Source organism: Leptolyngbya sp. CCY15150, from assembly GCF_016888135.1.
Taxonomy (GTDB): Bacteria; Cyanobacteriota; Cyanobacteriia; order RECH01; family RECH01; genus RECH01.
Map to the genome: position 1 here is coordinate 1 of NZ_JACSWB010000276.1, position 57,367 is coordinate 57,367.

The window sequence follows — 57,367 nt, forward strand, 5'->3', positions numbered from 1 at the left end:
TGGGTATTAGCACCATGGCGTTCAACCTGAACGGTTTCAACTTCAACCAGTCCGTGATTGACTCTCAGGGTCGCGTCATCGGAACTTGGGCGGATGTCTTGAACCGCGCCAACTTGGGTATGGAAGTGATGCACGAGCGCAATGCTCACAACTTCCCACTTGACTTGGCTGCTGTGGATGCACCTGAAATCGGTTAATCCATCGCTGAGCTAGTCTGATAGCTTGATGAAAAGCGCTCCATCGGGGGCGCTTTTTCATGCTTATTTCTTGTCCAGGATCTTCCTCACCACGCTCTGATTGACCGCAAGTTCGGCTGGGGTACTCGCGATCGCCCTTGATCTGATCGAAGGATAGAAGATGAGTCCACACGGCTCAGGCCGAGTCATCTTCCGGTGAACATGAACATCCATAACCGTAGCGTGCTATTAGGCGCAGCCGTAACGCACCTCTCGTAAGGCATAAAGCTTTGATGGTCTGGTCAGATGTTGTTATGTCCGGTAAACGTTCCTGGCTGGGACATTCTGCCTTCAATCCCCCGCTTCGATCCCCTACAGGGAACACCTCTCGAAGCTTCGATCGCCTCCCAAAGCCAAAGTCCTCCTGCCTCCTGCCCAATGGGTAGGCTAGCCTGCAGGTTAATGCAAGGCAAAGCGGCGTACGGCCAGCAAACTGCCCATTAGACCAACAGAACTGCCCAGAACCAACAAAATGAGCGGTAAGAGTAAAGCCTGCTGGGGCGCTAACTCCAATCCTGTAGACAAAAAGCGAATAAAGTCTGCTTGCTGACTGAGCAGTTGCCCTACAAACTCTCGCAGACCTAAGATCAGTCCCCAAGCGATCGCTGCCCCGACAATGCCAAAGGTAATTCCTTGAAGAATAAACGGTAGGTAAATCCAGGTGGTGGTCGCTCCGACAAGCTGCATCACTTCAATCTCGTGCCGTCGGGCCATGACAATCAGGCGAATTGTGGTGGTGATGACAGCGATCGCCGTCATACTCAGCACGGTGGTCATCCCAATACTGACCCAGTTCAATCCTTGGTTAAGCTGGGCAATTTGGTTGACGGCTTCATTGATATAAAGCACCTCATCGACCCCCTGCACCTGCTTGAGATAGTCTGCGACCCTTGGCACATCTTCCGGGGAAGCCACTTTCACCGTGAGCTCATCCACCAGTGGATTGCCATTCAGTTGCTGCGTTGCACCCTGAATATCGGATAGCCCCAAGTCGCGCACCAGGCTATCCCAAGCTTCTTCCTTTGATGTGGGGATCACAGACTTCACCCCAACAATATCCTGCAAGGAAGGGCCTAGCAGATCCGCTTGTACCCCTGTTTCTAGGTAAACCGAAACTTCTAACTGACTGCCAAACTGGTTGAGTAGAGCTTCGAGTTGCCACGATGACTGCAAACTAATGCCAAACAGAAAGAGTAAGACCGTCACCGTGCTGATGGCAGCCCAGTTCATCCAGCCGCCGCGCTTGAGCCCCAAGAGGGTTTCGCGCAGCAAGTAATCGGACTTGTTGAGAAAACGGAAGAAGCTTTTCATAGCAACACTCAATCAGGAACCTAAGATGAACGGAACGGCTTAGCACCTAAGGCGTAACAGCGCGATCGCGGCTAGGTGGAATTCCATCGATAGCAATCAACGCCTCCATCACCGATCGCACCACGGGTGCTGCAACGGTTGAACCAAAGGTATTCTCACCCTTAGGTTCATCAACCACTGCCAAGATCACGTAGCGCGGCTCATCGACTGGAAACGCAGCCACAAAACTGGTGATTTTTGCATATTCCTCATACCCCCCTTGTTCACTGGCTTTTTGAGCCGTTCCGGTCTTTCCAGCAATACGATAACCGGGAATCTGGGCTGCTTCACCCGTGCCGTCGGCTACAGCTACTTCCATCATCTCCATCACCGCCCGCGTTGTGTCCGGGGAGAACACCTGTGGGGGTTCAGGGCGATCCGGTTGCCACTGAAGCGTACCATCGGGTTCTGCTAACCCTTGTACTACATGAGGTGTGACTAAGCGCCCCCCGTTGGCTAGGCTGGCATGGAGCTGGAGAAGCTGGAGGGGGGTTAAGGATAATCCTTGCCCAAAAGCAGCGGTGGCGACTTCAACGCCCACAAAGTCCTCTAGGTCTTTCAGAAAGCCGGCTGCCTCAAAGTCCAAGTCAATGCCCGTGGGCTGTCCGATGCCAAGGCGCTCTAGCCAGTTGTGGTACAGCGCTGAAGGCAACTGCCGCATGATATGCACCATGCCCACATTGCTGGAATATTTGATCACGTCGGTGATGCTGATAGCCCCTCGCCCACCAACGTAGCGGTAGTCTACATTTTCGATCGTCCAGATATCGATGTTAATGCGCCCTTCATCGTAGACCATGTCATCCGGCTGAATGGCTCCTTCTTCAAGGGCGATCGCTATGTTGATGGGCTTGAAGGTAGAACCGGGTTCATACACATCGGCGATCGCCCAATTACGCATGGTTTCAGGTTCAGCTTCGTAATAGCGATTGGGATCATAGGTCGGTTCCGTGACCAGAGCCATCATGGCTCCATCTCGCACATCCATTACCAAAATTGCGCCGCGCTTGGCGTCAAACTGCTGCATTTGACGGCGCAGGTTTTGCTGAGCGACGCGCTGTAGATGACTATTTAGGGTGAGCTGGAGGCGGAGGTGATCAGGATGGAGCAGCGAGTCGGGCACCTGAGTGGGCAGGAGTAAACCATTGCCTGACCGACTCACCTGTACAGGATCCAGAGATTGTTCTAAAAGCTCATCCTGACTTAGCTCTAGGCCTGCCTGGGGATCTTGATCGACATTGACATAGCCGAGAATCGCTCCAAACAAATCTTGCTGAGGATAAAACCGCTGCTGGTAGGGCAAGAGTTCGAGACCGTTGATACCCTGATCTCGAATACGTCGGGCAAGATTTTCGGACAGGGCCCGCTCTAGAATCACGCCCGTTTCAGCACTCGTCAACAAAGCTACGATCTCACTGGGCGATCGCTCTAGGAGGGGCTCTAAGGTTTGAGCAATCTCTTGCAGCTCTTGCTCAAACATGATGGGGTGGGCATAGAGCGCATACCGCGTCTGGTCGATAGCTAGGATATGCCCATCTTGATCGACTATTGAACGACGATGGGCATAGGGATCAATGGCCATCACCTGCTGGGCGATCGCCCGTTGCTTGAGAGTAGGGCCTTCCAAGACCTGTAAGCGAATGAGGTTAGCGCCCAAAATGACGCATCCTAGCACTAAGACTCCCCATACCACCAACAGGCGACTAGGCGTTGCTACGGGAGCCGTCGTCTGAGGTGGTCGGAGACGGGGCGATCGCTCCCGAGACCTGGAGGAGGAGGGCTGAGACTGGGAAGAGGGCTGTCCTCGACGCGCCCGGCGACGAGCTAGGGACTTATCGATCGTCATAGGCGACTCAGTACCCTAGGGGTGGACGGGTTGTCGGGGGCGGGGCCAAGTTCTCCGAGGGCTCATGGGCAGGGCGGCGATCGGACGGAGCCATGAAGATGAGTTGATCTGGATGGGGTACCCGGTAGTCTGAACCTTGCTGATCAATAGACTGAGCGGTTTGATACTTCAACATTTCCAAAGCAGCGGTCATCTGCTGCTGCTGCCGCTGTAGGGTTTCGAGCTGATGATAGGCCCGTCCCCAATTTTGTTGCACATACACCGTCCAGCCGTAGACTCCCAAAACAGAGGCTACGAGGGTCAGCATGACCACCGCGGATCCCTTCTGGGCCAAGATTAATCCTCGCAGCCACAGGGGCAGCGATCGCTGCGGCAGCACCCGCACCGTTGCCGGACGAGCCGCTGGACTTGTAGAGGATGACTGAGAAGACCGTGCAGAGCGAGTCGGCCAAGATTCATGAAGCGATCGCACCTCACCCTCCCGGCGCTCTCTTCTCTGCCGCCCCGCAGGCGATCGCCCGCCACGATCGTGATCCCTCGGCTTTAGCACAGCAGACATAGCTTACACTCCTTACACATCACTCCAGCCCTTCACCCATCGTGGGCAGATGCCGCTGGAAATTGCCTTTAGTCTCGTTAGAAGATTGATGGTGAACTCCCTAGGCATAGCCTATGGCCATACTGAAGAGAGGGATGTTCTATCCTATCGAAATTGGGTCAAGTATAATCGCAATTCTGCGAATGCGATCAGGTTATAGACCCCTACAGCGCAATCAGTTCTAGATCAGCCCATCCTTCAGTCTGATAAGCTAGCGCTATCTTAGCCTGCTTCATGGCCGATGGCATGACGTTCAAGCCACAGGGTCACAGGGCCATCGTTTTCAATCGAGACCTGCATCATCGCGCCAAATTGCCCTGTTTCCACCCGCAACCCACTTTGGCGGAGGCGATCGACAAATTGGTCATACAGCGCTTGGGCCCGATCCGGCGGGGCCGCTTGGCCATAGGAGGGACGGCGGCCTTTGCGACAGTCGCCATAGAGGGTGAACTGGCTGATCACCAAAAGCTCACCGCCTAGATCCAGCACCGAGCGATCGCCCTTAGCCGATTCGTCGCTAGGAAAGATGCGGAGGTCGAGACACTTGCGGGCCATCCAGTCTAATTCTGCCGGGGTATCGCTGGGCGCAATGCCCACCAGCAGATTGAGACCTCGGCCAATCTGCCCCACCACGTCACCATCTACCCGCACTTGGGAGGCCGTGACCCGCTGCAGCAGCACCCGCATTAGCGACCAAATCCTTTTCCACGGGTTGCCGATGATGGGCAAAAACAGGCATTAATCTGCGATCGCAAGGTGTCGTGGTCGAGATCTTGGCCAATCAGCACCAGTTGGTTTTTAGGCGTTGTCGTCCATTCCGTGTCATCCAGGGTAAAGCGGCGACCGCTGAGGTGGAAGACGTGGCGCTTCGGGCTTTCGTCAAACCAGAGGATACCCTTGGCCCGAAACACATTGCTGGGTAACTCGTTATCTAGAAAATGCTGGAATTTCTTAATCGACATGGGGCGATCGCCCTGCACAGAGATGGAGGTAAATCCATCGATCGCCAGGTGATCGGAATGATGGGCATGGTGCCCGTGATCGTGATGGTCGTGATCGTGATGGTCGTGATCGTGGCCATCATGCTCACAATGTCCATGGTCGTGGTCACAGTTGCTGTGATCGGCATGGTCGTGGGCGTCGTGAGTGTGAGCATCGTGATCGTGGGCAGGCGCTTCGGGTTTGAAGTACTGGTCAGACTCAAAGAGCCCCACGCTGAGAATCAAGGGCAGAGGTACTTGGGCATTGCGGGTGCGCATGATCCGAGCATCGGGCTTCACGTCCCGAATTTTGACTTCTAGGAGATCGAGATCCGCGTCATCGACCAAATCAATTTTGTTGAGCAACAAAATATCAGCATAGGCGATTTGGTTATGGGCAGCCTGGCTGTTGAAGAGATCCAGGCTATAGTTTTCCGAATCGACGACGGTGACAATCGAATCCAAACGAGTGAGGTCGCGCAGTTCTGTGCCCAAAAAGGTGAGAGCGATCGGTAACGGATCGGCCAACCCCGTAGTTTCGACCACCAAATAGTCAATACGATCCTGCCGTTCGAGCACTCGATAGACCGCATCCATCAAGTCATTATTAATGGTGCAGCAAATGCAGCCGTTGCTCAGCTCCACCATGCTGTCATCGCCCATGCCGGTATTCACCAACAGGTCATTGTCGATGCCAATTTCGCCAAATTCATTGACCAGAACAGCAGTTTTTATCCCTTCCTGATTCGTCAGGATGTGGTTGAGCAACGTGGTTTTGCCACTGCCCAGGAAACCGGTAATGATGGTGACCGGTAAGCCTCGCTTAAGGTCATCCATGGACGATGCGGAGGTTGGAGTGATGACTGAGGTCATAGCGTCGGAATAAAAACGTCAAGAAGGGTGAACTACAAACAGATGCAGACATCTTCATGATGCCATGATCCAGGATGGAGCAACCATCGATCTCATCCGGGGTACTCATTGGGATCGCGATGGAAGCTGCTCCTATTATTGCCCATCTTTTCTAGATTCCCATCTGGATTCCCATCTGGATTCCCATCTGGATTCTAGGAGCGATCGCCCGAATTGGAGCTGGTCTAAGACCTAGGCTAAGACTTGGGCTGAGAATCGGCAACATTGCCCCACGAAGGGGCGCGATCGCCGTACACTGGTGGGTGAACCGACGATGCTGGATCCATGGCCTTAACGTTTTACAACAGTCTGACCCGCCGCAAAGAGCCCTTTGAACCGCTGGAGCCGGGGCAGGTCAAAATGTATTGCTGTGGGGTGACGGTGTATGACCATTGTCACCTGGGCCATGCTCGTTCCTATATCGTCTGGGATACGGTGCGGCGCTATCTCATGTGGTTGGGGTATCAGGTGAACTATGTGCAAAATTTCACCGATATTGATGACAAAATTCTCAACCGAGCCCGCCAAGAAAAAACAACCATGGAAGCGATCGCCCATCGCTATACCCAAAGTTATTTTGAAGACATGGCGCGGCTGAATATCCTCGAAGCCGATGACTACCCCCGCGCCACCCATACCCTGAATGGCATTCAGCGCCTCATCCATGAGCTAGAGCAAAAAGGCTATGCCTATCCTGCCCAGGGGGATGTGTATTACCGGGTGCGGCAGTTTGCCAACTACGGCAAGCTCTCAGGACGCAAGTTGGACGATATGCGGGCCGGGGCCAGCGGTCGGATGACCGACAGTGATCAGCCCATCAAGGAAGATCCCTTTGACTTTGCCCTCTGGAAGTCGGCTAAGCCGGGAGAACCTTCCTGGGATTCGCCTTGGGGAAGCGGCCGCCCAGGTTGGCACATTGAATGCTCGGCCATGGTGCGCGATCGCCTCGGTGACACCATCGATATTCATGTGGGCGGGGCAGATTTAGTTTTCCCCCACCACGAAAATGAAATCGCTCAGTCGGAAGCGGTGACCGGCCATCCCCTAGCCCACTACTGGCTGCACAACGGCATGGTTAACGTGGGTGGCGAGAAGATGTCAAAGTCCCTCGGCAATTTCACCACCATTCGTCAGTTGCTGGATGCACCCCAGGCACCCGATCCCATGGCGATCCGGCTGTTTGTGCTGCAGGCCCAGTATCGCAAGCCCATTGACTTCACCGCCGAGGCGATTCAAGCGGCCCAAAATAGCTGGGAAACCCTCACCGATGGTCTGCTGTTTGGCTATGAGTTTGGCGAAGCGCTGGGCTGGGCCGATCGGGGCGATCGCTCCTTTGGTGATCCAGCAGCCATGCATATTGACCGTTCCAGTGACGCGGTGCAGCGCTTCCAGCAGGCCATGGACGATGACATCAACACCCCCGGTGGTTTGGCCGTAGTGTTTGAGCTGGCCAAAGAACTGCGGCGACAGGGCAATGTGATCCGGCATACCGGGAAGCCCGACGCAGCGGCGGACGAGTTGCGCCATCAGTGGCAAACCCTAGTGTGCCTGGCTCAGGTGCTGGGTCTTGAAGCCAAGCCGAAGGATGAGGATGCCAGCGCGGGTATCGACGATGCTGCGATTAGCCTGTTAATCCAGCAGCGGTTAGCCGCCAAGCAGGCGAAGAACTTTGCAGAGGCCGATCGCATTCGTGAGCAGTTGCAAACCCAAGGCATCACCCTGATTGATAAACCCGGTGGCGTGACCGATTGGATCCGCAGCTAGTCCCACAGTCTGGTCTCTGTTAAGACAGCGTAGAGACCAACATCGCTCAAGTCAGACCGCTGCCGATCGCCTCCTGAATATGCTTCATGCCCTGCTGCTCCAAGCGCTGAACCAAACCCTCCAGGATGCTGCGCACCATGCCCGGCCCTTCATAGACCAAGCCAGTGTAGGCCTGCACCAAGCTGGCCCCCGCCGTGATTTTGTCCCAGGCATCCGCCGCCGTGAAAATGCCGCCCACACCTATGATCGGCAGGCTGCCCTGGGTCTGCTGGGCGATGAAGCGAATCACCTCCGTGGAGCGCGATCGCAACGGCGCACCGCTGATGCCGCCTGCTTCTTGGGTGATCGGATTGCCCGTTTTGGCAATCACCTGGGTCTTGAGACCATCCCGCTGGATGGTGGTATTGGTGGCGATAATGCCCGCCAGCTTATAGGTCAACGACAGATCTACGACCGCCGCGATCGCCTCCCAGTCTAGATCCGGAGCAATTTTCACCAGGATGGGCTTCTGCTGTTGATTTTCCTCCGAGAGCGCCTGCAGAATGCCCGTGAGCTGTTCCGTAGATTGCAGCGATCGCAGCCCCGGCGTATTGGGCGACGACACGTTGACCACAAAGTAGCGCCCTAGGTCTTTCAGGAGCCGGAAACTTTGGCGATAGTCGTCCGCCGCATCGTCTAACGCCGTGATTTTCGACTTGCCGAGGTTGATGCCCAAGGGAATGGGGCAGTCTGTCTCCCCCCAAGCCGCCTGCAACCGCTGGGCTAAGGCCGCAGCACCTTGGTTATTAAACCCCATCCGATTCAGCACCGCTTCATCTTGAATCAGCCGAAACAGCCGAGGTTGAGGATTGCCTGGCTGGGCATGGAAGGTGACCGTTCCTAGTTCAGCAAACCCAAACCCCAAGCTGGGCCAAATGCCCGTTGCGACCCCGTCTTTATCAAACCCTGCCGCTAGACCCACGGGATTGGCAAAGGACATCCCCCACAGGGATTGCTCTAGGGCGGGATGCTGGTAGGTATAGTTGTCGTGCAACTGATGCTGGATGAGGCGGGCGATCGCCATGGCTGAGGCGGGCTGGGTCTGGGCCTGACTTAGCCAACCGAGGAGCTTTAGAGTAGACTCGTGGAGCCATTCAGGATCAGACACAATCCCAGAAAATAAAAGCGGGCGCAAGCTGGTGCGGTAAAGATTCACGGTTCACCATGGAGAACGACGGTTGGGGTCAAAATGCGGGCATACTTTGAACAATCGTCAGTATACAAGGACAACCGCGTTAGATTGGTGAGCGATCGCTGATGCCCATGTCTCCAAGACCGGTCTATGTTTTGTAGCACAACCGCCATGATTCCAGCCTCGATTTACGGTAGCTTAGGGAACAGAGCCTCTTGGATGCCTATCAACGCAAAGGTTTTCAGGATTCTATCCTTGATGATGCCTCGGCTTTGTGGCTAAACCCGCTTAGAATGCTGACAATAGGATAGGGCGATCGTATGAGCATCTATAGGCGTCTATCTGCATGTGCAACGCCAGCTTCAGGGAGTTTGTGGATGTTCCTAATCTATGTAGGCAAGAGCAGTCAACCCAGAACAGTCAACCGGATTGGGAACTCCGTCTGTGTTACACAGAAACGTTACGCAGAAAACCTGACGTTGCCTCGAATCTTCCGGCTCTAGGTCTAACCTAGGTTAAGCAAGGGTTCACCCCCTGCATACGTCACGGGTCATCCTCAATAGTTCATCCTGAATGACATCCATCACCCTGTAGTCAACTATGTTCATCATGACTGATAGCCACATCATGCCTGAGGGATGCTCTGGACATCGTGTCCTTGATGTCAGGGCCATCCCAACCTGAGGGGGAGTTCATATCCATGGGTTCGCAAAAAGATCTATCCGATTATGAGCGCCAACTAGTCGCACTTGGTCGCGCTTTGCAGTCGCTACGGGAGCAAGACACCCTAGGAGGGCTAGCTCAGGCTGCGTTGGACTATTTGCGATCGGAATTTCAGTATGCGCTGATCTGGATTGGTCTCTATCACCAAGTAGGGCACACCATACAGGGCTGTGCGGGGCTGATGCCATCGGCGGCGACCGCGCCCTTCATTCAGCAAAAACTAGATCTGCAGCCCGGTGACTTGCTAGAACAGGTGGTGATCCAGCAGCGCCCGGTGGGGGTGCCCGATCTACGGGAAGAAACTAGGGCGGGGCAGTGGCGCACCATTGCCCAACAGCATAATATTCAAGGCACGGTCATTTTTCCGATTCGCCATCGCGATCGCTGCCTAGGGGTAACCATTCTTGGCTCCCACCTATGGGGCGTTTCTCCCCAGTCGGAGGAAAAGGCGCGACTCTCGATGGTGTTAGGAGAACTGGCCCTAGCGGTGCATCACCTTGAAGCCGAGCAGATTCGTCAACAGGTGAAGCGCCCAGCCGAACCGCTTTTCCATCTTTTAAACCACCTGCGATCGCTGCCCACCCTGCAAGAGCGGCTCGATGCCGTCGTCGAAGCCACCCATCAGTTTATTGGGCTCGACCGCACCAACATCTACTGGTTTGAACCCCAGCGCTATGAATTTTGGCAGCGAGCCAGCCGCCCGGATCGCGGTGTCATTTCCCGAGACATGCGAGCGATCGCTCCCATTCCCGTTGAAGACGTCAGTGCTTTCTATCAAGCCCTCATGGCCGATCAAACCATCGCCATCGGTGAAGCCAACGGCACCCTCAAGGCTGATTTGACCGGCCGGCTGATGCAGCGTATCCAGGCGCGATCGCTCCTCGCCACGCCTATCCTATTCCAAAACCAACTCCTGGGTTTTCTATCCGTAGAAAGCCAGAAAGCCCATATCTGGACAGAACAAGAAAAAAGCTACCTGCAGGCCGCTGCCCAAATTGCGGCGATCACAGCCCCCTTAGAAACCCTTGAAACTACCCTTGAGCAAGTCAAAAACGATCAACTGCTCACCGCCGAACTCACCCGCGCCATCTACAGTGAAGACGACTGGACAAAAACCCTGCACGATGCGGCAGAACAAATCGCCCAGCGCTTAAAAACCCAGTGGTTCTTGGTGTTGCTCTACAATCCCGACCAAGAAAAGTTCGAGGTTTGCTACCAGCACCAAGCCCCCCACTGTCCCTCATTACCAGCCTTCCTAGAACGCCTCAACCAAGTAGACTGGCAAATGCTAGAGCGCAGTACCGAGGCCGTCAGCATTGAGAACCTCTCCGATGACCTGAAACTCATGGCTTGGCGGGAAGTGTTGCTAACCGCCGGTGTGCAGTCTGTCCTAGTGTGCAACACGGCGGTGGATAACCCTCTAGAAGGCGTGGTGATGGTGGGTAATGAATCCACCCGCACCTGGGGACGGGATGAACGGGAGCTGATGCGAGTCGTGAGCCGGCAAGTGGGCTTGATTCTCCACCAATGGCAACTACAGCGCCAAACCGAGCAGCAGCAAAAAGCCTACCAGACCATTCAATGGGGTCTGGCGGCCATGCAGCAGATCCATGATCTAGATCAGCTAGAAGAGGCCGCCATGCAGCAGATGGCCAATGTGTTGCAAGTGCCGTTGGCAGCCCTGATCACTTGGCTACCAGGACGTAAGGAAGCCCAAATCTCTGCGGCAGCGGTGGGTAATAATCACTATGTCCTCAACGCAGATAAAAAAATTAAAATCCATACCGATCTATTGGTGCAGTGGGCCCTGAAGTCCGACAGCGTTGTTTCCATTAGCAGCAATGAATTTTCTGTGGAAACCCGTCAATGGCTGAGCGGCTCAGAAATTGGACAGGTGTTGGTGATGGCCCTGCGCACCTCGCCCGACCATGAACCCACCGGCGTGGCCCTAGTGGCCGACTGCTTCGATCGCTACTGGCTAGAACGACAGCTTGATGCCTTCAGTAGCTTAGTCGGTCAGCTCGCTTGGTCGCGACGCTACCTCTTGCTCACCAAAACCTTAAATAATCAACGAGAGGCCCTAGAACGCCTCAACTGGTATAAGCAACGCCGCATTGAAGAAATTTATCGTACCTTAGGCGTCGGAATTAAACGCCTCAACGACCTCAGCCATCAAAAAGATGCCCTCGCCAGTATGCGGTATCACCAAATTCTCCGCCAGCTTGGCAATACCCTTTCCTCCATGGTGCCCGTGCTGAAATATGAGCAATGGCAACTGCGCACCGAGGTGGAGACAACGCCTCTGCCTACCCTGCTGCGCCGTGCCCTAGAGCGGGTGGATCATCTGATTAAGCAACGCCAGCTCTGGTCTCAGGTACATAACGAAGAAACGCTAACCGTGGGGGGAGATATTGGCAAGATCGAGTTTGTCCTCCATGAGATTTTACTCTTTGCCTGTCGGCGATCGCCCAATAGTGGACGACTCGATATTTGGTGTCGCCCCTTGGATGCCCAATGGCTGGAGCTATCGATTACAGACAATGGCGTGATTGAACCGCGATTGGTGGAAGAACTGCACATAGGGCGATCGCAGGATCTCCTCATGCCCTCCACCCTCGACTATCCGCCAGGACTCCATCTGGCTATCTGTCAATCATTAATGGAAACCGTTGGAGGTGAATTCACGCTCTTTAAGCTAGAAGATGAACGCGTGCTGAGTCGCTTAATTATTCCTATCGTCCCCAGTTAAAGCAGCTTATCCAAATCTCTGAAGCCACGCATGAAGGGATTCATTCAATATCTGCAGGCGATCAAGCCAGGAAAGATGGTTCTCTGGTGTTATTTAATTTGGTATGGCGTAACGGTTTTCTTCTATTTCGATCCATCACCTAAGATCTGGGTGAATTCGGCGGGCATTAGCGCTGTCGTGGGCACTGGCTTATTATTGAGCGTTTCCTCTGGCAAGCGCGATCCTTGGCAGACCTTCAGGCTCTATCTGATGCCGTTTTGCGTCTCCAGCTTCGCTGCCCTAATTAAAGATCAAGGATTTATCGTATTTATCTCACCCAATATCCATGAAACACTGGTGTCTGTTCTGGGATGCTTCTTATTTCTGGCGATGGTTCTAATCGTCAAAGCTAGGCGTCATCGAGCATGAGTTTCAAGAGAATTACGATCGCCCCCCTCTATGAACCGACATGTCATGACCAAAAGCGATCGCCTTTGCCGTCTCACAGAGAATCGCCCTTCATGAGTCCCAAAAAGCGATCGCCCTTGGTGTAAAGAGGAGAGCGATCGCCAGGATTTACGATGGACAAGCCTAGTCGTTTTGCGAGAGCTTTTCTAGATCACCGACGGGCAACGTCTTCTGCTGAAATACCTGTGTTTCCAGTTTTTCGACGATTGCGAATTGCCATGAGGCTTTGTTCAAACTCTGGTTTGACTGTCCATTTGGCATCTGGATCGGGTACCAAGTCTTCAAGGGCCTCTAAGACAGTTTCACGGATTAGGTCTTTGAGTTCATCAATGGTGAGGTCTTTGACTTGCATAGAAACCTGGCAATCATGAGGTATGAATTCTAGTGTAGTGGATAGACAAGGGTGTGGTAAAAATGGTGCGTTTTTGCAACATTCAGGTAGCGGAGACGATACCCGCGATCGCCCCACGTTATTAGCCGACCCTTCACTAGCAGATGCGATCGCCCAAATCCGACAAACTCGCGGGTGATGAAACGTACTGACGATCGCTCTAACAGCAAGCGCTATTGCTCTCAAATATAATTGCAGTGGTTTCACTAGACGTACAATCGCACCTTATGGGAACAATGATCGTAGCCGTCCTAGCAGAGATCGCTCTGCTTTCTAAGTTGACCGGCCCATCATTTGCCGCAACACGTCTAAACTCTGCTGCGTTCCGACTGTGTAGGGATGCTGGTTGCCCAAACGCTGCTGATACATGGCTAACGCTTGCGCCAACAAGGGTTCTGCTTCAGTCAATCGACCCTGATTAGCGTACAGGATGGCCAAATTGTTGAGACTGGCGGCGACGTCGGGATGGTTATCGCCGAGGAGCGAGCGTATCAGTTCTAGTGCCTGTTGGTAGAGCGGTTCGGCTAACTCGTAGCGCTCCTGATTGGCATATAGGACGGCCAAATTGTTGAGGCTGGCGGCAACGTCGGGATGGTTATCGCCAAGGAGCGAGCGTATCAGTTCTAGTGCCTGTTTGAGGAGCGGTTCAGCTAACTCGTAGCGCCCTTGGGCATGATAGAGTGCTGCCAAATTATTGAGGCTGGCGGCGACGTTGGGATGGTTATCGCCGAGGAGCGATCGCATTAGCTCCAGCGCCTGTTGGTAGAGCGGTTCGGCTAACTCGTAGCGACCCTGTGTTCGATAGAGTAGTGCCAAATTGTTGAGGCTGGCGGCGACGTCGGGATGGTTCTCGCCAAGGAGCGATCGCCGTAGCTCCAGCGCCTGTTGCAAGAGCGGTTCGGCTAACTCGTAGCGTCCCTGGTCATTATAGAGTTCTGCCAAATTGTTGAGGCTGGCGGCGACGTCGGGATGGTTATCGCCGAGGAGCGATCGCCGAAGTTCCAGCGCCTGTTTGAGGAGCGGTTCGGCTAACTCGTAGCGCCCCTGGGCATAATAGAGTGCTGCCAAATTATTGAGGCTGGTGGCGACATCGGGATGGTTATCGCCGAGGAGCGATCGCCGAAGCTCCAGCGCCTGTTGGTAGAGCGGTTCGGCTAACTCGTAGTGCCCCTGTGTCTTATAAAGTCCTGCCAAATTGTTGAGGCTGGCGGCGACGTCGGGATGGTTCTCGCCGAGGAGCGATCGCCGAAGCTCCAGCGCCTGTTGGTAGAGCGGTTCGGCTAACTCGTAGCACCCCTGGGCATCATAGAGTGTTGCCAAATTGTTGAGGCTGGCGGCGACGTCGGGATGGTTATCGCCGAGGAGCGATCGCCGAAGTTCCAGCGCCTGTTGGTAGAGTGGTTCGGCTAACTCGTAGCGTCCCTGGTCATTATAGAGTAGTGCCAAATTGTTGAGGCTGGTGGCGACGTCGGGATGGTTATCGCCGAGGAGCGATCGCATTAGCTCCAGCGCCTGTTGCAAGAGCGGTTCGGCTAACTCGTAGCGCCCCTGAGACTCATAGAGTCCTGCCAAATTGTTGAGGCTGGTGGCGACGTTGGGATGGTTATCGCCGAGGAGCGATCGCACCACGGTCAAACAAGTCTTTAACCAAGGCTCTGCTTCTGCGTAGAGTCCCTGACCTTTATAAAACCACGCAATCCGAGTAAACACCGTAGTTAGATTATCTTCTTTGGGCAGGTACAGTTCCTCCCTTGTGTTAATCTGCATCAAGTCGGTGGCGACTGCCTTCAGGTGCGGGATGGCAGCCTGCACTGCCTGAATCTGCGCCAGCGTCGGATTTTGGGGAATTTGTTTTGCCACGGCAATCATCGTGGTGGCTAGGGCTGTTTTCATGTGCTGCCGTTCCTCCCCGGTCAGCTTGGTGGCAAAAAACTCCCGCAGCAGTTGATGCAGTTGATAGTGGCCATCCTCCGTCCGGGTCAGCAAATGCAGATTCAGGAGCTGCTTGTTTCGCACCGTAGCCACGGCTTCCTCATCCCACTCCGGCCAACACTGCTGCACCAGAGTCCAGGGAATTGCGGCCGGGGCAAATAGACTCAGCAGCTTGGCGACCCGTTGGGCATCCTCATCCAGCCGTTCCCAACTCAGCTCAAACGCCGCCGCTACGCTGAGCGATGCGGTCATGCCGGGGTAGGTGTCCCGCAGTGCCTGCACCTCCAGCCGTTTTTTCTGCAACCGCGCCCAGAGCACAGCCATCGTCACATCCTGATCCTCCGCCAGATACCGCCCCACCAGTTCCAAGCCCAAGGGCAAATAGCCCAACCACTCACAGAGTTGCTCGGCTTGGGGGATATCCTGGTCAATTCGCCCATCGTCCACCAATGATCGCAACAACTCTAACGATGCTTCTGCACTCAGCACCTGGATGTCGTAATTGTTGACCGGGCTACCAAAGCGCGACCTCGACGTTAGCAAGAGTTTGAACTGCGATCGGGGTGGCGGCAAAAACGGGGCAATGTCTTGATAGGCCTGCACATCATCCAAGATCAGCAGGGTCGGTTTAGCAGGCCAGCGCTGCCAGCAAAACGCCACTTGTTCCGCCAAGTCCAGTCCATCGGGCATCACCAGTCCCAAGTTGGCTCTGGCAAAGGACACGATTTGCAACCCCACATCCTGCCGTGCCTCTAGCCAACAAATACCGCCAGGATACGCATTTGCCTCTAGCTGCTGATATGCATATTGCAGAGCCAGTTCGGTCTTACCAATGCCGCCCATCCCCGCCACGGCGGAAATGACCACGGTAGCGCTCGACTGGAGCTGCTGGTGCAAAGATTCCAGATCGTCATCACGTCCCACAAATTGGGCAACGCCGCTGTAGGGGAGATTGTGGGGGATGCCAACAATTTCTTGAGGAGTTGGAGGATAGTTATGGAAATGCTGCTCTTGGGCTATCCATTGCTTTCCACCGTCATTTGCCTGAGCGTTAACATCCATAAGAGCAATCACCAAGTCGAGTAACACATCAGCGGCGGGGTTAAGATCCCCGACTTTTTGAAAAAGTCGGGGATCTGGGCAAATCGGGGATCTGGGCAAATCGGGGATCTGGGCAAATCGGGGATCTGGGTGCCTCCTAGTCTGACTCAGACGTACCAAAATACTGCTTTTCAGCAATCCACTGCTTACCCCCTTGCTCCGCTTTGGCCTGGACATTCATATTGTTGTTGCCGGTCACATTCTGCACCATGTTGCTATTGTCTTGCAGCTTTCCAGCATTAATCTCCTGAGCCATCAAGCGAATCTCATCAGCAAACTGAGGGTCGTCATCCATCGCCACCTGCAAATAGGCCGCAATCTGATTAATCTGTTCTGGCGTAATGGTTTGGGTTTTCTCAACCGAGGCTTTGACCTCTTCAATCCGGGGCTTACCGCGCAGCTTCGTCCAGATGCGCTTGAGCAAGCTTTCCATTTTGGCGATCGCTTCCATCGTATACTTTTCGCCCAACTTCCCCGCCCCCGACTCTAGGAACTTTTGCAGGGCAATCGTGGCGATCGCGCTAGCGGTCAATAATACAGGATCACTCATCAAGGCAACTCCAAGCATAGGGCTGTATCTTTTCTAACAAAAGAACGTCCAACTTGGCTGAAAACTTTACACTTAATTCGTTAACAGCCTCTCTGTTAATGAATCGAATGCTTGAGAGATCTTGGTGACGATATCAAAGCTATCTATCTCAGCATATCTTAGAGCCTGCTGAACAAAGATCAGAAAACTCTAATTAAGGTGCGACATCAAAGATGCCTGCTAGATATTGAGCATCACTCAGCCCAGTCTGACGTAATCATATGAAATTGCTATAGTGTAGTGAGCACAAGTGCTAACAGAAAAATTGAGTTATCAAGATTATGAGCGACGGCAATTCCTTAATTAATTTCGGGGATATCTCAAAACCTGCGGTTGTTCTAATTGAAAAGATATCAGATGCTATTGGAGGATTATCTAAGCCATCTCAAATAAGAAGAATTGCGCGTGCAGAAGCCGATGCTGAAAGAATAAAAGCTATTAATCAGCTTGAGATAAGTGAATTGCAACGTCGAGCTTTGAACCGGTTCCTCCTTGAAGAAGCAAAAAAGCAAGACAACATCGAGTCTATAACTGCCAAAGCTTTGCCTTGCCTTAGAGAAGATGCAGACCCTAAGAGTGTCGAGGATGATTGGATTACAAACTTCTTTGATAAATGCCGTCTTATATCAGACAAGCAAATGCAATCTTTGTGGGCAAAATTGTTGGCTGGAGAGGCAAACTCTCCTGGTAGTTACTCGAAGCGTACAATTGATATACTGGGTTCACTTGACAAAACAGATGCTTTACTCTTTAGTACTTTATGCCGATTCAGCTGGTTTCTAGATCAAGTGTTTCCATTTCCATTAGTATATAATGAGCAAGATTCAATCTATACAGATCATGGAATCAGTTTTGATGCCTTGGAGCATTTAGATAGTATTGGCTTGATTAATTTCAGTCTTATTGGTGTATATGAGCGAACTGGACTCCCAAAGCATTATCCTGCCTTTTACTATGAAGCAGCTATTAATATTGAATTTCCTGCCGGAGAGAATAACCAGTTAGAACTGGGGCACGTTTCGCTCACAAAAGCAGGACAAGAGCTTTCGCTAATTTGCGCTTCAGAACCTATTCCAGATTTTCTTGAGTATATTTTGAGTAGATGGAAAGATAATAAGTTGATTGTTTCATGTCCATATCCACTTAATTCACCAGTGACTAGAAACATCCAAATTGAGACGGCGCAGCATATAGACAACTAGTGAGTCTCTTGCCTCGAATAGAGTCGCCTATTGCAGCAACGTCACTTTTCCTTTCAGGTTCGCACATCAGGCACTTACTCCTCTCCCGTCGTCTCCCAGATTGGAGGATGCCCATCCAATCGCTATAATGTTTAGGCTGAAGCGCGATCGCTTGATGGCGCTAACTTCTCATTGCAATACCCACCCACCAGCCTGACCCTGCCATGACCACTGCCGCCCGTCGTTATCACATCACCACCTTTGGTTGCCAGATGAACAAAGCCGACTCCGAACGGATGTCTGGCATTCTGGAGTCGATGGGCTTTGAATGGTCAGAATCGCCAGATGACGCCAACTTGGTGCTCTACAACACCTGCACCATCCGCGACAACGCCGAGCAAAAGGTTTACTCCTACCTAGGTCGGCAGGCTAGGCGCAAGCATGAGCAGCCGGATTTGACCTTGATTGTGGCGGGTTGTGTAGCCCAGCAGGAAGGAGAGTCGCTCTTACGACGGGTTCCAGAACTAGATTTGGTCATGGGGCCCCAGCACGCCAATCGCCTGCAGGATCTTTTGGAGCAGGTGTTTAACGGCAGTCAGGTGGTGGCTACGGAGCCCATCCATATTGTGGAAGATATCACCAAGCCTCGGCGCGATAGTGATGTGACGGCTTGGGTGAATGTCATCTATGGCTGTAATGAGCGCTGCACCTATTGTGTTGTCCCCAATGTGCGGGGTGTGGAACAGTCGCGATCGCCCCAGGCCATTCGCACCGAGATGGAAGAACTCGCCCAGCAAGGGTTCAAAGAAGTGACGTTGCTGGGGCAGAATATTGATGCCTATGGGCGCGACCTGCCGGGCACCACCCCTGAGGGTCGTCATCTGCATACCCTCACCGATTTGCTGTACTTTGTCCACGATATCCCCGGTATTGAACGGCTGCGCTTTGCCACCAGCCATCCTCGCTACTTCACCGAGCGGCTGATTCGCGCCTGTGCTGAATTGCCGAAGGTTTGCGAACATTTCCATGTGCCCTTTCAGTCGGGCGATAATGACATCCTCAAGGCCATGTCTCGCGGCTATACCCATGAGCGCTACCGCCGCATTATTGACCTGATTCGGTCATACATGCCGGATGCGTCCATTAGCGCGGATGCCATCGTTGGCTTCCCTGGGGAAACCGATGCCCAGTTCGAGAAAACGCTAAAGTTGGTGGAGGATATTGGCTTCGACCAAGTGAACACCGCCGCCTATTCTCCTCGCCCTGGCACCCCGGCCGCCCTGTGGGATAACCAGCTCTCGGAAGAAGTGAAGCGCGATCGCCTCCAGCAGTTAAATCATCTGGTCTCGGTGCAGGCCAGTGAGCGATCGCAGCGCTATCTAGGTCGAGTGGAAGAGGTGTTGGTGGAAGCCCAAAATACGAAAGATCCCACTCAAGTGATGGGGCGGACGCGGGGTAATCGGCTCACCTTCTTCCCCGGCTCCATTGATGATCTCAAAGGGCAGGTGGTGTCGGTGAAGATCACGGAAATTCGCGCCTTTAGCCTCACGGGTACGCCCCTCATTCCTGCCCTACGGTAGGCGGTTCAGCCAACCCGATCGCCTCCGCCAGACCCCGGTTGCGATCGCCCTATGCCGATCCATGGCGTAGCTTGGTGTAGCATATTAGCCACAGATTGAAGGTGAGGAGGTCATGCTATGACAAAGCTGCGAGTTGGACTCTTGTTTGGTGGCTGTTCGGGGGAACATGAGGTGTCGATTAGCTCAGCCAGGGCGATCGCTCGGGGTTTGGCGACGGCGGAGAATAGCGATCGCTATCAGGTGGTGCCGTTTTATATTCAGAAAAATGGCTTATGGCAGGGCAGCGATCGCGCCCAGTCGGTGCTGGAGTCTGGTCAAGCGTTAGGGGACGATGACGGCGTGGTGAACCGCTGGCAGTTTCCCGCCGGTGTTCACGAGGTGGATCTGTGGTTTCCGGTGCTGCATGGCCCCAACGGCGAAGACGGAACGCTGCAGGGATTGCTGCAACTGATGCAGGTGCCCTACGTGGGCTGCGGCGTGATGACTTCATCTGTAGCTATGGATAAGTTAGCCATGAAAAGTGCCTTTGCCCAGGCAGGTCTGCCCCAGGTACGCTATCGAGGCGTCACCCGTGCTGAAGTATGGTCAAATCCCTGTGTGTTTCCTAAACTCTGTGATGACATTGAGGCCGAGTTAGGCTATCCCTGCTTTGTGAAACCGGCGAATTTGGGATCCTCCGTGGGTATCTCCAAGGTGCGATCGCGATCGGAACTGGAAGCATCTCTAGACAGTGCCGCCAGCTACGATCGCCGGATTATTGTGGAAGCTGGGGTGACGGCGCGGGAGGTGGAATGTGCTGTTTTAGGTAATGATCAGCCCAAGGCATCGGTGGTGGGTGAAATTAGCTTCGACAGCGATTTTTACGACTACGAAACCAAATACACGGAAGGACTAGCCCAACTCCATATTCCGGCTAAGTTACCGGAGGCCGTTACTCGCCGTATTCAAGACATGGCCATTAAGGCATTCCTGGCCCTAGATGGAGCCTGCATTGCGCGGGTAGACTTTTTCTACGTGGAGGCCACCGACGAGGTGCTGATCAACGAAATCAATACCCTCCCCGGCTTCACCGCCACCAGTATGTATCCCATGCTCTGGGAAGCGTCGGGGGTTGCCGTTCCCGATCTGTTACACCAGTTAATTCAACTGGGTCTAGAGCGATCGCGGACGTAAGGCTGGGCCGAAATAATGGGGGGTGAAGGTGCCGTGCAGACCGTAGGGAATAGAGTGCTTGAGCCAGAGATCAGCGATCGCCCCCCGTCCTAAATCCTCTGCATCCAAGATCACCAGGTGAGAACGTTCCTGTTCTGCGTCAAATACTAAGGTAAGCAGCCAACCAGCATCCTCCGGTTGGGGACTGGAGGTATGAGACTTGAGCACAAACACCGGCTCACTGGTAAACCCTCGCGGGGCCGCGCTCCACAGATGGCGATCGCCTGTTTCTAGGTCAACTTTAGCGATCGCCTGCAGCGGCGCATTGCCTGTGGGGTGATGGGCTGCGGCTAGGTAAGCATAGCGGTAGGGGCGTCCCACATGGTCAGGGTGCAGGGTGGGAAATTCGCAGCAGCGTTCGTCCAGCAACTGTCGTTGAATGGTGCCGCTGGCGGGCTGCATTCGGAAACGCCAGAGCTGTCCGGCAGGCAGGCGATCGAAGTTAACCTGGCGGAAATCTTGATTGGGCTCCACCGTGGGAAAGTCGGCATAGCAGATGGAATCTATCACCAAATCGTCGCCGTCTTGGAAGGCATTGGCATGGTGAAAGACAAAACCGGCGGGCATGGCCAGGGTCTGCATTGGGCGATCGCTATGCCGAGGAATTAGGATCACCTGGGTGGGTTTCTGGGCTTGGAAGGTGATGCATTGCGCCGCGCCCTTTAACCCCAAGGCAAAGGGTAGGAGATTAAAGTCTACGGGATTCTGGAAAAAGATACAGTAATCTGGCGTGATCGCGAAGTCGTGGATAAACGCAAATCCAGGCACAGATTGCGATCGCTCCCAGGTCACCTGTCCGGCTCTATTTAGCTCGTAGACCGTGATCTGGGTAGAACGGCCCTCAGGGCGTACCGCAAAGTTCACCAAACATGGCTCTCCCCCATAGCGATCGCAGCTTGGATCAATCCAGGGATGGGCCGCGAAGGACTGCCCTGGCTGCAAGACTCCATCAAAATATTCCAGCCCTAAGGTATCTAAGGTATGGGGATCGAGGCGGTGGGGTTCGGCTGCTTCCCAGAGAGCCAGCAGCTTCTCACCCCAGTAGATAACCTGGGTATTCGCGATATTTTTGAGACGAAAATCAAAAGCATTGGCGAGCCAGCCCCCAGGTTTCTGGGTGCCAAAGGTGCCGCGATACAGTACTTTACCCGCTGCTTGCTCCTCAACAAAACCTTGGGTGCGCACGAAGCGATTGCGAAAATAGGCCCGTCCTTGGGATAGGGCAATGGAGCTGATCATGCCATCACCATCAAAGGGATGCTGCAGGGGCTGTCCGTAAATCTCTAACTGTCCTGGGCCGTTGCGAAATAAGGTACCTTCCAGATCAGCCGGGATCGTACCCTGGACGTCGTCAATCCAGTAATCCTGTTCGCTAGTCAGCGATTGATAACCCTTTTGCCAGTCTTGGCGGCTATAGGAACGATCGGAAGCGATCGCCTGAGGCAGGCTTGATGATGGAGTCGATGGAGTTGGCATACAGTATCACTAGACCGCTGAACATACGGGAACATCAACGTAACGAGCGTTCGCTTCAGGCTACGACCGATACGTTGGGGGGAATAACTTAGGTTTGGGAACTCACAACCGCAACCTCGGGGGTTGGTTCTGGTGACTCAGAGGCGATCGCTTGCTGATCTTCCGGCAGCCAGCGCAGCAAGGGCAGGGGCAGCAGAGTACTGAAGTTGGTGATGACTACCAAAATCCAAAGATTCTGAAAATTCGACTCAGTAATCCCTAACCAAGCCGTCAGCAGCGCTCCCAACTCATGGGACACCAGCCCCGCCAGATTGCTCACCGACATCAGCAGGGCAAATAGGGTAGCCTCGATGCCGGCGGGACAGATGCGTGCCGCCAGCACCAGCACCGGCATAAAGGCAATTTCCCCCAGCACGGTCAGAATGAGGCTATCGCCGAGACTAAACCACTGATCATCAATGCCAATGGCGCGGTTGGCATGGGTGACCAGCAGCAGAGTGGTCATTCCCAACAGGGTGGAGGCAATAGTCGTCCAAAAGAAGATGGTGCGGAAGGGCACCGATTTGAAGAACCGCTGAAACATCCAAATGCCCAGCAGCGCCGCCATACTGGTGACCAGACGCACCCGTCCCAAAAACTCTGGCTGAAAGCCTAGATCATTGGTAATGAAAAAGAAAAAGGCGGAATCGGAGCTGGGGGTCGCTTGCCAAAGGAAGAGAAAGGCCGTGGGCATCCAAATGGCTGGCTGGCGGATAGCGCCCTTGAGCTGCTTCACCTGCCGGGCAACAACGGCCCATTCTGAGGACGACTGGATGGGCGTTTCGGCAATCAGCCCCGCCACGAGGGTCACGATCAGCGGAAACACGGCGGTGATGCCAAACACCACATGGGTGCTGAAATATTCCAGCAGCACACCGCTGAAGTAGGCGGTCAGCAAGCCTCCCAGGGCGGACGCTCCCCAAGAAACCGACTGCAGCGATCCGGCCTTGGCAACGGATTCCTTGCGGGCCCGTTCCACCACCAAGGAATCCACAATCACATCACTGATGGCCACCGAGAGGGAGTTGAGGGCGATCGCCACCGTTGCCGCCCAGGCAGTATTCACCACCAACGCGAGAGACAACCACGATCCCGCACCTAACAACCCTGCCAAAATCAGGTAGGGACGCCGCCGATAGCCAAAAATCGGCAATCCGTCAGACATGAAGCCAAACAGCGGCTTCACTACCCAGGGCAGGGCCGCAATCCCCATCAAGGCAGACACCTGAGCCGGACTCAGCCCTAGATCATCCTTCAGGAAAAAGCTGACCGCCAACCGGGCCAGCCCTAGGATGCCCTGGACAAAATACACCAGCAAAATGGCTGTCAGTTCTGGACTCGGCTCATTGCCAAACAGCACCTTGTCCTTCAGGAACTGCCTGGACTGTTGCTTAACGTGATGGATGCGATCGCTCAAGTCGGGCAAAAAAACAGCCATGTCATCCGAGATTATTAAGAAATGTCAACACTGATTCCTATCATAGCCCGCCCATTCCGCTTCCGCCGTCCTGCTGGGGGAGGAACCCTCAGAACGGCCTCGACTGGAGATAGGCTCCCCTAGACCTAAGCTGCTCTGGTTGGGCTGGGCAGCGCGCCCCTTGATGATTAGGGTGCCAGCGCTTATGGTACCAGCGCTCCTGCGGCTATTCTTCTGCGACGATAGAGATCTGGGCGCAGGAGCACCGCTGGGGTATTCCCACGCTCAGCGTAGGAACGATATCGAGATGCTCTGGATGGGCTGGGCAGCGATCGCCCCTTGATGAATGATCGACAGCTTAATCATGGATTGGAGCACTGTCCGGTTTCTTGATAGGATTAAAGACTGGCAATTTATTAAAACTTCGCAACGACTACCGCGACAAGGAGAGACGTTCATGGCTCGGATGTACTATGACGCTGATGCAAACTTAGACCTACTCAACGGCAAAACCGTTGCCATCATTGGCTACGGCTCCCAAGGTCATGCCCATGCGCTGAACCTCAAGGACAGCGGCGTAAACGTCATTGTCGGGCTGTATCCGGGCAGTCGCTCCATTGCCAAGGCAGAGGCCGCAGGGCTAGCGGTGAAATCGGTTGCAGATGCTTCCGCCGCCGCCGACCTGATTATGATCCTGCTGCCGGATGAAGTGCAACGGGCTATCTACGAAGCAGAAATCGCCCCTAACTTAGCAGCGGGCAATATTCTAGCCTTCGCCCACGGGTTCAACATCAACTTTGGCCAAATTGTTCCCCCCGCTGATGTAGACGTGATCATGGTGGCTCCCAAGGGCCCCGGTCACCTCGTGCGCCGCACCTACGAGCAAGGGGAAGGGGTGCCCTGTCTATTTGCCGTCTACCAAGACGCTACGGGTCAAGCCCGCGATCGCGCCATGGCCTATGCCAAGGGCGTCGGCGGCACCCGCGCTGGCATTCTAGAAACCACCTTCCGGGAAGAAACCGAAACCGACTTGTTTGGTGAACAGGTTGTCCTTTGCGGCGGCTTGAGCGAATTGATCAAGTCTGGCTTTGAAACCTTGGTGAATGCTGGCTATCAGCCGGAGCTAGCCTACTTTGAGTGTTTGCATGAAGTGAAGCTGATTGTAGACCTGATTGTGGAAGGTGGCTTGGCCAAGATGCGCGACAGCATCTCCAACACCGCAGAATACGGCGACCTCACCCGTGGTCCTCGGATCATCACCGACGAAACTCGGGCAGAAATGCGGCAGATATTGAAAGAGATCCAAACCGGTCAGTTTGCTCGGGAATTTGTCCTAGAAAACACCGCTGGCAAGCCGGGCTTCACGGCCATGCGTCGTCGGGAAGCTGAGCATCCCATTGAAGAAGTGGGTAAGGATCTGCGCGCCATGTTTAGCTGGCTGAAGAAAGTCTAAGCGTCTACCAATCCTTCGGGATTCGAGGAACTTAGGGGATCGATGTGGTGCTGCGGGTGCAGATTCGCGGCCCATCCAGATCCCCTATCGCCTCCTTCATGGTCTATCGAAGAGCCTTGAATCTAAGGGAACCTTAAAGCTGAGCCACTTGGATTTGAGGTTCCCAGGTAGGCCAAGCTTCCCAGGCGCGGGTGACGATTTCACTCAGCAGTAGCCGCAGTTCTGGATCGAGAAGGTTGTGATCGGTCAGCAATTCTGTCTTGACGTCCTCAAGCGATCGCCCCTGAGCTTTGGCCATGCGAATCACCTGAGCGATCGCCGCTAAGATGAGGTCTGAGTCTACAGGTGGCGGTTTCAGACTAGTCACAGGCTGGGGGGAGAGAGACATCGAATTATTCATCACTGTACGGCAGAATCTCCCATTCAGGGACTCTTTGAACCCATCGGATGTCTGTGATCCGATCATGAGAGCTATGTAACGTTTTTTAACCATCAGGGTATTGGGCAGTGTAGCGTACTGGAACCTCAAGCGGCAAGCCGGTGGTTGAATCCAGTGTGGTATCCCCGTTAAGATCTCCCAAAAGACTCGTGGCTGCGGGATGAATCAGGTGTACTGTTAAACCGATACGATGATTCCTCTGCCGATGTTTTGTACTCCTTCTTGATAGAAGTTCCCCTAGGGCGTCCACAAGAAATTCCCATGCTTGTCTATCGTGGTTCTAAGAGGCGAACGACGATCGATGCACTCGTTCTATTAGGATCGATGGACAGCACCGCTCTGGACTGTTGTAGCAGTAGCCATCTTGAATTGATTGAATCATTACGATGAGAGAAATCCTTTATCTAGAGGTGCCGACCCCCGATACGGCCGCTGTTTGTACCTGGCTACAGCACGACTTTGAGCCGACTGTGGGCAAGGTGCTACCGACACCCGACGGCATTCGCATCCAGCTTGACCATCCATCGGGTGCTTCCAGGGAACCCAAAACCGCCGACCAGCTCCCCCGCGAACTTTCGGTGGTGACCTGGTCACTGCAGCGCACCACCTACCTCAAGGTGTTTCGCTGGGGTAATGCCCGCTTTCCGGGAGAACAAGCCACGCTACGACGCTTGACTCAGCATCTGCGGCAGCGGTTTCCCAATCAGTATCCGGCCCCTCCAGTTCTGGATCTGTCCCAGCAATCGGTCTTTGATGCCCTAGCGCCCTACTATCCCGAAACGGTGCGCCAGTTTAAGAAAATGCCCAATGGCGACTACGATCTGCGGCGGGTCTATTGGTGGGAGCAGCGCTGGCGGGAGGGTGTGCGTCAACCCACTCAGCCCAAGCCCGTGGTGGTGTCCCAAAGTGGCTCAGCTCCATCTGTGGAGGCCGCCTACGACATCATTTATGTGGGAGGGGCGCTGGGAGTGCTGCATGCAGCGGTGATGGCTCGCTTGGGCTATCGGGTGCTGTTGCTGGAACGCTTACCCTTTGGACGCATGAACCGCGAGTGGAATATTTCGCGGGAGGAGTTTGAAAGTCTGCTCGACTTGGGCTTATTTACGCGGCAGGAATTTGAGTCGCTGATCGCCCGCGAATATGTGAACGGCTTTCACAAGTTTTTTGATGCCAATAACCCACCCCAGGCCAAAGCGCCGGTGCTGCAAACGCCGACGGTGTTGAATATTGCCCTGAATTCAGACAAGCTGCTGGCCCTCTGCGGTGAAAAACTGCGGGCGGCGGGCGGTGAGATCTGGGATGAAACTGAGTTTCAGCAGGCCACGGTCTATACCGATCAGGTGATCGTGCAGGCGCGGCATTTACCTTCTGAGGGCGATCGCCAAGCCGCAGGCCAACTCTTGGTGGATGCCATGGGTACGGCCTCACCCATCGCTTGGCAACTGAATGGCGGGCGCTCCTTTGATAGCGTTTGCCCTACGGTGGGCGCGGTGATTTCCGGTGGCTTTGAGCCGGGCGTCTGGGACGAGCAGTATGGCGATGTGCTCAATAGCCATGGGGATATTTCCCGAGGGCGGCAGTTGATTTGGGAACTGTTTCCTGGGCAAGGCGACGATCTGACCTTCTACCTCTTCCACTACCACCAGGTACATCCCGATAATCCTGGCTCCTTGCTGGAGATGTATGAAGACTTTTTCACCATCCTGCCCGAATACCGACGCTGCGACGTCGATCAGCTCGTCTGGCAAAAGCCGACCTTTGGCTACATTCCCGGCTACTTCAGCCTCACCGGCAGCGATCGCCACGTTGCCTTCGATCGCCTAGTGGCCATTGGCGATGCTGCATCTCTGCAATCGCCCTTAGTGTTCACCGGCTTCGGGTCGCTGGTACGCAACTTGGCCCGCCTCACCCATTTGCTGGATACGGCCCTGCGCCACGATTTGTTGACCCGTCCCTACCTCGATCAGATTCGCGCCTATCAAAGCAATGTGGCCGTCACCTGGATTTTCTCCAAAGGCATGATGGTGCCGACGGGGCGATCGCTGCCGCCGCAAATGATCAATGCCATGCTCAACACCTTTTTTGGCGTCTTGGCCGCCGAGCCGCCGGAGGTGGCAAATCGGTTCATCAAAGATCGCGCTAGCTGGTGGGACTTTAACCGCATGGCGCTGCGGGCCGCCTGGAAGAATCCGGCCTTGCTAGCGTGGATCTGGGAACTAGCGGGCCCCGCCGATATGGTGCGCTGGCTCTGGAGCTACATCACCTTCACCCTAGGAGCGCTGCTGGGCTGGCTGTTCCAACGTCTGCCCGCCTTTAGTCAATGGATTCAGCCCTGGCTAGAACCACGCTTCCCAGCCCTATGGTTCTGGCTGCTGAGCCGCTACTATGCCCTGTCCTATGGCATCGGCCGCCCAGCAGCAACCTCGTTCCGCTTACCCCGCCCACCGGCAGCGATCGCCACGCCCATCCCCAAGTGACGGCACTCCAGGAACAATCCCCTAGCGATCCGGCGCGTCCTGGGGGGTAAAGGAAACAATACTGGCGATCACCTTCTCACCTCGGTTCGCTTTCAAGAGGCGATCGCCCGTTTCCGTAGCGCGGGCCTTGGCGACGGTATCAGACGAAAACTGGGCCGCGCGCTGGGCATCGCTGAGCAACGTTAGGTGTAGTCCCGGCTGGAGGGCAGCCAACCCGACCAAGGCATCGGTCTTCAGGGCAAATCGCATGGCCTGCAGCCCTAGATCACCCCGATGGGCTAGGCGCAAATCCTGCACCGCCAGCCGCTTGAAATAGCCATGCTGGGTGAACAGCACCACCGCTTGATTGGGTCTAACCGCCACACAGCCCACCACGGTTTCCCCCTTACGCATACGCACGGCCGTATTGCCCTGGGCCGTGCGGGTCATCATCGGCAGTTGCTCATCATCCACCGCAAAACGCAGCACCCGTCCGCCCGACGTACCCACCACCATCTGCTCGTCTGGTCGGGCAAAGGTGACATACTTCAGCTCATCCCCCTCCTTCAGCTTCAGCGCCGTCAGACCGCGGCTGGTGCTGCTCACCAACTCAGATACCGCCAACCGCTTGATCCGCCCCTGTTGGGTCAGCAGCACCAGATCGGGAGCGTTATGCTCCGGCAAAATGTCATAGAAGGCGATCGCTTCCTGAGTTTCTTGGGCACTCGGCGGCAGCAAGCTGATGAATGCCGTGCCCCGAGAGTTGCGGGGCGTGGGCGGAATATCGGCCACATTCACGGTGAAGGCCTTGCCGGTACTGGTCAACACCAACAGGGTTTGCTTCGTCGTAGCAGCGATCGCCTGCAGGGGAATATCGTCATAGTCATGCAGGGTCGCTTCTTGGACATCCCGCTGTTCTTGGGCCTTTTCAAACGCCCGGGGCGATCGCCGCTGCACATAGCCTCGGCTGGTGAATTCTAGCACCACCTCTTCCGCCTGGGTTGCCTCCTCCTCCTGCAGTTGATCAATACGGCGAGATTCCGCTGCCCGCTCAGCCTCGCTCTGAATCCGGGTGCGGCGTTCATCGCCATGCTGCCGCTTCAGGGCCCGCAGTTCCTTTTTCAGCGCCTTCAATAATTCTCGGCGATCGCCCAGCAGGGTACGCAGATCCTCCCGGCGGCGGTTGAGACTTTCATACTCGGTTTGGAGATTTTGGCGCTCCAGACCGGTCAAGCGGCGTAGGGGCATGGAAAGAATCGCATCGGCTTGGCGATCGCTAAAGTCAAACTGGTTTTGCAGCGTCAGTTTAGCCGTTGTGCCATCGGGAGCACTGCGGAGAATGTCGATCACCTCATCCAAATTGGCTAGGGCAGAGAGCAGACCATGCACCAGATGGATGCGAGTTTCCACCCGCTCTAGCTCATGGTTATATTGGCGGGTGAGCGTCTCTTCGCGAAACTGTAGAAACTGCTGCAGCACCTCCCGCAGCGGCATTTGGCGCGGCTGCCCGTCCACCAACGCCAGCATGATGGTGCCGAAGTTGGTTTGCAACGGCGTCATCTTGTACATGCGGTTGAGAATTTTTTGGGCATTGGCCTCCCGCTTCAGCTCAATCACCACCCGCATACCATCGCGATCGCTCTCATCACGAATATCTGAAATTCCCTGGATGCGACCTTGGTTCACCAAGTCGGCCAGCTTCTCAATCCAAGCCGCCTTATTCACCTGAAACGGCAGTTCTGTGACCACAATCGCCGATCGCCGCTGCCGTCCACGTCCACCGGGAATCTCTTCAAACTGGGCAATGCCTCGCACCGGAATACTGCCCCGTCCCGTCAAATAGGCATCGCGGATGCCCTCCGTGCCAATAATCTCGCCGCCGGTGGGAAAATCTGGGCCGGGAATAATCTCCAGCAAATGCTCATCGGGCAAGGTGGGACGATCAATCAAGGCAATCAGACCATCGACAATTTCACCCAAATGATGGGGCGGAATGTTGGTAGCCATGCCCACAGCAATTCCCGAGCAGCCATTTAACAGCAGGAAGGGCAACTGGGCCGGCAAGACAATTGGCTCTTGCTGGGAGTTGTCAAAGTTGCCGATGAAGTCCACCGTGGCTTCACCAATTTCCGCCAGCAAGGCCTCATTGCCAATGGAGGCCAGGCGAGTTTCGGTGTAGCGCATAGCCGCCGGTGGATCGTTATCCACGGAGCCGAAGTTGCCATGCCCTGCCAACACCGGATAGCGGCTGGAAAAATCTTGCACCATCCGCACCAGGGCATCATAGACCGCCTGATCGCCGTGGGGGTGATACTTCCCCAACACATCCCCCACCACCCGGGCGCATTTCCGATAGGGGCGATCGGGGGTGAGCCCCAGTTCATGCATGGCGTAAAGAATGCGGCGATGCACCGGCTTCAAGCCATCTCGCACATCGGGCAAAGCCCGTCCGACAATCACGCTCATGGCATATTCCAAGTAGGAACGCTGCACCTCGGTATGCAAGGCGGTGGGTACGACTTGTCCTGAAGAAAGAATATTGAGCTGCTTTGCCATGAAGTTTGTCCTTAAATTCCCAATGGTGCGGTCATCCGGAGGGCGATCGCCCATTCTACATTCAATCTGGTTTAAGCCAAGCTGGTTTGGGCCAGGTTTGGACGAGTGCAACCATCTCAGTGCCATCTGCTAGGGGCTGAACACTAGATGTGCCGCATCAATCTTGTATCCTACGATGAGTTGCCCATGGAGGCGCGGGATTTTGAGCAAGATCCGATCGCCCCCCAGAGCATCCTGCCATCCTGGATCTAGGTCACCCTGTTCTATCAACTTGTTCTATCAACTTACTGTATCGCTCCTGTATCTACCGTAGACTGAGCAACCAGATTCATGCCATCTTCAGACAAGAGCGCGATCGCTCCCCAGAGATGACACCAGACAGGGCCGCGATCGCCTGCTCTTTGCATCCGCTACACTCATGGAAACAGATTGTTGATCGCCTTGTTGATCGCCATCGGGGCGATCGCCCTAGCTCTGTTTGTAGAGATTTGGTCAAGTCTTCTGCTCAGAGATTCAAAAGCGTCCCGTCTTAGGGTAAAGATTGATGTGGATTGCCATGATCGATGGTAGCGATCGCCGGTTGTATCTCCATCGATCTGCCCAGGTTGCCCCCTATTTCCTAACGTCACTGATTGATAAACTACCCAAGGCTTGCGAGGAGTTGTCCATGAAAACAGTCCTGATCGTCGAAGATGACCCGGTGAATGCACGGGTTTTTTCCAAGATTTTGACAAAGCGAGCGGGCTTGGCGGTCAAGCATACGGAAAATGTGGATGAGGTGATGGAGGCGGCCCAGGGTCACCAAGTGGACGTCATCCTGATGGATGTATCCCTAGCAAGGAGTATGTATCGCGGGAAACCCGTTGATGGCATTAAGATCACTCAGTTGCTGAAGGCCGATCCCGAAACCGCAGACCTGCCAATTATTTTGGTCACAGCCCATGCCATGGAGGGCGATCGCGAACATTTTTTAGCCCAGAGCGGGGCCGATGGCTACATCACCAAACCCGTTATCGACCATCAGCTTTTTGTGGATCAAATCATGGCCGTCATGCCTCAGGATTAAGTTGATACAATTGTACTACATCAAGAGCCGGATCCTAGGGGCGGGGCGATCGCTGCTGGCCACCCTCCATCGCCTGAGAACCGGACTGAACTGGATAGGCTGGGCAGGTCTAGGTATGGCGATCGCCCTCAGTCTTGTCCTCACGCCCGTAGCCCTGTCATCCGCCCCCCAGACAGAGATTCGCGGCGTGTGGTTGACCAACGTAGACAGCGACGTTCTGTTTTCTCGTTCATCCCTCAACCAAGCCGTCCGCCGTTTGCAGCGACTCCATTTCAACACCCTCTATCCCACCGTCTGGAACTGGGGCTATACCCTCTATCCCAGCAAGGTAGCGCAGCGAGATATTGGGCGATCGCTCTATCCCCATCCCGGTCTAAGCGATCGCGATCTGCTAGCAGAATTGGTGCAGCAAGGACATCGGCGCGGGCTCAGCGTCATTCCCTGGGTCGAGTTTGGCCTCATGGCTCCCGCCGGTTCAGAGCTGGTGCATCGCCATCCCGACTGGGTGACCCAGCGCTCCGACGGCAGTCAGATTATCCTAGAAGGCGGCGTCCATCCCCGCGTTTGGCTGAATCCAGCCCATCCTGGCGTCCAGAGGTTTTTGGTGGACTTGGTCACCGAACTGGTCAGTCAGTACGACATCGACGGCATCCAGTTTGATGACCATCTGGGTATGCCCGTGGAGCTAGGCTACGACGAGTACAGCCTGGGTCTCTATCGGCAAGCCCATGAGGGGGCAGATCCACCCACAGATATCCACGATCCTGCCTGGATGCGCTGGCGAGCCGACCAGGTCACCAACCTAGCAGAACAGATCTTCTATGCCGTCAAAGCCGTCCGTCCCGACTGTCTGGTGGCGCTGTCGCCCAACCCCCGCGAGTTTGCCTATGACATGTACCTGCAAGACTGGTGGAACTGGACGCAGCGCGGCTTTGTGGAAGAGCTGATCGTGCAGCTTTACCGCAGTGACATGGATCGCTTCCGGGAGGAATTGGATCAACCCGAGATTGAACAGGCCCACATTCCCCTAGGCGTTGGCATCCTCACGGGTCTACGCAACCGCCCGGTGGAGATGGATCTGATTGCCGAACAGGTGCAAACCGTGCGCGATCGCCATCTGGCAGGCGTATCGTTTTTCTTCTATGAAAGCTTAGGCGATCGCGATCGCCAATTTCGCCGACTTTTCCCCGATCCGGTTCCCCGGCAAGAACTTGCCTTAGGATCGGAATGATGCGCCGGTGGCCTGATGCTTACTTAATAGTGATGGATGTAAGGGCGAACGATGGGACTCGAACCCACGAATGGCGGGACCACAACCCGCTGCCTTAACCTCTTGGCTACGCTCGCCACGTGTCTTCTTCAGTTTAATATCATAACACTGTGTCTCTCTTCTTTGCAAACCGATGAAAGTTCAGATCAAACTTGGGAGGCTACAGGTTAGTTTTCCCGGCGGAGCCGATGATGCCAGCGGCTGGACGATTTTGGGGGCGCGATCGCAGCCCTACCTATTTCTGCTGCCAGCCCTCTTAGTGTTGACGCTCACCGTCTTTTGGCCAGCCCTCCAGGCCTTCTTCCTCAGCTTCACCCTCTACGAATACGACATCACCCAACCGCCCCGCTGGGTGGGGTTGGCCAACTTTCAGCGCCTTTGGAGCGACCCTGTCTTTTGGAAAACGCTCACCAATACGCTGATCTACCTCGTCGGCGTAGTGCCTATTTTGACCCTGATTCCCCTAGGACTTGCCATCTTAGTTAACCAGCGGCTGCCGGGAATTCACTGGTTTCGCGCCGCCTACTACACCCCCGTGGTCATTTCCATGGTGGTAGCAGGCATTGCCTGGCGCTGGCTGTATGCAGAAACAGGGTTGCTCAACCAACTGCTGCGGGGATTGCACCTGTCAGACATGGGTCTACCCTGGCTCACCAGTCCCAACTTCGCCCTCTATAGCGTCATGGCCGTCACCATCTGGAAAGGGTTGGGATACTACATGGTGATCTACCTGGCAGGTTTGCAGGGCATTCCCCCCGAACTCTATGAAGCGGGAGCGATCGACGGTTCCGATGGCTGGCAACGGCATTGGGATATCACGCTGCCCCTCATGCGTCCCTATCTCTTTTTAGTCGCGGTGATCTCCGCTATCTCTGCCACCAAGGTCTTTGAGGAAGTCTACATCATGACCAAAGGGCAACCCCTCAATAGTTCCAAAACCTTGGTGTATTACGTTTATGAACAGGCTTTTGAAACCCTAGAGATCAGCTATGCCTGCACCGTGGGCCTGGTGATGTTCTTGGTCATCCTGGGGCTATCGTTGCTGCGCCTGAGCCTGGGCCGCCCCTAGTCGTTCCCTAGCTAGCCGTAGACTGAGGTACATCATCCGCACTGGTTAAACGCGGCAGGGTGATCAGGTAGCGAATGCCCGTATCGCTGGTTTGCACCATCAGCTCCCCACCATGGCGCTCCGCCAAGTGCCGACTGAGTTCCATCCCCAACACCTGTCGAGTTTTCACCCCATGGGCCGACGAGTCTGCCATCGTCGCCACGGCCGTGGATGACTCCAGCGATCGCCTTGCTGCCCGAGACGAGGCGGTGGAGCGATCGCGCCCCTCCCCATGAGCCTCAGATAGCCCATCGGCCGATAGATTGGGAGACGCATCGGCCTGTAAACCGTCCTCTAGCCATGGATGGGCAGACCATAGCAGCATATGCAACTGCTCCGCTTTCCGGGAAACATGAATATGGATGATGCTGTCGGCGTTGGAGGATTGGATCATGCCAAAGGCTAGGTGGTAGAGCATTTGCCGCACCTTGTCCTTGTCTAGCAGCCAAATACGATGCCCCGGCTCCACCGAGAGCTGGAGGGTAATGCCCCGCCGCTGTGCTAAGGCTTCTAAGGGCTGGAGCGCCTGCTGCCCCAACATCTCAGCATCCACGGGCGCTAGATCCAGGGCGCGATCGCCATCATCTAACCGCCCCAGTTCTAAAATTTCATTGACCACCGCCAGCAGGTATTGACCACTGCTGTGAACCACATCCAGATATTCTTTTTGCTTCTCCGTCAGGGGGCCATAGATTTCCCGTTGGAGCACACTCGTCATGCCCAACACCGACGTGAGGGGAGTGGTTAAATCATGGGTCATCTGCACGATCAAATCGGTGCGCACCTGCCGGGGATCGTGGATAGACGAGGGGGGCAGGGCAGATGGTGCAGGTGTGGCAAGGGCATGGGATGGTTCGGGATTGGGCAAGGCTGGGATGGCAGTGAGCGATCGCTTCAGAACCTGATTGCGTTCATATTCGCTCATGCCCCAGCGGGCAATCATTTCTAAAAAGGTGATCTCTTGGGACGTGAAGGAGCGCGGCACTAGATCCATCACCGCCAAGCTACCGAGGCAAAACCCTTGAGCATTCAGCAAGGGCACGCCCAGGTAGGCCTGAATGCCATAGCGCTGCACCAACAGGCCATCTTTATAGGCCGGTTCGATAGAGGCATGGTCGATGGTGAGCGATCGCCGCCGAGTAATCACCTGGTCACAAAACGCTTCACAACGGGGCAATTGGCGAGAGGTAGCCAGGTCATTCATCAACCCCAACCGCGATAGACCCACGGCATAGCGCAACCATTGGCGATCGCGATCCACCAATCCCAGAATACAAATTGGGGCATGGATGAAATGGGCCGCGGTTTGGGTCGCTTCCTCGAAGACGGGTAAATTCTCGGTGTCTAATAAACCAGATTCAGCTAACGCTTGCAGGCGATACTGTTCATGCTCTTGGTTTAGTGGTTGATCAAGTCGTCCAAACATAGTGTTTCCAGGGTTGCTCATCATCCCCCATGCCCTTTTCTCGCCGCATCATCATTCGTGGAACGCATTACCTGATGTACAGATAGTGCCCGTACCGCTGCCACAACAAACATCCACCTAGCAAACAAGGGACAACGGAAGGCAAATCTTCCGTCCATCTTGGATGATGACGTGTGCCCATGATCGTTAATCCATCATGAGGTTCAGATGGCTAGCATCTATGGTAAGTTCCGGCGTTGTTAAAGACGTGCTTGCCGTTTGGGGGAGAGTATAAATACGGATCAAGTGAATTGAGGGGGCGTCATGATACCTGAAGCTGTGCGATGGTCAGGGGGAAAAGTCAGGGGGAAAACCATGGGGCGATCGCCCCGGCTTCTACCACGATGGAGTCAACAGGGCGATCGCCCCTGGGACCTCTTGGCTTAGATAGATAGTTCTGGACGTTGGCGGTCGATGAACACAGATGAGCTAGCAAGGATGGCTTGGGTGGGCCGGGGACGCTTCTTAGGATACTGACAAACGTCAAGATTGCGTGAATGGTTCCTGCCCCCCAGGTTGCCGGAGCCGACGAGTTTGGCTCCAGAAAGCCCTTCCCTGCTCTGTAGTCCTAGCGTCAAGAGCCGTGATTAAGGCGATGATGGCATCGATGGACGATCCTGATTGCCAATTGCGGCGATCGCCACCCCACTTAACAGAATCATGGCACCTAAGAGCACCATCGGCCCGGGATATTCTTGGAAGATGACCAAACCCAAGAGGCCAGCGCCAACAGGTTCCGCCAAAATTACAAGGGTGACAAGCGTGGGTGACATCCAGCGCACCGCCCAGTTGAGGCTAGTATGCCCAATCACCTGGGGAAATAGCGCCATTAAAGAAATATATACATAGACCCTGGGAGAATAACCTAGATAGGAGGTATGGGCTAGCCAAGGCATGGGAATGAGAACCAGGGCTGCCAAACTATAGGTAATGGCTACATGGTGCTGAGTGGAAACACCGTTGCGCTGTGCCTCTCGGCTGAGGAGAAAATAAGCGCTCACGGCCCACGATCCGATTAAGGCCAGGGCGTTCCCCAAGAGCGGATGCTGTCCAGGCGACGCAACCCCTAAATCACTGAGACCAATGACTGCACTGCCTGCGATCGCTACCCCAATGCCCACCGATGTCAGCCAGGTGGGCCGCTCTCGCCAAATCCACCAAGACAGCAGCGCCACCCAAATGGGATTGGTGGTCACCAAGGTGGTTGAGGCAGCAATGGAGGTATAGGACAGTGAGGTAATCCAACTGGCAAAGTGGATCGCCAGACAGATGCCCGCCACCATGGAATAGAGCAGCGATCGCCTCTGGATCTGCCCTGGATGAAAGCTGCGCCAGGTTGGCACCAGCATCAGCGCGGCAATGCCCATGCGCATGGCGGCTAAGACTAAGCTAAAGCCTACCCCCCGTTGATCGGCAGCATCGAGGGCCAGGCGAATGAACACAGCGGCCGTGGACACTGCCAGAATGCCAACCGTGAGAATGAGAGCGATCGCCCAGCGGGTGGGAGCAGGAGACGTCTGCATGGCAGGCTATATTGCAGGCTATGGATGGGACAACGTATGAGCGAGGCTCCGTGTGGTTATCCTAGCAGGAGAGCGATCGCTGTTCTTGGACTTCCTAGGGGGAGCGATCGCTTGATGAGTCTGAATGCTAGCCATAAAAAAGGGAGGCCAGCCGTGATCTGCCTGCCTCCCGATATCCGTGCAACTAGTGATGGACAATCAACACCTTAGGTGCCAATCATGCCGCCATCATCCTTGGTAATCACCACCGTAGAAGAACGGGGATACATAGAGGCACTTTGATCCGGCCAACGAGACTTGAGGTTGCCGGCAGCAAACTCGTCCGCCGTCACCGTTGCCCCAGGATGCTGCACGTTAATGAACATCGTGCGCTGATCCGGGGTTGTGACCACACCAGTAATTTCTTGACCAATGGGGCCCGTCAGAAAGCGACGAATTTCACCGGTGACTGGGTCAGCAGCCAGCATTTGGTTATTGCCAAACTGAACAAAGTCCCCAGTATTCATGACGCTTTCGCTGATATCCGTCTGAATCCACAGACGGCTGCTCGCATCAAACCATAGACCATCTGGACAGCAGAATTTGCTATCTTCGCTCAAGGCTTGACCGTTGAGCATGGTGCTATCGTCCTCCGGCCCGGCCAAGACAAAGAGATCCCACTGGAAGGTTTTGGAAGTCGGGTCATTGTTGCCTTCGCTCCAGCGAATGATATGTCCCCACTCATTGGCTGCCCGAGGGTTGGCAGCATCTACCTCGTCATCCGTCCGACGGCTGTTGTTGGTCAGGGTGAAATAGACTTGCTTGGTGTTAGGATCCACCGCGCCCCACTCAGGACGATCCATCTTGGTAGCACCCACAAAGTCTGCGGCTGTCCGAGTGTTGACCAAGACATCCGCTTGGCTATTGAACCCGTTCTCCGGCGTCAAGCCATTTTGGCCAAACACCAACGCGATCCATTCACCGCTACCGTCTTCGTTGAACCGAGCCACGTAGAGGGTGCCGTTGTCCAACAAATAGCCCCCAGCCGTTGCGCTGAAATAGGGCTGGGCAGACACATATTTGTAGACATACTCAAACCGCGCATCATCACCGGAGTAGCAGACCACCGGTTCTCCTTCAACTGCCGGCTGGAAAACCACGCCTTCATGGGCAAACCGGCCCAACGCCGTGCGCTTCTGGGGGGTGCTGGTGGGATCAAAGGGATCAATTTCTACGAACCAACCAAAGGTGTTGGGTTCGTTGCGGTAGTCTTGGGTGGCGCTGGCGGCCTTGGTGGAGGCATCAAAACGGATATAGTCATCAGCGCCGTTGCTGGCCAGTTCCCAGCCATAGCGAGAAACACCTGTTGCTACGCCATAACGAGCCTGTTCACGGGGTAGATTGGGTTCCACTTCCCCTTGATTGCTGCCTGCAACCACATCGCCGTTGCGGAAATAGCCGGCCCAGTTTTCTTCGGAGGCCAGATAGGTATTCCAGGGGGTAACGCCATGGGCACAGTTGTTGAGGGTGCCACGGGTGCGAGTTCCATCAGGGCTATAGCGCGTCTTCACCAAATCGCTGCCGCGCACTGGGCCGCTGATCTCCATGGGCGTTAACCCCGTGATCCGACGGTTACGGTCATCCTGTTCCATCGCCCAAGTGCCATTGGACTGTTTGCGCACCCGCACGATGCTAACGCCATGACCATTCAGCTCCTTCAGCACTTGGTCAGCATCACGCATCTCGCCCATCATGGGCACACCATCGCTGTCCAACGCCATGCCGATGGCAGCGGCATGCATATAGCGCGGCTCAACATATTCATGGTTGAGTACTAAGAGTCCATCATCAGAACTCCCTTCGTAGGGCGACTCACCTTCAATGGGAAAAAAGTGCATACCATCGTGGTGGCTGCCCATTTGCATAGCCTGGTCTGCGCCCGTGCTTTCTAAGCTGTAGGCAGGATAGCTGCCGGTGATCGGTTCCCCAAACGACACTAAGGGGCTAGCTGTGTAGCCTTCAGGGACAATAACGGTGTCAAGCTCGCCGACCGGAACCGCTTTGAAGCCTAGAAGGGTGCTGCTTGCCGCTGCTGGACGAGCGCGCAGGGTGTTGATGGCTGGCCCAGCAAACATCGAGGTGACGGCCAAGGCCAAGCTGCCCTTGAGCACCTGGCGACGCTGCAGGCGGCTATTGAGAATAGATGCGAAATCCGGGTTGCTAGACTGATTGCAGATCGGCTCATCGCCGTGGTTATGCTGCCTCGGATCATCACAGTGAGTTTCGCCCTTAAGAATTTGGGCATACTTTTGCCGCAGGCTTCGTTTATCGGACATGGTCAGTTCTCCTCTTGTACTGCCCAGATCAGCCTCGCGTGAGTTGGTCTAAACCAATGGCGCTATGCAGAACTACTCTGGGCGGATGAAAGTCCGTCCTGATGGTAGAAGCACAGGGTTATGAACTGAATAAGTAAGGGTTAAGTTTTCCGTTTAAAATCCTGAAGGTTAGGCTAAATCTCAGCGATCGCCCCCCACGACACTCTATAACCTCTTTGTTTTAGTCCAGTGGATTATCTGTTGTAACGTGATGCTGGATCAGCGATTCTGGAAGCCGGTTGCCAGCGATCGCCATAGAAAACCTAGCTGTCATACCCGAAGAAATTGTTATCCCGGTCTTAACCGTTGAGGGAGCATCCTTTGCTAAGCTGGTGTTGCCTAAATGGCCCAGCGATCGCTTCCGTCCTCACCCCAATCAACGCCCCTCTCCCCCACTCATCATGACCAGCAAATGTTGCCTAGGTCTGATCTAAAGGGCTTGAGATGATGTTCATCCTTTGGATACAGGAAATAGCCGTATCCATCATGCTATCCATCATGATCACAATCAAAGTTCAAGACTAGCTCTAGAGTGCCAGTTCTTAACGCTATAGGGAGAAGCTCTCTGTTATGCATAGGCTATTATCTGGGTCGCTAAGCATTGAAACCATCACGGTTTCCATCTCGGGGCTGCCATCTCATCTAGGTGGCATCAAGATCGCCCAATTATCAGATTTACACTACGACGGCCTACGGCTGTCAGACCGGCTCCTAGCCCAAGCGATCGCAGCGACCAATGCGGCTCAGCCGGATCTCGTGGTCATCACGGGAGATCATGTCACCGATGATCCCTCCCCAGCTCCGGCCCTAGCACGACGGCTAGCCTCCATCCAAAGCCGCCTGGGTACCTACGCCATTCTCGGCAACCACGACATCGTGCCTGCCAGTGCCAAAGGGTACATCACCGATGCATTTACCCTGGCGGGCATCCAAGTTCTATGGAATCAGATTGCTTATCCATGGGGTGCCGATCTACCAGTGGTGGGGTTGGCGGATCTATGGTCACGGGAGTTTAACCCTAGTCTGGTGATGAACCAGCTTGATCCCGCCACACCGCGCATCGTTCTATCCCATAATCCTGATAGCGCCGTGCAGCTCCAAAAATGGCGGGTTGACCTCCAGCTCTCGGGTCACACCCACGGCGGTCAGATTGTCATTCCCGGTCTAGGGCCCGTGCCTACCTGGTACCAAACCGTGCGGCGCTGGGTGCCGCGATCGCTACGGCGCTGGGTACCCTACATGCGGGAAGACTGCCATCGCGTCGTCAAACATTGGGAATGGGCCCAGGGGCTGCACCAGGTTGGTCAAAACCGTTTGTATGTGAACCGAGGCTTAGGGACATTTCCGCCCGCCCGCCTCTTTTGTCCTCCAGAGTTGACGATCATCACCCTGGTTCCCCAACCTGCCGCAGCGATCGCCCCCGCCATCGCAGACCATCGGTCTGTCTTGGCAGCCCACTAAGGCGAATCACACCGCGCAAACGAGAAAGAGGCTATTCCCTAGGGAGCAGCCTCTTAGTGATGTGTCTTGGGTGATGGGGATGCTGATCTTGAGGGCTTGGGTCTTGCAGATGAGAAGCACCAAAACCTGCAAGCATCGAACTTGGCATCCTCAGCTTCTGTAATGTTCTTCTGGACGATAGGCCTTGTCTAAACAGCGTTCTAAGTGCTGAATTCGATAGGAGCACCAGAACCGACGGGGATCTAAAATAGCAGGCTGCTGACGGCTAAAGAGTGGCTGGTTCAGAAACTGCCACACGGGCTTTAAGGCTTTATGGTATCTAGAGTTCATGGTGCGAAAACAGAGATGAGGAGTACGAAGAGGAATCTCAAACCAGACGGATGGGTTGTGTTTGAGTTTTCTAGAAATAGCATTCCCAAACCTAGACCCTGAATCCTCATGGTTTTTTGGAAAGTCAACAAAACGCTAAATACTTTAGTATTTTTCAATACAGAAAGTTTTTCTGAGAATTGTCCTGAATGAATCAAGGGATGAGTATGGCCCGACGGAGCACAATGCAAGACACCTATCAAGATGTGGTCATTCGAGATTGGCAACCCAGCGATCGCCACCCTGCAGCGGCGCTCATTGGTGCAGTCCTCGGTGAATATGGCCTTGCTCAAGAGGCTGACGGGGCAGATTGGGATGCCTGGAATGTGGAAGCGGCCTATTGGCAAACCGGCGGTCAGTTTTGGGTAGTGGAATGCCAAGCCAATGTGGTTGGCACAGCCGGATTCTATCCAATTAACCGCTCAGTGGGTTCAGTCGAAATTCGCAAGATGTACCTCCACCAAGACGTTAGGGGCAAGGGACTTGGACGATATTTACTGAATGCCCTCGAACAAGCGATCGCTCTCCAAGGCTATCAACAGATTTGGATTGAAACCGCATCGGTACTCAAAGAAGCCGTGCGCCTCTACGAAACCAGCGGCTATCAGCGGGCGTCTCCAGGAGAAACGGTACGCTGTGATTTGATGTATGTTAAGACTTTACCGAACCTGCCCCCCCCATCTGCACCTATCGCAAGATAGAGTTGATCAGAATTGTGTTCAGGTTTCAAGCATGGGTATGGAGCAAGACAACATCATGGGGCAGGGAGTGGTGTGATGCGATCGCCCTCCCCGATGCCAAGGCTCATGACAGAAAGTTGGGCTTCATTGCGCCAGCATTCTCCCCAGTTTTGGCTAGGCGTTGGTCTAGTCTCCCTAGGTGTTCATGGGCTAGGTTTCGCCTATCTGCTGCCTTGGATGACCTCGATGGGTGCATCGCAGCAGGCTACGCTCACCCCGGTGGAGGTGATTGAGTGGTCGGAACAGCCAACCAGCGATCGCAGCGCCGAGCGATCGCCCCGCTCAGATCCAGCAGCACCAACCGATCCCGCTGCTGCGGATCCCGTCGTGACCGATCCCGCCGTGACCGATCCCGCCGATGTGCCGATCCTTCGAAGCGATCGCCCTCGCCAAGACAGTCCGCCCGAAGCAACGGATCGACCAGCACCGGTTACACCCGATGACCCTCCCCCGGAAGTTCCTGACGAGCAGGATCAACAGGATCAACAAGAAGACACACCTCCCCCGGACGAGTCCACGGAGCCCGATGAGGTGGAGCCCGAGGTGGAACCTGAAACGGAGCCCGAGGTAGAGCCCGAAGTGGAATCCGAGGTGGGGACTCCTGAGTCATTACCCGATGTCCCCGATGTCCCCGATCCAGGGCAGCCCAATCTAGGCAACGAGGAAACGGCCGAGGATCCAGACCTTCCCGCCCTTCCCATTGGGCAAGATCCAATCAACCAGGTTTATGGCGTGCGGATGATGCGGGCAGACGTAGAGCCTCGTAGCCTTGACGGCACGCTCCGCGATATCTATGACCAACCACCGCAGTTGCGCGACTATAGCGACCAGTTTCGCGATGATCCCACCACCACCTCATGCCGGATGACCCCCGAGGCTCGCCAAAATCTTGGAGAACCGGTGAGGTTTCGCGTGGAGCTGGATCGGCAAGGACAGGTGGTTAGCTTGCGATCGCTGACCCAAACTCCCCTCAATCCTGACTACATCAACCTGGCCGACTGCCTCGTGCGCGAGTGGGAATTTACCCCTGCGCAGATGGAGGGGCAGCCGGTCGCTAATAGCGATTTGGTGGTTGAGCTAGCCGTTGTTGCCGCAGGCGAGTGAGGGGCTAGCCATCTAGGTGAGGGCGTCAAAGTCTAGGGCTTTGCCGGTGCGTCGTTCGAGCTGGTTTAACAACCGCCCAAGCTGATACCACACTAGCCCAGCACTGCCCACGGTCAACGGGAAAGCGATCGCGTAGGAGGGGAGAGCTGGGAAGGCAAACAGTTGCAAACTGGAGGCGAGGAAGACACAAACGCCACCACTCACTCCCACCACCGGCACCAGCAGCGGCGCACCGCGCAGGCTCTGCAAGGCACGGGTTGAACGGCTGCGAGACCAAACAGCAACCAGTTCTTTCAGGGTTGCCTGAAATGCGTAGGCAGACGTGATGCCGGCTATCAACCCTGCAACCATCAGAACATAGGGTGGAGAAGCAGCGGAGTAAAACACAGATGTATCCTTTTGATGCAAGTTGATGCAAGCCGTTGATGTCCAGATCAACGGCAACAGGGGTTGACTATCGCAAAACCGAGGGCTCCGGCGAGGAGGTTTGGGCAAAGGCTGGGATGAGGGCAGCGGCCCGCTCTGCCGAGAAACTTGTGAGGGCACCAAGGGCCACATTGAACAAGTTGGCTGGCTGCAGATCGTCTTTCACCAATTCCCAGATGCGCTGAATTTCTTCCGTGTGGAAGCGATCGTCTTCCACCAACGCCAAAATGAGCTGACGGCGCAGAAACGCTCCCTCCTCGGAGAACAAGTATTGTAACCCGAGCTGAGCCGTGGGCAATAGGTCAAAGCTGGCATCGGCACGGGCGATCGCCAACAGGTTTTCCAACCGGTGCCACTGGAATTTGCCATCGCGAATCAGAATCTCCAGCAACCGGCGACGCAGTTGGGGAGACTCTCCCTTCAACAACCGCCGCGCAATGTAGGGATAGGCCACATCCACAATCTTAAAGTCAGGATTGAGGCTAAGGGCTAGCCCTTCCTGGGTCACCAAGGAGCGAATGATCAAGGCAAACTTAGCAGGCACCCGGAACGGATACTCATACATCAACTCCGAAAATTGATCGGTGATGGTTTTGAAGTTAAAGTCCCGAACACTTTCCCCCAAGGCACTGCCCAACACTTTTTCTAGCGCTGGCACAATCGGCATGATGTCGGTATCAGGCGTGAGGAAGCCCAGCTTAACAAAGTCCCGGGCTAGGTCGGCATAGTCTTGGTTGATCAGATGGACGACCGCATCCACTAGGGTCTCTTTCATCTCCTGACCAAGCTGATCCATCATGCCAAAGTCAATGTAGGCCATGCGGCCATCGGCCATGGCAAACAGGTTGCCGGGATGGGGATCGGCGTGGAAAAAGCCAAACTCTAGTAACTGCTGGAGCCCCGAAGTGACCCCGATCTCAATTAACGTGTCTTGGTCGAGCTGGGAATTGCGCACCTGCTGGGTGTCGGTGAGCTTAAAGCCATCAATCCACTCCAGTACCAGCACTTTCCGGCTGCTGTAGCGCCAGTAAATATCGGGAACTTTGATTTGGGGACTGTATTGAAAGTTGGCCGCAAAGGTTTCCGCATTGCGCCCTTCGTTGAGGTAGTCGATTTCTTCAAAGAGCTTGGTGCCAAATTCATCCACAATCAAGGTCAAGTCATGACCCAGATTCAGCGGTAGCCAGGGAGCCAGCCAGCCAGCCGCCCAGCGCATCAAAAACAAATCGACGGTAATTTTGGGCAAGAGGTTGGGGCGTTGCACCTTCACTGCCACCTCTTCACCGCTCATCAGCCGAGCTCGGTAGACTTGCCCCAAACTGGCTGCCGCCACCGGCTGAGACGAAATATCGGCAAAAACTTCAACCAGCGATCGCTCTAGTTCTGATTCAACAATATTGAAGGCTTGAGGGGTGGGAAAGGGAGGAAGCTGATCTTGAAGCTTGGTCAACTCATCCAAAAAGTCTCGGCGCACCAAATCTGGACGCGTGGAGAGCGATTGTCCGACTTTGATAAAGGTGGGGCCGAGGCGAGTGAGCAATTGACGCAACTGGGCTGCACGCTTGAGCCTAGTGGCCTCCGATCGCTTTAGCCAACCATCCCAGGCAAAACCCCAGAGAAAGCCGAGGAACGAAAGAACAACAACCAAACCGCGCCAAATTGTGAGCCAAGGACGCAGTCGATAGTAGCGAGCGATCGCCTGAACGTCGTAGCGTTTCATCTGTTCGAGCACTGACTGACTCACCGGTGGTTCTACCTCTTCTAAGCGATTTCGACACAAACGATTAGCAACCCTTGTGAATCCAGGGCCCGATCGCTATCGATAGAATCAAGGTCTCAGCGTGACTGACCCCTCAGGTGCGATCGCGCTCAATCCAACAGTCGTTGCAACAAGCTAGGCAGCAAGTGCAGGGATGGGAGTTTATGCAAAACCACCCCGGCCGGACGTGACGACTCACCGGTTCTCTAGTTCGATGAGTCCACTCAGTTCAGTAAACCTGATTGACGGACAAAACTTCTGCCATCTTGATTCGTTTTTGGGCTGGCTTAGCGCCAGGGCAACCCAGCAGAATCTAGACCGATACTGGGTTTCACGTTGCTCAACCCAGCCTACGCAAAAAGGCTTGCTAGTCAACCAGTCCGTAAACTCATGTTTACTTCTTTACGTTCTCTTAAATATAGTATAAAAAACTACAAACAAATCCAGAATTTGCTTCATGAAAATTTAAGATAAGTAGACCTAACCATTACGCCACGCTTCTAAGTTTTTCCGTTATGAATGTTGAAGAACTAACACCTTCCATAGAAGCAAACCTCATACCATGACAGTCCTATGAAAAACCATGCCCTGGCTGCAGTTCTGTCCTAGAGCTTACCGTTTGTCCTGCATTAATGCGCTGTTTCCTTGCAGGGTGCCAAGGGGCTGCAGGCATTTCTACGCCCTTGCCAGCAAGCTAAACATCTCAAACCTGTTGCCTCTCTTCACTCTATTGCATCCATAGATCATCACGGGATGATCGAGAAACAATTGAAGACTCATCCATGCTGAAGCTTCGCGGGAGCGATCGCCCTTGACCTGTCCTAAAGTACCTCACCGCAGCGACCCGATCCCTCACCAACCATCTCCGATCTGAGACCTGCTAGAAGATCGCCCCAAATCCCCTCCCTCAGACTGATTCAGAATGTTGAATTGGTTGAGAAGTGGCTGAAAAGCTATCTACGTAACCGGTTTAGCAATTTTGCCGAAACGAAGTGTAATTCGGTATACAGAATCAATGGATACAGAATTGGTGCAATCAACTTGATTAAGATTGCGATCGCTCGTACTCTTGATGAAATCTAGAACGCGATCGCGACATCCTGTTTGATCTCAGGAGATGCGTCACACCACAAATCTCAATAGGCGAACCTCAGTTTGACACTGTGCGATTTCATACGTTGGAACTAGACCAGGTAGATCGTCAAAGACAAACTACTCAGGTTGAGATGGCCTCCAGAGTGGGGTAACGCCGTTACGTGTAACTTGTTAAGGAACGTCCAGTGATGATGTCTAATAAGTTGATGCAAGCAAAACGGTTACATGGTAGCCGACGAAGGAAGACCTTCGGCTCTTCATACTTACCCGATGCAGTAGGGTTCTTTAAGCGACTGCAGCGAGTTCTTCCCAATCGCTCCTTTGCTTGGCTAGCCATTGTGCCGCTAGCTGTCTTAATTGTGGGTGCTTGGGGCCTAGCCGCATCCGCACAGGAAGAAGCAGCAGCACTCACACCCGAAGATGTTCAAGCCGTCTTGGACAACATTTGGATCTTAGTTGCTTCCATCCTTGTCATTTTCATGAACGCCGGGTTCGGGATGCTAGAAACCGGGTTCTGTCGGCAGAAAAATGCTGTCAACATTCTCAGTAAAAACCTGCTGGTTTTCGCGTTAGCCACCCTAGCCTTCTGGGCTGTTGGTTTTTCGCTCATGTTTGGTGCTGCAGGGGGTGGCTTCCTCGGTTTTGGAGGATGGTTCCTCAGCAGTACAGACCCAGCAACCTACGGGTTAGATGGCGGTACGCTGACGATCTCGGTATTCTTCCTATTCCAAGCCGCCTTTGCCGGCACCGCTGCCACCATCGTGTCTGGGGCAGTGGCTGAACGGATTAAGTTTATCGATTTTGTCATCTTCAGCATTGTCTTAACTGCCATTGTCTACCCCATCAGCGGACACTGGGTCTGGGGTGGTGGCATGTTGTCTGAGATTGGTTTCTTGGGCGGTGCTGGTTTCTCTGACTTTGCTGGCTCCACGGTGGTTCACTCCGCTGGTGGTTGGGCAGCTCTCATGGGTGCAGCCATTCTCGGCCCCCGGATTGGTAAATACCAAGACGGTCAACCCAGCGCTCTACCCGGTCACAACATGAGCATTGCCACCCTGGGATGCTTGATCCTGTGGATCGGCTGGTTTGGGTTCAACCCCGGTTCTCAGTTAGCGGCTGATAGCGCCGTTCCTTATATCGCTGTAACCACTAACCTAGCGGCAGCCGCTGGTGGGGTTGCAGCCACCGTGACGTCTTGGACATTGTCGGGCAAGCCTGACCTTTCCATGATCATCAACGGTATCCTGGCAGGTCTTGTTGCTATTACCGCCGGTTGTGCTGGTGCTAGCTTCCTCGGCGCAGTGGTGATTGGTTTGATTGGTGGTGTCTTAGTTGTATTCTCCGTGTACTTCTTCGACAGCATCCAAATTGATGACCCAGTCGGCGCTGTGTCGGTTCACTTGGTGAACGGCATTTGGGGCACCTTGGCAGTTGGTCTCTTTGATATGGAAAACGGCTTGTTCTACGGTGCTGGCCCCACGCAGTTGCTAGCCCAAATCATGGGTATCCTTACCGTTGGTCTCTGGGTGGTGGTGTGTAGCACCATTGTCTGGTCGATCTTGAAGGCCACCCTATCGCTCCGGGTAACCCCAGAGGAAGAGCTGATGGGTCTCGACATCGGCGAACACGGCATGGAAGCCTACAGTGGCTTTATTAAAGAAAGCAGCAGCATGCCCTCTAGCACCAGTGCTGGGGTTGGCAGCTAACGCTTGGTTGTCCCTTCCGTCACTCTAGGATGAGCGATCGCCCCTAGACCCGACGGAATCTCCTGTGAATCTAGCGGTAGCTTTATCCATGTTGGTTCAACAACGACAGGATGAGCTACCGCTTTTTATGGGAGAAAGAAATATCGTAAGACGCTGCACAATCAACGAAAATCACTATAAAATTTGCGTAACTAGCGATCGCCCCAACGGAGATTCAGGTTGACGCGATCGCCCTAATGTTGATAGTCAAGCCCCACGGGGTGAGGATACAGTCCATTGGTAAGGCGGGCAGAGAGTAGAAAAAGGCAGCGATCGCTGCGATTGCCGCACCCCTATGAGAGGCGATCGATACCGTTTTGGGCCATCTTGTCTCTAGTCCTCAATGTCGTAGGGCTAGCGGGCATCGTGGCCATCGTGATGCAGAGCCAGGGCAGCGATCGCCTAGATTATGGTTTACCCCTAGGCGCACCCCCCTCTCGCCCTAATCTGATGGCCGTCGTTGCCACGCCAGACCTAGGACCTCGCCACCAGCTAGCCTACCGAGAATGGTTAGCGATCCTACAGCAAGAAGCTCAATCTATCGCCGGGCGCGCTCCCGAAAACCTTTCTATCCTGGCTGGAGACTCCATTAGCCTCTGGTTTCCGCCCGAAATTTTGCCCCCAGAGCGGCAATGGCTCAACCAAGGTATTTCCGGCGAAACCTCCGATGGGTTGCTGGCACGCCTCTATTTATTTGACGATACGCGCCCTGACCAGATCTTTGTGATGATTGGCATTAATGACCTCATCCAAGGCGTTGATGCAGCCGTTGTTCTTGAGCAGCAACAGGCGATTATCCAAGATCTCAAGCAGCGGCATCCGAGGGCAGAGATCATTGTGCAGTCTATTTTGCCCCACGCAGGCGAGCAGGCCACCTGGGAAGGACGCGATCGCCTCTTAGCGCTTCCCAACACCGTCATTCGTGACTTAAATAGCCAGCTCCAAGCGATCGCCGAGCAGGAAAAGGTGGAGTATTTAGATCTCTATCCGCTCTTTGCCGACCCCTCCGGACACCTCATTCTCCACCTGACCACGGATGGTCTACATCTAAGTGAGCAAGGCTATTGGGTGTGGCGATCGGCTATTCAGTCCTACAACCTGCACCATCCTTAAGGACGGCAAGCGAGATCAGGCGGGGCTGAATAGCATGATTCTGCAACAGTCTACAGGGAGTATCAGATCCTGTAGCGATAGGTTCATCTCCTGGCTCACGCCCGAGATCAAACGCCGCCGTCTGGATAGACCGTTTCATCTTCTTTCTGCCAGGCTGGATCTACAATGCAGATGAAAATTAAGGGATCATTCCCGGCATTGTGGATAAACTGGCGAGCGTTGGGGGGAATGTAGATAGCATCTCCCGCCTTCACGATCGCGGTTTCATCATCAATATGCATTTCGCCCACGCCGCTGAGAATGTAATAGACCTCCGAGGTGGTCAGAGCGTGGGGAGTGGAGCGTTGCCCAATCGGTAAAATCGCATGGGCGAGGCTGTAGCGCAGAGCGATCGCCTGTTTGTCGGGATGGAGCAATTCACGAAGCGTGGTGCCATCGCCGGCCGTAAATTCAGTACAATTTTCAAGTTTGCTAATCAACATAAACTGGAGCTAAATCCTGATTACCCTCAAAATACTGTATCTCACCTGTCTACCTAGACACAGGAACCTTAAGGATTCTCCCCCATATATCCTTGCAACGATACAGCCCATGTCAATGCATACGCCGATTTCTAAGCCTAGAACGTCCCTACCCCAGAATTGGATGTAATAGCGCAGGCATGGTTTAACCTGCTGTCAACAGGTTCACAGATGTCCGACCTGTAATCGACTCACAGCGTTATGTAAGGAGACGTTTGGGCTGGATCTGCATCATAGTCTGGACAACCGATCGCTGCTTCCGACAGGGCTGCCCTCGGCTGCACCGGACATTTGAGATGATAGTCTTGGGTGAAAAACCGACAGGTGCTACAGGGAATTTGATGCATTTGTTTAGCCCGCTGCAGGCCAGATCGCAGACCCGTCAACACACTCAAGACGGTTAGCCCCACAATGACCCAGGCCGCGACCAAGCAGAGTGGCACTAGGATAGGCTCAAGGGCCTGCACTAGCCCATGAGCTAACCCATACACAATGGATAGAAGGCGATACACAGATGGTTCTCCCACTCACAACATTTTCCCCACCTTGGGAAGACAAAACCGTGGCGCTAGGATGATGGTATGACCAGAGATGCCCGTGATGCGTAATCTCTGTGATTTCCATGGGAAATGGAGGCACGTCTGGGTGCCAACACCCTATTCTCCTTTCATCGTACCCTAGTTTTTAAATGCTGAACGTTAACATCCTCTACCGTTTCCTCTACCGTCAGAGAGGCGATCGCTCATGATGGAGAGCCCACCTGACATGCCGAAACACGTCCTGATCTGTCAGCATACAGCCTGCCGCCGGGCGGGAAGTCATCGAGTCTTAGCCGCCTTTCAGAGCCAGCCTATTGAAGGGTGGACGATTGTGGCTAGTTCCTGTCTTGGACATTGTGGCAACGGCCCGATGGTCTGGGTGTTGCCTGATGATATTAAGTACCACCATGTGCTCCCGGAAGAAGTCGGGGCGATCGCCACCCGTCATCTTCTGCAGGGAAAACCCATCGCCGCCATGCAGTATCCCAGACGTCCTTAGTAGCAGCTATGCCATCGCAGAGGGAAGCCTAGGCGGAACCCTGCCAGCAACGCGCCAGCCAGTTGAGATGATCTTGGCGAGAAGCCATCACCTGCCGTAAGACACTCCAGAGCTGAATAGCTGTAACCGCATCATGAACACTAACTCGCAGAGGTTGGCCATATTGATAGAGGCAGGGAATCGCTAACTGTTCTAGGCGATGATAGACATGCCAGCGATCGACGCAATCGACTTGGATGGTCTCATTAAAATCAAGATGAGGCTGAACCGGTTGCATGGATAGAACTCCTAGGGGAAAAGGATGAAAGAGATGCATCACAGATCATCTGTGCCTACACCGCTAACCTCAGGAGCTGGCTCCCTGGGGAATGCCATGCACCCCCCAGAGACATACCGGGCGATGCCTAGATTAGGTAGCTAGACCAAGGGTTAGACTATCCGAGGCGAGGAAGTGGCTATTGTGAATCGCCCGATCTTCCGTAGACAACAGAATCTGTTCATACATATATCGAGTGGCGCGATCGCCCAAGCTTTCTGCCTGGGTAGCCAAACGCCGCAATAGATTGACCAACGCTTGTTCTGCAGCTAGATCGTTGTTGAGCATTTGGCGGGCATTAAAAATCCCGTCTGGCTCTGGGGTAAAGCAGCACAGCTCTGCTAACGTTGCAAAACTGGCCACAGGCACACCGCCCAAACCATTAAGGCGTTCGCCTAGATTGTGGACATGGTCGCGAACCTCCGATGCACTCTCTTGAAACCAGTTGTGCAACATGTAGAACTCGCTACCTTCCACAACAAAGTGGTGCTTCTGGTACTGCAAATACAGAGCTTGAAAGCTAGCAAGAGCTGTGTTCAGTCCTTCGCACACCGGGGTGGTAACCGTAAGATCGAGATGGATTGGGTTTTCAGTGACCTCTCCCCACGATTGAATGAGGTTCTGTGTGATTGTCATACAAGTCTCCAGATGTTATGTCGATGAATAGAAGCGCCCAAGTTTAGGGGTCACTGCTTGTAGTATGCCTCTAATGTCATAACAGTGTGGAGTATTTAAGACTCATTGTCCTGACATAACACAAATTCTTGCAAGATTTCTCAAGACTGCAAGCTGTTCTATAGAGACAGTTAAGCGATCGCTTGGCCATCCCTCGACCCTAGCCTGACCATCTCTAACCCCAAGACTCATAGGTTAAGGCATTATTAACAACCATCGGAAACATCTCCAGTCACAATCTAGGGTTGACTATCAACAGCGTGACACCTCACTCAAACTAGCAGCTTATTGAGAATTTATATGAGTAATTCTCCCTCTATCCAATCTAGACTTAATGACATAGATTGTCAATAAACCAGATTGAATTTCAGCACAGGATCATCCTGCATAGCCGTCAACGGAATGATTAGAACAGCGCTCTAGCCAGCAGCATCTCCTAGGGGAGCGATCGCCCAGCGGCTTTCTGGGAGGTATGGGATGTGTTGGGGTGTTTTGCACCCTAAGCGATCGCAGACCCAATGGGATATTTGGACTAAGATCCGGCGTTGCAGAATCGCGGTAGGATTCCGCCATACTTTTCCTCGGGTTTCAGATCTGGCGGTACTGGCTGAAGATATGAAACGTATCTTGATATCTTAACCCATGGAACTATGGCTGATAGGGCTCACACTATAATGCTGTCTGTCCCTAAAACCCTTAAGCATCAAAGGTTTTATTCCACTATCTTTCCAATTTTGAGCCCTAACCTATGGCCATACGCAGCGTTGCTGAATCGATAGATGATTTGCCCTCATCCCCAACCCTTCTCCCTAGGGAGAAGGGAGCTAGAATTCTTGTCCCCTCTTCCTAGAGAAAGGGCTAGGGTAAGGGGGGATTGAGCGATTCCTACTTGTATTCAGCAAAACCGCCATACGTTATCATTCTTCGGGCTTGGCGTCCTAATATAGACGATAGCGGATCAAATCTTGGATATCTTCAGGCTGCAGCCCTAGATCTTGAGCGATCGCTCGTTCCAGATCTGCATAGTTAACAAACGGATATTCAAACTCTAGCTCTTGCAAGGAGGAGCCCCCCGTGCGAATACCTACCTCGGTGTTGCTTGACTGACGATCGATTTCTGCATCAATCGACAAAATAGTGACGGAAAACGAGAGGTTAACCTGTTGAGTATTGTTAATAGTAATCTGGTTCGCTGGTGAATAGGTTTGGCTGAAAACTTGATGCGTGAACCATCCACTTCCCAGCCACATGACGACCCCAAGTATTCCTAGGGGAACCCAAAACTCGACGATCATTCGAAGGGCGCGGCGAAGGCGATGTACAGACATGACAATGATACAATACGTAATCTGAGTATACCGCTTGCCCAGACGAGAACGGCACCCCGATGAAAATTTTGTTGGTTGAGGACGATCCTGCTCAGCTCAAGCCTATTCATAGTGCGCTGATCAAGGCAGGGCATATTGTAGATGCTGTCTTGGATGGGGAAACAGCTCAGTGGTTAGTGAGCGATCGCAGCTATGACTTACTTGTGCTCGATTGGATGCTTCCTCACATCAGCGGCATCGAGCTATGCCAGCAGTATCGTCGTTTAGGTAAAACAACTCCCGTTTTATTTCTGACAGCAAAAGATGAAATTCTAGATAAAATTACAGGCCTCGATGCTGGAGCTGATGATTATTTAGTTAAGCCAGTTAACCTCAATGAATTCCTGGCGCGGGTGCGGGCATTGGGACGGCGATCGCCCTTATGGGTAAGCGATCGCCTATCGTTGGGCGATCTAGACCTCAATCTCAGCACCCTTACATTGACCCGCCAAGACAAAACAGTCAATTTATCAGGTCGGGAGTTTCAGCTTATGGAATATTTGCTGCGACACCCTCAGCAGGTGTTAACTCGCGATCAAATTGAGCAAGCCCTATGGGAATGGGATAGACAGCCAGAAAGCAAAGCCGTTGCTATTTTGGTGCATCGGGTGCGCCAGCGTCTACAAAGTCTTCAGGCAGACCACTGGCTGCAAACGATCTATGGAATGGGCTATCGGTTGATGATTCCTGAAACGGAGCAGTAAGCCTGATGTTTGTAAGCAGTCGGCTCAATCTAGCCCGTTGGTTTACCCTATCCATGGGTAGCATCCTCGTCGTTTTTGCTAGTGTTCTCTACACAAGAGAAGCAAGCGATCGCCTGCATGTTTTCGATCAGACTCTCTACAGCACGGGTCAGGTCGTTGCCTCTGGAGCTGAAGAGATTGTGTATGGAGATATTCGCCAGATTGATTTAGAAAATGCTCCCCTTCTAGGTAGTGATTCTCTTCGCTTAGATACTGATATTCTATGGGCTCGTTGGTATACGCCCGACAAGCAACTATTACAGTTCATGGGAGATATTCCTCCCCATACTTTAGACCAGGACTTAGGTTTCCAAACCTTAATGGTATCAGAAGCAGAACAGCTAGATAGATTACGACAGCTCACCTTGCCAGTCTATCGAGAAGGACGATTACTCGGTTATCTTCAACTAGCTGCATCTCTTGATCCAGTAGAGCATCCATTGCAGGAACTCCGTTTATTTCTAGTGCTTGGTGTGCCAATAACGCTGATTGTGATTGCCGGGGCGGGATGGATATTGGGTGGTATGGCTATGCAGCCCATTCGGTTGTCATACCAACGGCTACAGCAGTTTACCGCTGATGCTTCCCATGAACTACGAACACCACTAGCCGCGATTGTGAGCAATGCTCAGGTAGCCTTGATGGAGCCCATTTCACTAGAAGAGCAGACTGCTTGCCTTAAAATAATTTCCGAGGTCAGTGAGTCGATGGGAGATTTGGTCGAGCGATTGCTATTCTTAGCTCGCTACCAAGGAGACGTACCCTCTCAGGTGTTTCAAACCCTGGATATATGCCACTTACTGGCTTCCATAGCGGCTGATTATGCCTCTCAAGCATCCGGGTTAGGTGTGCAGTTTGAGGCGGATCTACCCTCCGCTCCATGCCACCTGCAGGCAGAACCAGATTTACTCCGTCAAGCTGTAGTGAACTTGCTCGACAACGCCTTTCGTTATACATCGGCAGGGGGCACCATTCGCTTGAGCTGTCGCGGACAAGGCTCTTGGCTGTCTCTTCAGGTGCATGATTCGGGAATTGGCATCGCAGCAGAGGATCTACCTCATATCTTTGAACGGTTTTATCGGGTCAATAAAGTGCGATCGCGGCATTCGGGGGGCTATGGGCTAGGATTGGCGATCGTCCGGCAAATTATTGATCTCCATCATGGATATATTACCGTCTCCAGTATACCCATGAAAGGGACACAGTTTGAAATTCGCTTACCTCTCAATCAAGCCATGGCATCTTGAAACCTTCTTGTTACTTTTTCGCGTCATCCTAGAGCATAAGCAGTTTTGACAGCATCAGGTCTTGCTGATAGCCGAGATGAATTGAGAGTTGTAGGACCTGAAATTCTGGTCTCGGGCATAGGGCTTGTCAGCAATGCCAACCGCTTAGAAACAACCTAACGCACAAGGAGAATATCTCATGAAACTTTTACTAGGAATTGGCTCTGCCGCACTGATGACCCTAGCTTCTGCCTCTGTCAGCTTTGCACAGGAAACAATTCGAGACCTGCGTAGCACAAATACCCTGACCCTATCTGGCGAGGTTATGCGGATCATGGGCGATGATTTTGTCCTCGATGATGGTACCGGGCAAATTTTGGTGGATGCTGAGTCTTATGCGATTCGGCAAGCTGGATTATCCCTTGGAGATACAGTCACCGTGACTGGCACCTATGATGATCACGACTTTGAGGCGATTAGCATTACGCCAGATGGTGGAGAAATCATCTATATCTTTGATGATTAAAATCTTTGATGATTAAAGTATCATCTCAAGAAGATGCCCTATGAGTGGGCAGGATGCGCTACGTAGTAATGCATCGAAAGCTTACAAGAAGGGCATTACAGCCCTATCTGCGCCCTACAATATAGCTTCTGGACGCCCACCTACTGACCATCCTTAGAATGTCCCCGCTCTGGCGTTGCTGACTACAAGTATGAATTGCTCAATCCGCCCTCACCCTCTCCCTAGGGCTATGGCTAGGGAACAGGAGTTCTAGCTCCCTTCTCCCTGAGGAGAAGGGTTAGGGATGAGGGCAAATCATCTTATCGATTCAGCAATGCCCCCGCTCTCAGGGCACAGACGAGCCGTAAGGATGGGCAAAGGATTACCCCGTGCCCATCCCAACTCAATCAAGGGTTAGATATTCCACCTAGAAATAGAGTCATTGAACGAGATTATCTTACCCATTTCAAGATCACGTATTGGATAATTTTGGAGGTTATATGGTTTTGATCAGCCGTCTACGACCTGGACAACAGGGCAGGATTCGTGGCAGAGTCATTCGCATCACAGATAATGATGAATTCATTCTGAGCGATCGCTCTGGCTTTATTCGGGTAGATGCCAACTTGGATGATGATCGCCGATTACAAATCACTAGGGGCGATCGCCTCATTGTCACCGGTAGACGCGATGGTGATGACATGGAATTTGATGCTGTTCGTATCCGCACCAGCGAGGGCGATCGCGTCTTAAGCACTCCTAGTTTTGGCGATGATGACTGGTTTGATCGTGATCGATTGGATGATGATGATCTGATGATAGGGAGCAACACTAGAAATAGGCTAGTTGGCACCGACGATGATGATGTGCTGATTGGCAAAGGCGGCAACGATGTTCTGACGGGTGGAAGAGATCGTGATTTATTTGTCTTTGAGCGAGTGAGCGATGGGCGCGATCGCATCACGGACTTCTCCCCAAGAGAAGATGCTATAGACATGCGTGCAATGTTTAATCAACCTAACTATCGCAGCCGAAATCCTCTAGATGACTATCTTGAGCTTCGGCAGTTCGGTGCTCATACTCAAGTTCGCATTGATCCAGATGGTGATTTAGGAAACAGACCTTTTCAAACGTTGGTTATTCTTGAGAATACCTCGTCCAGCAACATATCCACAAAAAATATTTTGACCTAGCGTATAGACTTATCTCATAACCGCCATCCAGCCATTGAATGAACCCAAAGAGATTCCAATCCATGCAGTCCCATGGCAATAGGAGCACCCAGGCACCGCTTACAGATCCAAATTTGGCTACTCATTCCACTAAGCAGCCTTCTCATTGGGCTAGGCACCCATTGGATGACCAGCCTGGCTCTTAACCATCCGCTTCCTTTGCAAGCTCAGTCAGCAAGCTACGCTTATCCAAAAACTCGCATCACGCTTTCTCCTTCAATTACCTCTATCCATATCAAGATTGATCTTAGGGATCATCAAAGCGAGGTAAAGATCTACAGCATCGGCAGTTCCCTTAGCGCCATGGAGTTTGCGTTTCCAGAAACAGATATTGCTCACATTAAAGCTCACTTGAGCCAGCAATTCGGCATAGATATTCATCAGGTGGAGCCCTTCATCCAATACTCCGACTAAGATCCAGATTTAGCCATCGTGTTCACATCAAACATCTTACCTAAACCTATCGCCTTTTTGCATGATCATGCTAGATAACCCAGCATTGTCTTTACTATCTGTTTATGCATCCCATGCAAAACAGCGCCTCATCC

51 protein-coding genes, 1 tRNA gene and 1 pseudogene (1 of these 53 cut by a window edge) are annotated in these 57,367 nt (G+C 53.8%); 27 read left to right on the top strand and 26 right to left on the bottom strand.

The features are described 5' to 3' along the window. Positions 1-197: pseudogene (locus JUJ53_RS19805) on the top strand (photosystem II q(b) protein); the annotation flags it as partial. Between the two features lie 438 nt (positions 198-635). Here the strand turns inward: JUJ53_RS19805 and JUJ53_RS19810 are convergent. The 5 genes from JUJ53_RS19810 to JUJ53_RS19830 form a co-directional block, all read right to left on the bottom strand. Next, positions 636-1,547: an ABC transporter permease gene (locus tag JUJ53_RS19810; protein ID WP_204153759.1), complete on the bottom strand. Its 912-nt coding sequence runs from the start codon at positions 1,545-1,547 to the stop codon at positions 636-638. A gap of 46 nt (positions 1,548-1,593) precedes the next feature. Further along, positions 1,594-3,432: a penicillin-binding protein 2 gene (locus tag JUJ53_RS19815; protein WP_204153760.1), complete on the bottom strand. Its 1,839-nt coding sequence runs from the start codon at positions 3,430-3,432 to the stop codon at positions 1,594-1,596. Between the two features lie 7 nt (positions 3,433-3,439). Beyond that, a complete protein-coding gene (locus JUJ53_RS19820; protein ID WP_204153761.1) occupies positions 3,440-3,991 on the bottom strand; it encodes a hypothetical protein in 552 nt (183 codons plus the stop codon). Positions 3,992-4,252: 261 nt separating this feature from the next. After that, positions 4,253-4,717 (bottom strand): D-aminoacyl-tRNA deacylase, encoded by a 465-nt coding sequence (gene dtd / locus JUJ53_RS19825; protein WP_204153762.1) that lies wholly within the window; start codon positions 4,715-4,717, stop codon positions 4,253-4,255. Next, a complete protein-coding gene (locus tag JUJ53_RS19830) occupies positions 4,717-5,883 on the bottom strand; it encodes a GTP-binding protein (protein ID WP_204153763.1) in 1,167 nt (388 codons plus the stop codon). The genes dtd and JUJ53_RS19830 overlap by 1 nt, the downstream gene beginning before the upstream one ends. A 324-nt stretch (positions 5,884-6,207) precedes the next feature. Between JUJ53_RS19830 and cysS the strand changes: the two genes are divergently transcribed. After that, a complete protein-coding gene (gene cysS, locus JUJ53_RS19835; protein WP_204153764.1) occupies positions 6,208-7,686 on the top strand; it encodes a cysteine--tRNA ligase in 1,479 nt (492 codons plus the stop codon). 46 nt (positions 7,687-7,732) lie between these two features. Here the strand turns inward: cysS and JUJ53_RS19840 are convergent, their stop codons facing one another. After that, positions 7,733-8,881: a quinone-dependent dihydroorotate dehydrogenase gene (locus JUJ53_RS19840; RefSeq protein ID WP_204153765.1), complete on the bottom strand. Its 1,149-nt coding sequence runs from the start codon at positions 8,879-8,881 to the stop codon at positions 7,733-7,735. A 676-nt stretch (positions 8,882-9,557) separates the two neighbouring features. Between JUJ53_RS19840 and JUJ53_RS19845 the strand changes: the two genes are divergently transcribed. From JUJ53_RS19845 to JUJ53_RS25240, 3 genes are read left to right on the top strand one after another with little or no spacing between them, the layout of a single operon-like run. Beyond that, entirely contained in the window at positions 9,558-12,329 is a 2,772-nt protein-coding gene (locus JUJ53_RS19845) for a GAF domain-containing protein (protein WP_204153766.1), read from the top strand. A gap of 30 nt (positions 12,330-12,359) precedes the next feature. Beyond that, positions 12,360-12,737 (top strand): hypothetical protein, encoded by a 378-nt coding sequence (locus JUJ53_RS19850; protein ID WP_204153767.1) that lies wholly within the window; start codon positions 12,360-12,362, stop codon positions 12,735-12,737. After that, positions 12,734-12,862, top strand: coding sequence for a hypothetical protein (locus JUJ53_RS25240; protein WP_275415812.1), 129 nt, complete (start codon positions 12,734-12,736; stop codon positions 12,860-12,862). Before JUJ53_RS19850 ends, JUJ53_RS25240 begins: the two co-directional genes overlap by 4 nt. 65 nt (positions 12,863-12,927) lie before the next feature. Here the strand turns inward: JUJ53_RS25240 and JUJ53_RS19855 are convergent, their stop codons facing one another. Further along, entirely contained in the window at positions 12,928-13,128 is a 201-nt protein-coding gene (locus JUJ53_RS19855) for a hypothetical protein (RefSeq protein WP_204153768.1), read from the bottom strand. A 22-nt stretch (positions 13,129-13,150) separates the two neighbouring features. Between JUJ53_RS19855 and JUJ53_RS19860 the strand changes: the two genes are divergently transcribed. Next, positions 13,151-13,306, top strand: coding sequence for a hypothetical protein (locus JUJ53_RS19860; protein ID WP_204153769.1), 156 nt, complete (start codon positions 13,151-13,153; stop codon positions 13,304-13,306). 134 nt (positions 13,307-13,440) lie between these two features. On the opposite strand, the gene JUJ53_RS19865 is transcribed toward JUJ53_RS19860, so the two are convergent. Then, positions 13,441-16,161, bottom strand: a complete 2,721-nt coding sequence (locus tag JUJ53_RS19865) for a tetratricopeptide repeat protein (RefSeq protein ID WP_204153770.1) — start codon at positions 16,159-16,161, stop codon at positions 13,441-13,443. Positions 16,162-16,297: 136 nt separating this feature from the next. After that, positions 16,298-16,750: a hypothetical protein gene (locus JUJ53_RS19870; RefSeq protein WP_204153771.1), complete on the bottom strand. Its 453-nt coding sequence runs from the start codon at positions 16,748-16,750 to the stop codon at positions 16,298-16,300. Positions 16,751-17,070: 320 nt separating this feature from the next. On the opposite strand from JUJ53_RS19870, the gene JUJ53_RS19875 reads away from it, so the two are divergent. The 3 genes from JUJ53_RS19875 (at position 17,071) to JUJ53_RS19885 (ending at position 20,723) form a co-directional block, all read left to right on the top strand. Further along, positions 17,071-17,991 carry a DUF2806 domain-containing protein gene (locus JUJ53_RS19875; RefSeq protein ID WP_204153772.1) on the top strand — a complete coding sequence of 307 codons (921 nt, stop codon included), beginning with the start codon at positions 17,071-17,073 and terminating at the stop codon, positions 17,989-17,991. Between the two features lie 203 nt (positions 17,992-18,194). Further along, positions 18,195-19,550: a tRNA (N6-isopentenyl adenosine(37)-C2)-methylthiotransferase MiaB gene (miaB, locus tag JUJ53_RS19880; RefSeq protein WP_204153773.1), complete on the top strand. Its 1,356-nt coding sequence runs from the start codon at positions 18,195-18,197 to the stop codon at positions 19,548-19,550. A 117-nt stretch (positions 19,551-19,667) separates the two neighbouring features. Beyond that, entirely contained in the window at positions 19,668-20,723 is a 1,056-nt protein-coding gene (locus JUJ53_RS19885; RefSeq protein ID WP_204153774.1) for a D-alanine--D-alanine ligase family protein, read from the top strand. Here the strand turns inward: JUJ53_RS19885 and JUJ53_RS19890 are convergent. After that, positions 20,703-22,238, bottom strand: a complete 1,536-nt coding sequence (locus JUJ53_RS19890) for a carotenoid oxygenase family protein (protein ID WP_204153775.1) — start codon at positions 22,236-22,238, stop codon at positions 20,703-20,705. The two genes, JUJ53_RS19885 and JUJ53_RS19890, sit on opposite strands and share 21 nt — an antisense overlap. Positions 22,239-22,326: 88 nt before the next feature. Next, on the bottom strand, positions 22,327-23,715 hold the full coding sequence (locus tag JUJ53_RS19895) for a folate/biopterin family MFS transporter (protein ID WP_204153776.1): 1,389 nt from the start codon (positions 23,713-23,715) through the stop codon (positions 22,327-22,329). A 184-nt stretch (positions 23,716-23,899) separates the two neighbouring features. On the opposite strand from JUJ53_RS19895, the gene JUJ53_RS19900 reads away from it, so the two are divergent. After that, complete coding sequence (locus JUJ53_RS19900; protein WP_204153777.1) at positions 23,900-24,037, top strand: hypothetical protein; 138 nt, start codon at positions 23,900-23,902, stop codon at positions 24,035-24,037. A gap of 114 nt (positions 24,038-24,151) precedes the next feature. Beyond that, positions 24,152-25,147: a ketol-acid reductoisomerase gene (gene ilvC, locus JUJ53_RS19905; protein WP_204153778.1), complete on the top strand. Its 996-nt coding sequence runs from the start codon at positions 24,152-24,154 to the stop codon at positions 25,145-25,147. A 133-nt stretch (positions 25,148-25,280) separates the two neighbouring features. On the opposite strand, the gene JUJ53_RS19910 is transcribed toward ilvC, so the two are convergent. Beyond that, the gene (locus tag JUJ53_RS19910; protein WP_204153779.1) at positions 25,281-25,514 is read right to left on the bottom strand and encodes a hypothetical protein; all 234 of its coding nucleotides are present in this window, start codon (positions 25,512-25,514) and stop codon (positions 25,281-25,283) included. Positions 25,515-25,972: 458 nt separating this feature from the next. On the opposite strand from JUJ53_RS19910, the gene JUJ53_RS19915 reads away from it, so the two are divergent. Further along, positions 25,973-28,063: a flavin-dependent dehydrogenase gene (locus tag JUJ53_RS19915; protein ID WP_239125229.1), complete on the top strand. Its 2,091-nt coding sequence runs from the start codon at positions 25,973-25,975 to the stop codon at positions 28,061-28,063. Positions 28,064-28,084: 21 nt separating this feature from the next. Here JUJ53_RS19915 and gyrA read toward each other — a convergent pair whose 3' ends face one another. Together gyrA and JUJ53_RS25245 are read right to left on the bottom strand one after the other, a co-directional pair. After that, a complete protein-coding gene (gene gyrA / locus JUJ53_RS19920; RefSeq protein ID WP_204153780.1) occupies positions 28,085-30,598 on the bottom strand; it encodes a DNA gyrase subunit A in 2,514 nt (837 codons plus the stop codon). 284 nt (positions 30,599-30,882) lie between these two features. Continuing rightward, the gene (locus JUJ53_RS25245) at positions 30,883-31,005 is read right to left on the bottom strand and encodes a hypothetical protein (RefSeq protein ID WP_275415813.1); all 123 of its coding nucleotides are present in this window, start codon (positions 31,003-31,005) and stop codon (positions 30,883-30,885) included. Positions 31,006-31,265: 260 nt separating this feature from the next. On the opposite strand from JUJ53_RS25245, the gene JUJ53_RS19925 reads away from it, so the two are divergent. After that, on the top strand, positions 31,266-31,664 hold the full coding sequence (locus JUJ53_RS19925) for a response regulator (protein ID WP_204153781.1): 399 nt from the start codon (positions 31,266-31,268) through the stop codon (positions 31,662-31,664). Position 31,665: 1 nt separating this feature from the next. After that, the gene (locus JUJ53_RS19930; protein ID WP_204153782.1) at positions 31,666-32,895 is read left to right on the top strand and encodes a glycoside hydrolase family 10 protein; all 1,230 of its coding nucleotides are present in this window, start codon (positions 31,666-31,668) and stop codon (positions 32,893-32,895) included. Positions 32,896-32,938: 43 nt separating this feature from the next. Here JUJ53_RS19930 and JUJ53_RS19935 read toward each other — a convergent pair. Next, a tRNA-His gene (locus tag JUJ53_RS19935) sits at positions 32,939-33,011 on the bottom strand. 56 nt (positions 33,012-33,067) lie between these two features. Here JUJ53_RS19935 and JUJ53_RS19940 point away from each other — a divergent pair. Continuing rightward, complete coding sequence (locus JUJ53_RS19940) at positions 33,068-34,003, top strand: sugar ABC transporter permease (RefSeq protein WP_204153783.1); 936 nt, start codon at positions 33,068-33,070, stop codon at positions 34,001-34,003. A gap of 7 nt (positions 34,004-34,010) precedes the next feature. On the opposite strand, the gene JUJ53_RS19945 is transcribed toward JUJ53_RS19940, so the two are convergent. From JUJ53_RS19945 to JUJ53_RS19955, 3 genes are all read right to left on the bottom strand, one after another. Beyond that, positions 34,011-35,468: a GAF domain-containing sensor histidine kinase gene (locus tag JUJ53_RS19945; protein ID WP_239125230.1), complete on the bottom strand. Its 1,458-nt coding sequence runs from the start codon at positions 35,466-35,468 to the stop codon at positions 34,011-34,013. A 626-nt stretch (positions 35,469-36,094) separates the two neighbouring features. After that, entirely contained in the window at positions 36,095-37,030 is a 936-nt protein-coding gene (locus JUJ53_RS19950) for a DMT family transporter (protein WP_204153785.1), read from the bottom strand. A gap of 206 nt (positions 37,031-37,236) precedes the next feature. After that, complete coding sequence (locus JUJ53_RS19955; protein WP_204153786.1) at positions 37,237-39,345, bottom strand: PhoX family phosphatase; 2,109 nt, start codon at positions 39,343-39,345, stop codon at positions 37,237-37,239. Between the two features lie 609 nt (positions 39,346-39,954). Here JUJ53_RS19955 and JUJ53_RS19960 point away from each other — a divergent pair. Then, on the top strand, positions 39,955-40,845 hold the full coding sequence (locus JUJ53_RS19960) for a metallophosphoesterase (RefSeq protein ID WP_204153787.1): 891 nt from the start codon (positions 39,955-39,957) through the stop codon (positions 40,843-40,845). Between the two features lie 150 nt (positions 40,846-40,995). Here the strand turns inward: JUJ53_RS19960 and JUJ53_RS19965 are convergent, their stop codons facing one another. Next, positions 40,996-41,175, bottom strand: coding sequence for a hypothetical protein (locus JUJ53_RS19965; RefSeq protein ID WP_204153788.1), 180 nt, complete (start codon positions 41,173-41,175; stop codon positions 40,996-40,998). Positions 41,176-41,399: 224 nt separating this feature from the next. Here JUJ53_RS19965 and JUJ53_RS19970 point away from each other — a divergent pair, with 224 nt between their 5' ends. Beyond that, complete coding sequence (locus tag JUJ53_RS19970; RefSeq protein WP_204153789.1) at positions 41,400-41,915, top strand: GNAT family N-acetyltransferase; 516 nt, start codon at positions 41,400-41,402, stop codon at positions 41,913-41,915. Between the two features lie 105 nt (positions 41,916-42,020). After that, the gene (locus tag JUJ53_RS19975) at positions 42,021-43,058 is read left to right on the top strand and encodes a hypothetical protein (protein ID WP_204153790.1); all 1,038 of its coding nucleotides are present in this window, start codon (positions 42,021-42,023) and stop codon (positions 43,056-43,058) included. Positions 43,059-43,070: 12 nt separating this feature from the next. Here JUJ53_RS19975 and JUJ53_RS19980 read toward each other — a convergent pair whose 3' ends face one another. Together JUJ53_RS19980 and JUJ53_RS19985 are read right to left on the bottom strand one after the other, a co-directional pair. Further along, positions 43,071-43,445 (bottom strand): hypothetical protein, encoded by a 375-nt coding sequence (locus JUJ53_RS19980; RefSeq protein ID WP_343327997.1) that lies wholly within the window; start codon positions 43,443-43,445, stop codon positions 43,071-43,073. A 67-nt stretch (positions 43,446-43,512) separates the two neighbouring features. Next, positions 43,513-45,204: an AarF/ABC1/UbiB kinase family protein gene (locus tag JUJ53_RS19985; protein WP_204153827.1), complete on the bottom strand. Its 1,692-nt coding sequence runs from the start codon at positions 45,202-45,204 to the stop codon at positions 43,513-43,515. Positions 45,205-46,529: 1,325 nt separating this feature from the next. Between JUJ53_RS19985 and JUJ53_RS19990 the strand changes: the two genes are divergently transcribed. Together JUJ53_RS19990 and JUJ53_RS19995 are read left to right on the top strand one after the other, a co-directional pair. Continuing rightward, positions 46,530-48,044 carry an ammonium transporter gene (locus JUJ53_RS19990; protein WP_239125231.1) on the top strand — a complete coding sequence of 505 codons (1,515 nt, stop codon included), beginning with the start codon at positions 46,530-46,532 and terminating at the stop codon, positions 48,042-48,044. A 366-nt stretch (positions 48,045-48,410) separates the two neighbouring features. Continuing rightward, positions 48,411-49,196, top strand: coding sequence for a GDSL-type esterase/lipase family protein (locus JUJ53_RS19995; RefSeq protein WP_239125232.1), 786 nt, complete (start codon positions 48,411-48,413; stop codon positions 49,194-49,196). A 107-nt stretch (positions 49,197-49,303) separates the two neighbouring features. Here the strand turns inward: JUJ53_RS19995 and JUJ53_RS20000 are convergent, their stop codons facing one another. Next, on the bottom strand, positions 49,304-49,678 hold the full coding sequence (locus tag JUJ53_RS20000; RefSeq protein ID WP_204153792.1) for a cupin domain-containing protein: 375 nt from the start codon (positions 49,676-49,678) through the stop codon (positions 49,304-49,306). A 230-nt stretch (positions 49,679-49,908) separates the two neighbouring features. Further along, entirely contained in the window at positions 49,909-50,229 is a 321-nt protein-coding gene (locus tag JUJ53_RS20005) for a hypothetical protein (RefSeq protein WP_343327998.1), read from the bottom strand. A gap of 253 nt (positions 50,230-50,482) precedes the next feature. Between JUJ53_RS20005 and JUJ53_RS20010 the strand changes: the two genes are divergently transcribed. Beyond that, the gene (locus JUJ53_RS20010; RefSeq protein ID WP_239125233.1) at positions 50,483-50,755 is read left to right on the top strand and encodes a (2Fe-2S) ferredoxin domain-containing protein; all 273 of its coding nucleotides are present in this window, start codon (positions 50,483-50,485) and stop codon (positions 50,753-50,755) included. A 28-nt stretch (positions 50,756-50,783) separates the two neighbouring features. On the opposite strand, the gene JUJ53_RS20015 is transcribed toward JUJ53_RS20010, so the two are convergent. The 3 genes from JUJ53_RS20015 to JUJ53_RS20025 all read right to left on the bottom strand — a co-directional run bounded on the left by JUJ53_RS20015 (position 50,784) and on the right by JUJ53_RS20025 (position 53,074). After that, on the bottom strand, positions 50,784-51,032 hold the full coding sequence (locus JUJ53_RS20015; protein ID WP_204153793.1) for an Asr1405/Asl0597 family protein: 249 nt from the start codon (positions 51,030-51,032) through the stop codon (positions 50,784-50,786). A 132-nt stretch (positions 51,033-51,164) separates the two neighbouring features. Further along, a complete protein-coding gene (locus tag JUJ53_RS20020; protein WP_204153794.1) occupies positions 51,165-51,707 on the bottom strand; it encodes a DNA starvation/stationary phase protection protein in 543 nt (180 codons plus the stop codon). 977 nt (positions 51,708-52,684) lie between these two features. Further along, positions 52,685-53,074, bottom strand: a complete 390-nt coding sequence (locus tag JUJ53_RS20025; RefSeq protein ID WP_204153795.1) for a hypothetical protein — start codon at positions 53,072-53,074, stop codon at positions 52,685-52,687. Positions 53,075-53,133: 59 nt separating this feature from the next. Between JUJ53_RS20025 and JUJ53_RS20030 the strand changes: the two genes are divergently transcribed. The 6 genes from JUJ53_RS20030 to JUJ53_RS20055 form a co-directional block, all read left to right on the top strand. Then, positions 53,134-53,817, top strand: a complete 684-nt coding sequence (locus tag JUJ53_RS20030; protein ID WP_204153796.1) for a response regulator transcription factor — start codon at positions 53,134-53,136, stop codon at positions 53,815-53,817. Between the two features lie 5 nt (positions 53,818-53,822). Beyond that, the gene (locus JUJ53_RS20035) at positions 53,823-55,103 is read left to right on the top strand and encodes an ATP-binding protein (RefSeq protein ID WP_204153797.1); all 1,281 of its coding nucleotides are present in this window, start codon (positions 53,823-53,825) and stop codon (positions 55,101-55,103) included. Between the two features lie 178 nt (positions 55,104-55,281). Next, positions 55,282-55,608, top strand: a complete 327-nt coding sequence (locus JUJ53_RS20040) for an OB-fold nucleic acid binding domain-containing protein (RefSeq protein WP_204153798.1) — start codon at positions 55,282-55,284, stop codon at positions 55,606-55,608. A 605-nt stretch (positions 55,609-56,213) separates the two neighbouring features. Then, on the top strand, positions 56,214-56,780 hold the full coding sequence (locus tag JUJ53_RS20045) for a type I secretion C-terminal target domain-containing protein (protein ID WP_204153799.1): 567 nt from the start codon (positions 56,214-56,216) through the stop codon (positions 56,778-56,780). A 165-nt stretch (positions 56,781-56,945) separates the two neighbouring features. Beyond that, positions 56,946-57,233 carry a hypothetical protein gene (locus JUJ53_RS20050; RefSeq protein WP_204153800.1) on the top strand — a complete coding sequence of 96 codons (288 nt, stop codon included), beginning with the start codon at positions 56,946-56,948 and terminating at the stop codon, positions 57,231-57,233. A 67-nt stretch (positions 57,234-57,300) separates the two neighbouring features. Next, positions 57,301-57,367, top strand: the 5' end (the start) of a protein-coding gene (locus JUJ53_RS20055) for a GH3 auxin-responsive promoter family protein (protein WP_204153801.1). It continues 1,643 nt past the right edge of the window; the window shows 67 of its 1,710 coding nt (coding positions 1-67); the start codon lies at positions 57,301-57,303; its stop codon lies beyond the right edge, outside the window.

What these genes read in the sequence shown, in the direction of transcription:
- JUJ53_RS19985 (WP_204153827.1), bottom strand. Translation starts at nt 45,204, where the DNA reads ATGAAACGCTACGACGTTCAGGCGATCGCTCGCTACTATCGACTGCGT.
- JUJ53_RS19855 (WP_204153768.1), bottom strand. Translation starts at nt 13,128, where the DNA reads ATGCAAGTCAAAGACCTCACCATTGATGAACTCAAAGACCTAATCCGT.
- JUJ53_RS20010 (WP_239125233.1), top strand. Translation starts at nt 50,483, where the DNA reads ATGCCGAAACACGTCCTGATCTGTCAGCATACAGCCTGCCGCCGGGCG.
- JUJ53_RS20030 (WP_204153796.1), top strand. Translation starts at nt 53,134, where the DNA reads ATGAAAATTTTGTTGGTTGAGGACGATCCTGCTCAGCTCAAGCCTATT.
- cysS (WP_204153764.1), top strand. Translation starts at nt 6,208, where the DNA reads ATGGCCTTAACGTTTTACAACAGTCTGACCCGCCGCAAAGAGCCCTTT.
- JUJ53_RS19890 (WP_204153775.1), bottom strand. Translation starts at nt 22,238, where the DNA reads ATGCCAACTCCATCGACTCCATCATCAAGCCTGCCTCAGGCGATCGCT.
- JUJ53_RS19925 (WP_204153781.1), top strand. Translation starts at nt 31,266, where the DNA reads ATGAAAACAGTCCTGATCGTCGAAGATGACCCGGTGAATGCACGGGTT.
- JUJ53_RS19945 (WP_239125230.1), bottom strand. Translation starts at nt 35,468, where the DNA reads ATGTTTGGACGACTTGATCAACCACTAAACCAAGAGCATGAACAGTAT.
- JUJ53_RS19900 (WP_204153777.1), top strand. Translation starts at nt 23,900, where the DNA reads ATGGTACCAGCGCTCCTGCGGCTATTCTTCTGCGACGATAGAGATCTG.
- JUJ53_RS19895 (WP_204153776.1), bottom strand. Translation starts at nt 23,715, where the DNA reads ATGGCTGTTTTTTTGCCCGACTTGAGCGATCGCATCCATCACGTTAAG.
- JUJ53_RS19820 (WP_204153761.1), bottom strand. Translation starts at nt 3,991, where the DNA reads ATGTCTGCTGTGCTAAAGCCGAGGGATCACGATCGTGGCGGGCGATCG.
- dtd (WP_204153762.1), bottom strand. Translation starts at nt 4,717, where the DNA reads ATGCGGGTGCTGCTGCAGCGGGTCACGGCCTCCCAAGTGCGGGTAGAT.
- JUJ53_RS19975 (WP_204153790.1), top strand. Translation starts at nt 42,021, where the DNA reads ATGACAGAAAGTTGGGCTTCATTGCGCCAGCATTCTCCCCAGTTTTGG.
- JUJ53_RS20040 (WP_204153798.1), top strand. Translation starts at nt 55,282, where the DNA reads ATGAAACTTTTACTAGGAATTGGCTCTGCCGCACTGATGACCCTAGCT.
- JUJ53_RS19815 (WP_204153760.1), bottom strand. Translation starts at nt 3,432, where the DNA reads ATGACGATCGATAAGTCCCTAGCTCGTCGCCGGGCGCGTCGAGGACAG.
- JUJ53_RS19990 (WP_239125231.1), top strand. Translation starts at nt 46,530, where the DNA reads ATGTCTAATAAGTTGATGCAAGCAAAACGGTTACATGGTAGCCGACGA.
- JUJ53_RS19860 (WP_204153769.1), top strand. Translation starts at nt 13,151, where the DNA reads ATGAATTCTAGTGTAGTGGATAGACAAGGGTGTGGTAAAAATGGTGCG.
- JUJ53_RS19955 (WP_204153786.1), bottom strand. Translation starts at nt 39,345, where the DNA reads ATGTCCGATAAACGAAGCCTGCGGCAAAAGTATGCCCAAATTCTTAAG.
- JUJ53_RS19885 (WP_204153774.1), top strand. Translation starts at nt 19,668, where the DNA reads ATGACAAAGCTGCGAGTTGGACTCTTGTTTGGTGGCTGTTCGGGGGAA.
- JUJ53_RS20035 (WP_204153797.1), top strand. Translation starts at nt 53,823, where the DNA reads ATGTTTGTAAGCAGTCGGCTCAATCTAGCCCGTTGGTTTACCCTATCC.
- JUJ53_RS19830 (WP_204153763.1), bottom strand. Translation starts at nt 5,883, where the DNA reads ATGACCTCAGTCATCACTCCAACCTCCGCATCGTCCATGGATGACCTT.
- JUJ53_RS19870 (WP_204153771.1), bottom strand. Translation starts at nt 16,750, where the DNA reads ATGAGTGATCCTGTATTATTGACCGCTAGCGCGATCGCCACGATTGCC.
- JUJ53_RS19810 (WP_204153759.1), bottom strand. Translation starts at nt 1,547, where the DNA reads ATGAAAAGCTTCTTCCGTTTTCTCAACAAGTCCGATTACTTGCTGCGC.
- JUJ53_RS19960 (WP_204153787.1), top strand. Translation starts at nt 39,955, where the DNA reads ATGCATAGGCTATTATCTGGGTCGCTAAGCATTGAAACCATCACGGTT.
- ilvC (WP_204153778.1), top strand. Translation starts at nt 24,152, where the DNA reads ATGGCTCGGATGTACTATGACGCTGATGCAAACTTAGACCTACTCAAC.
- JUJ53_RS19940 (WP_204153783.1), top strand. Translation starts at nt 33,068, where the DNA reads ATGAAAGTTCAGATCAAACTTGGGAGGCTACAGGTTAGTTTTCCCGGC.
- JUJ53_RS19850 (WP_204153767.1), top strand. Translation starts at nt 12,360, where the DNA reads ATGAAGGGATTCATTCAATATCTGCAGGCGATCAAGCCAGGAAAGATG.
- JUJ53_RS19865 (WP_204153770.1), bottom strand. Translation starts at nt 16,161, where the DNA reads ATGGATGTTAACGCTCAGGCAAATGACGGTGGAAAGCAATGGATAGCC.
- JUJ53_RS19950 (WP_204153785.1), bottom strand. Translation starts at nt 37,030, where the DNA reads ATGCAGACGTCTCCTGCTCCCACCCGCTGGGCGATCGCTCTCATTCTC.
- JUJ53_RS19970 (WP_204153789.1), top strand. Translation starts at nt 41,400, where the DNA reads ATGCAAGACACCTATCAAGATGTGGTCATTCGAGATTGGCAACCCAGC.
- JUJ53_RS19915 (WP_239125229.1), top strand. Translation starts at nt 25,973, where the DNA reads ATGAGAGAAATCCTTTATCTAGAGGTGCCGACCCCCGATACGGCCGCT.
- miaB (WP_204153773.1), top strand. Translation starts at nt 18,195, where the DNA reads ATGACCACTGCCGCCCGTCGTTATCACATCACCACCTTTGGTTGCCAG.
- JUJ53_RS20025 (WP_204153795.1), bottom strand. Translation starts at nt 53,074, where the DNA reads ATGTCTGTACATCGCCTTCGCCGCGCCCTTCGAATGATCGTCGAGTTT.
- JUJ53_RS19845 (WP_204153766.1), top strand. Translation starts at nt 9,558, where the DNA reads ATGGGTTCGCAAAAAGATCTATCCGATTATGAGCGCCAACTAGTCGCA.
- JUJ53_RS20050 (WP_204153800.1), top strand. Translation starts at nt 56,946, where the DNA reads ATGACCAGCCTGGCTCTTAACCATCCGCTTCCTTTGCAAGCTCAGTCA.
- gyrA (WP_204153780.1), bottom strand. Translation starts at nt 30,598, where the DNA reads ATGGCAAAGCAGCTCAATATTCTTTCTTCAGGACAAGTCGTACCCACC.
- JUJ53_RS25245 (WP_275415813.1), bottom strand. Translation starts at nt 31,005, where the DNA reads ATGCAAAGAGCAGGCGATCGCGGCCCTGTCTGGTGTCATCTCTGGGGA.
- JUJ53_RS20020 (WP_204153794.1), bottom strand. Translation starts at nt 51,707, where the DNA reads ATGACAATCACACAGAACCTCATTCAATCGTGGGGAGAGGTCACTGAA.
- JUJ53_RS25240 (WP_275415812.1), top strand. Translation starts at nt 12,734, where the DNA reads ATGAGTTTCAAGAGAATTACGATCGCCCCCCTCTATGAACCGACATGT.
- JUJ53_RS20015 (WP_204153793.1), bottom strand. Translation starts at nt 51,032, where the DNA reads ATGCAACCGGTTCAGCCTCATCTTGATTTTAATGAGACCATCCAAGTC.
- JUJ53_RS20000 (WP_204153792.1), bottom strand. Translation starts at nt 49,678, where the DNA reads ATGTTGATTAGCAAACTTGAAAATTGTACTGAATTTACGGCCGGCGAT.
- JUJ53_RS19875 (WP_204153772.1), top strand. Translation starts at nt 17,071, where the DNA reads ATGAGCGACGGCAATTCCTTAATTAATTTCGGGGATATCTCAAAACCT.
- JUJ53_RS19965 (WP_204153788.1), bottom strand. Translation starts at nt 41,175, where the DNA reads ATGAACTCTAGATACCATAAAGCCTTAAAGCCCGTGTGGCAGTTTCTG.